Annotated in this window: 42 protein-coding genes, 1 tRNA gene and 1 pseudogene; 23 read left to right on the top strand and 21 right to left on the bottom strand. The window is 63.0% G+C overall.

All coding sequences use genetic code 11. The features are described 5' to 3' along the window. Positions 1-365 precede the first annotated feature (365 nt). The 8 genes from AC0L3A_RS29860 to AC0L3A_RS29825 all read left to right on the top strand — a co-directional run bounded on the left by AC0L3A_RS29860 (position 366) and on the right by AC0L3A_RS29825 (position 7397). Positions 366-797, top strand: a complete 432-nt coding sequence (locus AC0L3A_RS29860; RefSeq protein WP_007596705.1) for a phasin — start codon at positions 366-368, stop codon at positions 795-797. Between the two features lie 342 nt (positions 798-1139). Beyond that, positions 1140-1216 (top strand) — tRNA-His (locus AC0L3A_RS29855). A 304-nt stretch (positions 1217-1520) separates the two neighbouring features. Then, positions 1521-2984, top strand: coding sequence for a DNA sulfur modification protein DndB (locus AC0L3A_RS29850; RefSeq protein ID WP_473255692.1), 1464 nt, complete (start codon positions 1521-1523; stop codon positions 2982-2984). 126 nt (positions 2985-3110) lie between these two features. Next, positions 3111-3344: a hypothetical protein gene (locus AC0L3A_RS29845; protein ID WP_473255691.1), complete on the top strand. Its 234-nt coding sequence runs from the start codon at positions 3111-3113 to the stop codon at positions 3342-3344. Continuing rightward, positions 3334-4923 carry a hypothetical protein gene (locus AC0L3A_RS29840; protein WP_473255690.1) on the top strand — a complete coding sequence of 530 codons (1590 nt, stop codon included), beginning with the start codon at positions 3334-3336 and terminating at the stop codon, positions 4921-4923. Before AC0L3A_RS29845 ends, AC0L3A_RS29840 begins: the two co-directional genes overlap by 11 nt. A 461-nt stretch (positions 4924-5384) precedes the next feature. Continuing rightward, positions 5385-6059 carry a thiaminase II gene (tenA, locus tag AC0L3A_RS29835; RefSeq protein ID WP_473255689.1) on the top strand — a complete coding sequence of 225 codons (675 nt, stop codon included), beginning with the start codon at positions 5385-5387 and terminating at the stop codon, positions 6057-6059. Positions 6060-6386: 327 nt separating this feature from the next. Further along, the gene (parS, locus tag AC0L3A_RS29830; protein WP_473255688.1) at positions 6387-6908 is read left to right on the top strand and encodes a type II RES/Xre toxin-antitoxin system antitoxin; all 522 of its coding nucleotides are present in this window, start codon (positions 6387-6389) and stop codon (positions 6906-6908) included. Positions 6909-6917: 9 nt separating this feature from the next. Then, positions 6918-7397: an RES family NAD+ phosphorylase gene (locus AC0L3A_RS29825; protein ID WP_473255687.1), complete on the top strand. Its 480-nt coding sequence runs from the start codon at positions 6918-6920 to the stop codon at positions 7395-7397. On the opposite strand, the gene AC0L3A_RS29820 is transcribed toward AC0L3A_RS29825, so the two are convergent. Genes AC0L3A_RS29820 through AC0L3A_RS29810 form a run of 3 tightly spaced genes read right to left on the bottom strand, consistent with a single transcriptional unit; the run spans position 7390 to position 10433 of the window. Continuing rightward, positions 7390-8334 (bottom strand): AEC family transporter, encoded by a 945-nt coding sequence (locus AC0L3A_RS29820; RefSeq protein WP_354128971.1) that lies wholly within the window; start codon positions 8332-8334, stop codon positions 7390-7392. The two genes, AC0L3A_RS29825 and AC0L3A_RS29820, sit on opposite strands and share 8 nt — an antisense overlap. A gap of 6 nt (positions 8335-8340) precedes the next feature. Further along, complete coding sequence (locus tag AC0L3A_RS29815; RefSeq protein WP_473255686.1) at positions 8341-9264, bottom strand: HpcH/HpaI aldolase/citrate lyase family protein; 924 nt, start codon at positions 9262-9264, stop codon at positions 8341-8343. 2 nt (positions 9265-9266) lie between these two features. Beyond that, the gene (locus AC0L3A_RS29810; RefSeq protein ID WP_473255685.1) at positions 9267-10433 is read right to left on the bottom strand and encodes a CaiB/BaiF CoA transferase family protein; all 1167 of its coding nucleotides are present in this window, start codon (positions 10431-10433) and stop codon (positions 9267-9269) included. 321 nt (positions 10434-10754) lie between these two features. Here AC0L3A_RS29810 and AC0L3A_RS29805 point away from each other — a divergent pair, with 321 nt between their 5' ends. Then, positions 10755-11117, top strand: a complete 363-nt coding sequence (locus AC0L3A_RS29805) for a hypothetical protein (protein ID WP_007596686.1) — start codon at positions 10755-10757, stop codon at positions 11115-11117. Positions 11118-11517: 400 nt separating this feature from the next. Further along, a complete protein-coding gene (locus tag AC0L3A_RS29800; protein ID WP_007596685.1) occupies positions 11518-12195 on the top strand; it encodes a ParA family protein in 678 nt (225 codons plus the stop codon). A gap of 77 nt (positions 12196-12272) precedes the next feature. On the opposite strand, the gene AC0L3A_RS29795 is transcribed toward AC0L3A_RS29800, so the two are convergent. The 5 genes from AC0L3A_RS29795 to trxB form a co-directional block, all read right to left on the bottom strand. Then, entirely contained in the window at positions 12273-12452 is a 180-nt protein-coding gene (locus AC0L3A_RS29795) for a hypothetical protein (RefSeq protein ID WP_007596684.1), read from the bottom strand. A 98-nt stretch (positions 12453-12550) separates the two neighbouring features. Beyond that, complete coding sequence (locus AC0L3A_RS29790; protein ID WP_473255684.1) at positions 12551-12697, bottom strand: hypothetical protein; 147 nt, start codon at positions 12695-12697, stop codon at positions 12551-12553. Between the two features lie 179 nt (positions 12698-12876). After that, entirely contained in the window at positions 12877-13785 is a 909-nt protein-coding gene (locus tag AC0L3A_RS29785; RefSeq protein ID WP_473255683.1) for a 4-hydroxy-tetrahydrodipicolinate synthase family protein, read from the bottom strand. A gap of 463 nt (positions 13786-14248) precedes the next feature. Further along, the gene (locus tag AC0L3A_RS29780; RefSeq protein WP_007614700.1) at positions 14249-15172 is read right to left on the bottom strand and encodes a LysR family transcriptional regulator; all 924 of its coding nucleotides are present in this window, start codon (positions 15170-15172) and stop codon (positions 14249-14251) included. 5 nt (positions 15173-15177) lie between these two features. After that, on the bottom strand, positions 15178-16143 hold the full coding sequence (trxB, locus tag AC0L3A_RS29775; protein ID WP_473255682.1) for a thioredoxin-disulfide reductase: 966 nt from the start codon (positions 16141-16143) through the stop codon (positions 15178-15180). A gap of 265 nt (positions 16144-16408) precedes the next feature. On the opposite strand from trxB, the gene AC0L3A_RS29770 reads away from it, so the two are divergent. Beyond that, positions 16409-16888, top strand: coding sequence for an Lrp/AsnC family transcriptional regulator (locus tag AC0L3A_RS29770; RefSeq protein ID WP_007596676.1), 480 nt, complete (start codon positions 16409-16411; stop codon positions 16886-16888). A 189-nt stretch (positions 16889-17077) separates the two neighbouring features. Here the strand turns inward: AC0L3A_RS29770 and greA are convergent, their stop codons facing one another. The 3 genes from greA to AC0L3A_RS29755 all read right to left on the bottom strand — a co-directional run bounded on the left by greA (position 17078) and on the right by AC0L3A_RS29755 (position 22532). Continuing rightward, positions 17078-17551 carry a transcription elongation factor GreA gene (greA, locus tag AC0L3A_RS29765; protein ID WP_007596674.1) on the bottom strand — a complete coding sequence of 158 codons (474 nt, stop codon included), beginning with the start codon at positions 17549-17551 and terminating at the stop codon, positions 17078-17080. A 213-nt stretch (positions 17552-17764) separates the two neighbouring features. Then, entirely contained in the window at positions 17765-21229 is a 3465-nt protein-coding gene (gene carB, locus AC0L3A_RS29760) for a carbamoyl-phosphate synthase large subunit (protein WP_473255681.1), read from the bottom strand. 145 nt (positions 21230-21374) lie between these two features. Further along, positions 21375-22532 carry an MFS transporter gene (locus tag AC0L3A_RS29755; protein WP_473255680.1) on the bottom strand — a complete coding sequence of 386 codons (1158 nt, stop codon included), beginning with the start codon at positions 22530-22532 and terminating at the stop codon, positions 21375-21377. Positions 22533-22644: 112 nt separating this feature from the next. On the opposite strand from AC0L3A_RS29755, the gene AC0L3A_RS29750 reads away from it, so the two are divergent. Then, entirely contained in the window at positions 22645-23016 is a 372-nt protein-coding gene (locus AC0L3A_RS29750) for an ArsR/SmtB family transcription factor (protein WP_007596669.1), read from the top strand. Positions 23017-23303: 287 nt separating this feature from the next. On the opposite strand, the gene AC0L3A_RS29745 is transcribed toward AC0L3A_RS29750, so the two are convergent. Further along, positions 23304-24005, bottom strand: a complete 702-nt coding sequence (locus tag AC0L3A_RS29745) for a class I SAM-dependent methyltransferase (RefSeq protein ID WP_007596668.1) — start codon at positions 24003-24005, stop codon at positions 23304-23306. A gap of 113 nt (positions 24006-24118) precedes the next feature. Between AC0L3A_RS29745 and AC0L3A_RS29740 the strand changes: the two genes are divergently transcribed. Then, positions 24119-24643: a Dps family protein gene (locus tag AC0L3A_RS29740; RefSeq protein ID WP_007596666.1), complete on the top strand. Its 525-nt coding sequence runs from the start codon at positions 24119-24121 to the stop codon at positions 24641-24643. Between the two features lie 112 nt (positions 24644-24755). On the opposite strand, the gene AC0L3A_RS29735 is transcribed toward AC0L3A_RS29740, so the two are convergent. Both AC0L3A_RS29735 and carA read right to left on the bottom strand, forming a co-directional pair. Further along, positions 24756-25277, bottom strand: a complete 522-nt coding sequence (locus tag AC0L3A_RS29735; RefSeq protein ID WP_007596665.1) for a hypothetical protein — start codon at positions 25275-25277, stop codon at positions 24756-24758. A 165-nt stretch (positions 25278-25442) separates the two neighbouring features. Beyond that, positions 25443-26633 carry a glutamine-hydrolyzing carbamoyl-phosphate synthase small subunit gene (gene carA, locus AC0L3A_RS29730; RefSeq protein WP_007596664.1) on the bottom strand — a complete coding sequence of 397 codons (1191 nt, stop codon included), beginning with the start codon at positions 26631-26633 and terminating at the stop codon, positions 25443-25445. A gap of 131 nt (positions 26634-26764) precedes the next feature. Between carA and AC0L3A_RS29725 the strand changes: the two are divergent. The 4 genes and pseudogenes from AC0L3A_RS29725 to AC0L3A_RS29710 form a co-directional block, all read left to right on the top strand. Then, positions 26765-27508 (top strand): annotated as a pseudogene (locus AC0L3A_RS29725) (alpha/beta fold hydrolase); the annotation flags it as partial. 33 nt (positions 27509-27541) lie between these two features. Continuing rightward, positions 27542-27997 (top strand): GatB/YqeY domain-containing protein, encoded by a 456-nt coding sequence (locus tag AC0L3A_RS29720; RefSeq protein ID WP_007596662.1) that lies wholly within the window; start codon positions 27542-27544, stop codon positions 27995-27997. A 150-nt stretch (positions 27998-28147) separates the two neighbouring features. Further along, entirely contained in the window at positions 28148-29284 is a 1137-nt protein-coding gene (locus tag AC0L3A_RS29715; protein WP_007596661.1) for an epoxide hydrolase family protein, read from the top strand. A gap of 115 nt (positions 29285-29399) precedes the next feature. After that, positions 29400-31010: an acyl-CoA synthetase gene (locus AC0L3A_RS29710; protein WP_007596658.1), complete on the top strand. Its 1611-nt coding sequence runs from the start codon at positions 29400-29402 to the stop codon at positions 31008-31010. Positions 31011-31024: 14 nt separating this feature from the next. Here AC0L3A_RS29710 and AC0L3A_RS29705 read toward each other — a convergent pair whose 3' ends face one another. After that, positions 31025-33253, bottom strand: a complete 2229-nt coding sequence (locus tag AC0L3A_RS29705) for an ATP-binding protein (protein ID WP_473255679.1) — start codon at positions 33251-33253, stop codon at positions 31025-31027. Between the two features lie 316 nt (positions 33254-33569). Between AC0L3A_RS29705 and AC0L3A_RS29700 the strand changes: the two genes are divergently transcribed. Then, positions 33570-34343, top strand: a complete 774-nt coding sequence (locus tag AC0L3A_RS29700) for a DUF2189 domain-containing protein (protein ID WP_007596654.1) — start codon at positions 33570-33572, stop codon at positions 34341-34343. Positions 34344-34370: 27 nt separating this feature from the next. Here AC0L3A_RS29700 and AC0L3A_RS29695 read toward each other — a convergent pair whose 3' ends face one another. Both AC0L3A_RS29695 and AC0L3A_RS29690 read right to left on the bottom strand, forming a co-directional pair. After that, positions 34371-34562 (bottom strand): hypothetical protein, encoded by a 192-nt coding sequence (locus tag AC0L3A_RS29695; protein ID WP_007596652.1) that lies wholly within the window; start codon positions 34560-34562, stop codon positions 34371-34373. After that, positions 34562-35368, bottom strand: a complete 807-nt coding sequence (locus AC0L3A_RS29690; RefSeq protein WP_007596646.1) for a transglutaminase-like domain-containing protein — start codon at positions 35366-35368, stop codon at positions 34562-34564. Before AC0L3A_RS29690 ends, AC0L3A_RS29695 begins: the two co-directional genes overlap by 1 nt. 392 nt (positions 35369-35760) lie before the next feature. Between AC0L3A_RS29690 and AC0L3A_RS29685 the strand changes: the two genes are divergently transcribed. Further along, positions 35761-35940: a hypothetical protein gene (locus AC0L3A_RS29685; protein ID WP_035995268.1), complete on the top strand. Its 180-nt coding sequence runs from the start codon at positions 35761-35763 to the stop codon at positions 35938-35940. 18 nt (positions 35941-35958) lie between these two features. On the opposite strand, the gene AC0L3A_RS29680 is transcribed toward AC0L3A_RS29685, so the two are convergent. From AC0L3A_RS29680 to AC0L3A_RS29670, 3 genes are read right to left on the bottom strand one after another with little or no spacing between them, the layout of a single operon-like run. Then, positions 35959-36471 (bottom strand): SRPBCC family protein, encoded by a 513-nt coding sequence (locus tag AC0L3A_RS29680; protein ID WP_007596644.1) that lies wholly within the window; start codon positions 36469-36471, stop codon positions 35959-35961. Then, on the bottom strand, positions 36468-36938 hold the full coding sequence (locus tag AC0L3A_RS29675) for an SRPBCC family protein (protein WP_354202470.1): 471 nt from the start codon (positions 36936-36938) through the stop codon (positions 36468-36470). Before AC0L3A_RS29675 ends, AC0L3A_RS29680 begins: the two co-directional genes overlap by 4 nt. Beyond that, positions 36931-37245, bottom strand: a complete 315-nt coding sequence (locus AC0L3A_RS29670; protein WP_219683740.1) for an ArsR/SmtB family transcription factor — start codon at positions 37243-37245, stop codon at positions 36931-36933. Before AC0L3A_RS29670 ends, AC0L3A_RS29675 begins: the two co-directional genes overlap by 8 nt. A gap of 116 nt (positions 37246-37361) precedes the next feature. On the opposite strand from AC0L3A_RS29670, the gene AC0L3A_RS29665 reads away from it, so the two are divergent. The 3 genes from AC0L3A_RS29665 to AC0L3A_RS29655 are packed head-to-tail and all read left to right on the top strand — an operon-like array spanning position 37362 to position 40021. Continuing rightward, complete coding sequence (locus AC0L3A_RS29665; RefSeq protein WP_219683733.1) at positions 37362-38810, top strand: LVIVD repeat-containing protein; 1449 nt, start codon at positions 37362-37364, stop codon at positions 38808-38810. Between the two features lie 29 nt (positions 38811-38839). Next, the gene (locus AC0L3A_RS29660) at positions 38840-39355 is read left to right on the top strand and encodes a hypothetical protein (protein ID WP_007596636.1); all 516 of its coding nucleotides are present in this window, start codon (positions 38840-38842) and stop codon (positions 39353-39355) included. A gap of 45 nt (positions 39356-39400) precedes the next feature. Continuing rightward, on the top strand, positions 39401-40021 hold the full coding sequence (locus AC0L3A_RS29655; protein ID WP_007596634.1) for a LysE family translocator: 621 nt from the start codon (positions 39401-39403) through the stop codon (positions 40019-40021). 11 nt (positions 40022-40032) lie between these two features. On the opposite strand, the gene AC0L3A_RS29650 is transcribed toward AC0L3A_RS29655, so the two are convergent. Continuing rightward, positions 40033-40839 (bottom strand): N-formylglutamate amidohydrolase, encoded by an 807-nt coding sequence (locus AC0L3A_RS29650; protein WP_007596632.1) that lies wholly within the window; start codon positions 40837-40839, stop codon positions 40033-40035. 91 nt (positions 40840-40930) lie between these two features. On the opposite strand from AC0L3A_RS29650, the gene AC0L3A_RS29645 reads away from it, so the two are divergent. Continuing rightward, positions 40931-41842: a transglutaminase family protein gene (locus AC0L3A_RS29645; protein ID WP_007596629.1), complete on the top strand. Its 912-nt coding sequence runs from the start codon at positions 40931-40933 to the stop codon at positions 41840-41842. Positions 41843-41939 lie beyond the last annotated feature (97 nt).

Genomic DNA, 41939 nt, shown 5'->3' with positions numbered 1-41939 from the left:
GGGTCAGGGAGGGGGGGTGCCACACGGGGATTCTGTCCGTCGCGCTCTGGGCCTCAGGGCAACGACTGACCCTAGCCCTCCCCCACAAGTGGGGAGGGAACGGAGAGAGCGCTGCGGGCCGTCGCAAACCCCCCTCAACCACCGGTTCCCCTGCCGGGGAACCTCATCCTCCCCGAGATTAAATTTTGCAATGCACCCTCCAAACCCGTTGCGTTGCACAATGTTGACATTTTAGGCAGCCATGGTCCCCGCGCTGGGCGAGCCATCATTCGTTTCGTGTTTCCAGTCTTCGCACCCGTCACCCGGTTGGCCGGCGGGCGCGCCTGAAGGCTCACTCCGTTTTTTCATTAGTGTGAGGGATACCCATGACAGGTGCGACTGATCCGTTTTCTGCCTCGATCATTCCGTTCGAGGTCCCCGAGCAGATGCGTGCGTTCGCCGAAAAGGGCGTGTCGCAGGCCCGCGAGAACTACGCCAAGTTCAAGGACGCCGCCGAGACCCACAACGGCACCGTCGAGGCCGTGTTCTCGTCCGCCCACAAGGGCGTCAGCGAATACACCGCCAAGCTGATGGAGTTCGCGAAGGCCAACACCAAGGCCCATCTCGACTTCACCCAGGAGCTGTTCAGCGTGAAGGCGCCGCAGGATGCGTTCGCGCTGTGGACCAACCATTCCAAGGCGCAGCTCGAGACCTTCCAGGCCCAGGCCCGGGAGCTCGCCGAGATCGCCCAGCGCGCTGCCACTGCCGCCGCCGAGCCGATCAAGGCCTCCGCCGCGAAGCTCTACCCCGCCGCCTGACCCGGCGCGGCCGTCTCAATTAAGAACCCGGGCCCAGAGCCCGGGTTTTTTCTTCACCTCTCCCGCTCATGTCCGCCGAAGCCTTGGCGAAGGCGGATGCGGGAGAGGCCGGGAGAGGGCTCTCTCCTCACCGGAAGTGTCGCGACCAAGCGGGCGAGGGGAGCGCAACCTCGCTACGGTCGCCATCAAGCCTGATTTCATTGCGCTGAGGGTGATTTACCCCGGTTTTTCGTCTGTTTGCGGCCTTGCCAAAAACGCCCGTTGCACCTAGTTTCCGCCCCGTCCAGCCCCCCTCGGTGACCGGCCCTATCAAGGGCGCCCAGAGGCGCGGCTCGCAAGGATGCAGTTGTAGCTCAGTTGGTTAGAGCGCCTGTCTGTGGAACAGGAGGTCGGTGGTTCGAGCCCACCCAACTGTACCAGTGATTCCGCCATAAGATCAGTACTTTGGTGTAAACTGCGCTGCCTGTTCAGCCACGCAATGTTTACCTTCCCGTACTGTCGACTCTCTTCGATACCCGAATGCGGCCATCCCCTGGAAGGCTCTATTGGCGTGCGGTTTGGTGCCCGCTTGCCGTGGCTAAGTCGTTTATCTTGCCAAGTAGTAACTCCGGGAACAAGCAAATTCATTCCTGGACGTAAAAAATAACTATCCAGGATGATTGACATTCATGCCCTGGAGGTGGAAAAGCGCTTCCAGGATGGTTTTTTCAATAGGAGATTGTCATGATGCCTACTCAGAACGGCTTGCCCACTCCTCTCGCAACCTTGGATGAAGTGCTTGAGGTTGGCGACACCTCCGAAAAACCGATGAAGGTCTTCATTGGACACAATCTCGGGAATCGAACCTTTCTCATGCAGATGCCGATGCATGAGTTCTTCGGCATGTCCGAGGTGGCCAATGATCCTGGCCGAGATGGCGATCAGCTTGCGCAACGTAAGCTCGATCCAGCCCATGCGCACAAGCTCGCTGTCTACATGTTGAAGGGTCTTGTCTCCGCATCAATCGAGCGCAGACAGATCTCCGGAAAAGAAGTTCCCGAGACTCTCAAGGCGATGATGGAGCGCATGGGGCGGCAGCCTTACATGGCCCTACAGCCGATTGTTGTGAACATTCGCGATTGTAATCCTCGTGGCGCTGACATTCGCGGCGACCGAATGCTTGACAAGCGCACCGATGAGACCGCGGCTTTTAAGGTCTTTCTCGCTCAACGCCATGTTCTTTGGGTTATCGACGGCCAGCATCGTCGCGAGGGCATGCGATTGGTGTTTAGTTTCCTCGAATATGTGAGGACCACTCGGGCTTATCCCAAAAAGGGCAACTTGATCGGCTTTTCCGACGGAGACGATGCTAGTTCGGACGATCTCAAGATATGGGAAGAATGTTTCGAGGTCGCCCGCAGCTATTGTACCCTTTTGCTGGAGGTTCACCTCGGGCTGCACACGGACGAAGAACGTCAGCTTTTCCACGACTTGAATCGCTTGGGTAAAAAAGTTGATACCAATCTCGCGCTGCAATTCGACAATTCAAACCCAATCAATTTGTTCATCAAGGAAACTCTCATCAATGATCTCGGAATCGGAGTTTCCGAAGTAGATGTCAAGGATTGGAATGACGACGAAGGGAAGCTGCCGCGTAAAGATATGGTAGCAGTCAACGCTATTCTGTTCCTCAATAAGACCAACATTAGTAGTGCGACTCCTCCGATGCTTGAAGGCAAGCACGAAACTGCCGCCCGATTTTGGACGGCGGTACAGGCGATCGATGGCTTTGGCGAAGATAAGGCGAGGCAAAAAACAGTAGCTGCTCAACCTGTTGTCCTGAAGGCAATTGCAAAACTTGTCTACGATTTTCGCTTTAGCAATCGCCGACCCGAGGATGGAGACTCGCTCACTGAGAAGCTTCTCTCTCACTTAACTGACATCGATATGAGCCATGAGAATCCGATGTGGCGGTACTACGAATTCTCGCAGGAGCAGAGACAAAGTCATGGTCTCGCAGGGCTCACTGCATACCTGCCGGCGGAGGGGACCGGAAACAGGGATATCGGAAGCTTCCAGGGGGGGTATATGCGCTTCGGTGCCAAGCACAACGATATCTATCCGATCGTTGGCGATATGATCCGTTGGAAACTTGGGCTTCCGTCGCGTCATTCATCCGAGGCAGGTGCTGAAGCTGCCGCCGCTTAGCGAGATCATCTTAGATATCTACCGTCGTCGTAGATCATCGACTTACGCAAATGTGGTGCCCGGGTTTCGGGCACTGATTTGAATTAAAATTTCTTGTGTTCCCAGAATTTAGATCACGAGGATACAATGAATAGTTCACCAAACGTCACTGCCTTACGTGTCGCCGACGAGGACTTTCTCGTTGCTAGTATGATCGAGCGCTGCCCGAAGACGATGATGATCCGCGAATTGGTCATGAACGCAATCGAGGCAGCAATCAATGCGCCAGCAGGCGAGCAAACAATAGAATTGATGCCGAAATGGATTGGCGGCGTCGAGAAACTTTGTATTTTGGAATTCTGGACCCGGGATGTCCAGTGAAGAGCTCCATCAGATATGCGATCTGGCTGCATCCATTGGAAAAGACAAGGGGCTTGATGACAATTTCGGTATGGGCGCAAAGGTGGCGTCACTACCCTCAAACCGTTACGGCCTTCGTTATCGCAGTTGTAAAGGAGGGTTGGTGAGCGAGGTCATCTTGTGTCAGCGCGACAACGTATACGGTCGGCTTCGTCGCATGAGTGAAGCAGGTTCTCTAGAGGAAGTCTTCGATGTTACAGCAGCATGCTTGATTGAAGGATACGATCTGTCGCGAGATTGGACTGAGGTCGTGCTGTTTGGGAATCGGGCGGACCAAAATACGCTTCGAGACCCTTACGAACAAAACCCGGCTATGAATGGTCAGTGGCTTGCAGATTATCTCTATCACCGATTTTATCGGCTTCCTCCTGGACTTGTCGTGAGGTTCAAGCCGGGCGCTCATAAATTGGATGGCACGCGTACATTTCGGACAATTCCTGAGCGCGCATATCCGCTTGGTAGATCCGAGTGCGTAGTTTTAAACGACGGTACAAAGATCCATTATTTCTACGATCCGCCACTCGCCAGCACAAGTCACAACAAGTCAGTGAGCGGAGCAATCACGACGGACGTAAGCACTTGCGCAATTGTATACAAGAACGAATTGTACGATTTGCTGCGAGGGCGTCAGTGGACCTTGGATGCACCAATCTTTGGCGTCACTTTCGGCGCAAAGCACATCTCGATTCACATCGAGCTAACCGATGATTGCTCGGTACGACCGGAAGCCTATCGACAATTTCTCAGATATCGCGAAGGAGATCAGCGTCAAGTAGTCGGTCAAGATTTTGCGCATCTCGTAAGAGAAAATCGACCCTCTTGGCTGATAGAGCTAATTAATTCGCTGGCTCCCACTGACTCGGGAAGCACGAAAGAAATTCGAGACGAACTGCAACGACTATTAAACAGCCTAAGAGTCAAAACAACGAGCCCGCGCCTAAATCCAAGCGGCGATATCACTGTTGAATTTGGCACGTCCGGCGGCGGGAGTCGTGCCTCCAATCAGGGCGAGGGGCAGCCAGATGGCAAATCGCCACGAGTCAGGCCCGATGATTTGCTCGCCGTCCCAACCGGAGCCAAACGAGCCAGGGTTTCTCTCAACGCCGAGCGCGCTCCTGAGATAATTCCGCTTCATGACGAGAGCGCCATTGAAGAAAAAGGCCTCAAGGGTAAGGCCGCGAAATTTTATCCTGAAGCAGGGCAGCTATTTGTAAACATGCATTACCATTCGATTGCTGAGATGCGCACCCAACTTGAATTGGAGTATGCACACGCTCCTGAGCCCGAAGCGATGCGTCGGATGACAAAGGAATTTGCTGAACGAACGATGATCATTCGCGTCGGTCGGGCTGTTGTTTATGCGCTCGCTAAGCAATTGAACCAAGAGTGGACAACCGAGGATATGGCGCGCGCTCAATCTCCAGAAAGCCTGAGCATCGCGGCGGATGATTTCATCGATGGTCTTCAGAACGTTCGTAGGCGAATGGGCATTGCGCTACGTGCAGTACGATCGGAGGCACCGGAAAGCATGTCTTCTTGACGTGAACAGTCCCTCAGAGCGGGAGTAGGAGCTTAAGAATGACGAGAGCCTGTGCGCAAGTGGAGGGTGACTGACTGGCTGGCAGGGGCCATCGTGAAGGTCTGTTGATCCAAGACAGAAAGCAGTCGCCACGCAGTGTCGACTACCTCACCTTGCCACCACCCACACCACCACCGGCAGCGTCAACCCCGCCCAGGCGTGGACCAGAAGCATTTGCCGGAGCAGGCGCTGGCATGTTTTGCCGCTCTCGCTCATGGCTTAACAGGGACATTTGTCCACACCGCCTGAATGTCTGGTTGCGGATTAGGGTGAGAGTGCCCAAACTCCCGACGCGGAGAGTGCCCTTTCCGATAGCGCATTGCGAACCCGGGAGCTATGGTGACAGCGGACGAAACTGGCTTTAGCGGCGTTGCGGTAGCTTCCCAAAAACGTTCATGGACAAGCACCCCAGGCGAAACATCGTGAGTTTCTTCGAGCGTCTCAAGACAGAAGCATCCGGTGAGTGGCGGGCTTACACCGAGCATCCCTTCACGAACGGATTGGCAGACGGCTCGCTGCCTGAAGCGGCGTTTCGTCACTACCTTGTTCAAGACTATTTGTTCCTCATCGAGTTTGCTCGCGCCTACGCGCTCGCGGTCTACAAGTCGCCCAGACTCGCCGATATGCGTGAGGCCGCGGCCGGCCTTTCGGCCATCCTCGATGTCGAGATGAACCTTCATGTGAAGCTCTGTGCCGACTGGAGTCTGTCCCCGGCCGACCTTGAACAGGCCCCTCCGGCGGCCGAGATGCTGGCCTATACGCGCTACGTGCTCGACGCGGGAATGCGCGGCGATCTGCTGGCACTCAAGGTGGCGCTTGCCCCCTGCGTGATCGGGTACGCGGAGATCGCAACGCGGCTCGCCTCGCGACCCCTCGCGGACGCCGCGACGAACGCCTATCGCGTTTGGATCGCCGAGTACGCCGGCGCGCCGTACCAGGAGGTCGCTGCCAAAGCGCGGGCGCATATGGAGCATCTCGCCGATCTCTACGCCACGCCGGCGCGAGAGGCAGAACTGATTGCGATCTTCAAGGAAGCCACCAGACTCGAGGCAGACTTCTGGGAGATGGCCTGGCGTGAGGGCCAGCGTGTTCAATAGCCCTTTCAGGCATTGTCTGAGCTTCCCGGCATGAGGTCGCGAGAGCACCGCCGCGCTTGAATCCGGCAGCCCATGTGCTTAAATGCCACTTGGCTGTATTTTTCAGGCATTTGGCATTACGGCGGACCAATGGCAAAGAACGAGCGGACTGGCAAAGGCGTTGGTTCAACTTCCCGCGGGCTTCGTGCCCCCGGCTCGCTGACCAACAAACAGATCAAGACGATCGCGGCGGCAGCCCTGACCCAGCGACCTGACCGCAAGCCATCATCGAAGCCGACGCACAAATCTCCTCCCGACAAATCGCGCGGGGGGGCGGCAATTGAACGCTTGTTCGCCTCCGAGCAGGACCACACCTATCAACCGCAAGCCGGCGCCATTGTCGTGCAGGGGCATTTCGATGCGGTCACGGGGCTCTCCACCGTCACCGACGCGCCTTCGCTCGGGCTGGGCAGGGGCGGGACGGATGAATCGCAGCCGTCGGCCGAGCTGTTCAATGTCGTTATCGACGCCAACAGCCTGTTTCGCATCGAACCTGCCGCGCTCAAGCGCCTCGCCAATTACAGCGACGACGAAATTCACGCGCTTGTCGTGCCGAAGCGCACACTGGCGCGGCGGCTGTCGGAGGGCGAGCCGCTGACGGTCGAGGAGACCGACAAAGCCGTGCGGCTGGCGCGGGTTGACCGATTGGCCGCCAACGTGTTCGGCGAGCCTGCGAAGGCGCACCGCTGGTTGCGCAAGCCCAAGAAGTTGCTTCGCGGGGAAACGCCACTTGCTTACCTCGCGACGGAGGCGGGCGCGCGCGTCGTCGAAGAGATGCTGCACCGGATCGAACACGGCATCCTTGCGTAAGGATTTGGCGTGAGGATCTGGCGGATCTCCAACTTCGACGATCTGTCTGACGTGGGCGGCCTCAAGGCCGACGGCCGCTGGCATGATCGCGGCCGGCACGCGGTCTACGCAGCGGATCATCCGGCGTCGGCACTGCTCGAAGTGATGGTGCATCTTGAAATCGATTTCGAGGACCTGCCGACGAGCTACCAACTGCTCGGCATCGACGTGCCGGACGACCTCGCCGTCGAGACGGTGAGCCGGGCCGACATCGAGAGTATATCGCCGGATTGGGCTGACGATCCCAGGGTGAGCCGCGACGTGTTGCGGACCTGGTTCACTGAGGTGCGCACGGCGATGGTGTCGGTGCCATCGGTCATCGTGCCATTCGCGCAAAACTACCTCATCAATCCCAGGCACAAGGACGCGGCGCGCATCCGCGTGGCGCATGTCGCGCGCTATCCCCATGACCTCAGGCTGTTCGGCCAATGGCCGGCCAACGCTACCTAACCCCCGCCACCACCCACACCACCACCGGCAACGTCACCGCCGCCAGCAGCGTCCCCAGCGCCACCGCGCCCGATACCGGGTTCACCAGCCGCTGATACTGAACCGCGAAGATGTACGCATTCGCGCCGGTCGGCATCGCCGCGAACAGCACGACGACGCCGGCCGCGAGCGGCGGCAGGTCGAGCAGCTTTGCCAGCACGAAGGCGGCCGCCGGCATCGCCAGCAGTTTGAGCGCGCTCATGGCGAGGATGCCGAGCTTCTCGCCCTTGACCTCGAAACGAAAGAGATTGATGCCGAGCGCGATCAGGGCAGCGGGCGATCCCGCCTGCGCCGAGAGCTCGACGGTCCGGTCGACGACCGGATGCAGGCCGAGGCCGGTGAGGCGCCAGACGAGGCCGAAGCCGATCGCGAGCATGATCGGGTTGCGGGAGAGATCGCGCAGCACCGGCAGGATCAGCGATGCGGCCGAGGCGGTCTGCTTGCGGTCGACCAGCTCCATCTGCAGCGTGCCGCAGAGCCAGAGCAGCGGCGTGTTCACCGACAGGATCAGCGCCATCGGGCCCGCGGCCTCATTGCCCAGCGCCGAGAGCGTCAGCGGAATGCCGAGCATGACGATGTTGCCGTAGACCGAGCCGATCGCGAACACGACGCCGTCCTCGCGGTCCTCGCGCCGCTTCCGCAGCAGCGCCGAGAGGATGAGCGCCGCGATCCAGGTCAGCGCGAGCGCGCCGTAATAGGCGCCCCACATCCGCCACGGGCTGACGCCGGAGAATTCCGAGACGACGATGGTGCGGAACAGCAGGGCGGGAATGGCGATGCTGAAGGCGAATTCGGAGATGCCCTTATGCGCGGTCTCGGAGACGAAGCGAAACAACACCGCGGCATAGCCGGCCGCGATCAGCGCAAACACCGGCGCGACGATCAGCACGGTGGCCATGCGCGGCTACGACCCCATCTCGATGATCCGGCGCGCCATGCGCACATTGGCATAGTCGATCATCTTGCCGTCGAGCGTCACCGCGCCCTGGCCCTGCGCCTCGGCCTGCTCCATGGCCTCGACCACCCGCCGCGCGTGCGCGAGCTCAGCGTCGGAGGGGACGAACGCCCGCAGCGTGGGCTCGATCTGGTCGGGATGGATCACCTGCTTGCCGTCAAAACCCATCGCCACCGCCTTGAGCGCGCTGCTTTCGGTCAGTCTGGCGTCCCGGAACGCGCCGCAAGGGCCGTCGATGGCGCGCAGGCCGAACGCGCGCGCGGCCACCAGCAGGCGCATCATCGGATAGGCGAACAGATCGAGCGGGGCGGAGGCATAGCCGCTTTCGGCGGAGCCGACGTGGCGATAGCCGTCCGGCGACGCGCCGATTTCCGAGGAGCGGGCGCCGATCGAGGCGGCGAAATCGCCGACGCCGAGATGAAGGGCGGCGACGCTTTGGTGCGCGGCGGCGAGCGCGTCGACATTGACGAGACCCAGCGCGGTCTCGATCAGCAGTTCGACCGCGACAGGCGAGGAGCGATCCGGCGCGGCCGCGCGCAGCTGATCGGCAATGGCGGCGATGTCGCTCGGGCGCTCCGCCTTCGGCACGATCACCGAATCCAGCCGGGGCAGCGCAGCGAGCTTACGGATCTCCTGCGCGATGAAGGGGCTGTCGACGGCGTTGAGCCTGACAGCGACGACCTTGTTGCCCCAATCCAGAGAAGATAACGACCCCGCGGCTTCCTCCAGCGCCGCGCTCTTCTCGGACGGCGGCACGGCGTCCTCGAGATCCATGAACACCGCATCCGCGGCCGAGGCCGCAGCCTTGGCGACGAGACGGGAGCGATGCGCGGGAACGGCCAGATAGACCCGCGTCGGCCGTAGACGGACCATCGTCACGTCTCCTTTGCGAGACCGAGCTCGCTGAGGATGGATGGGTTGTGCTGGCCGACGTCAGGCACCGGATCCATCCTGGGCGACAGGCCCGGAATGGTGAGAGCCGGCAGGAAGCTCATCACCGGGCCGCAACGAGTGCCCACCGTTTGCACCCGGGATCGGGCGCGGAGCTGCTCGTGCTCCAGGAACGCCTCGACCGAATTCAGATGTGCGTTGGCGATCGAGGCCTCGTCGAGCAGCCGCAGCACCTCGTCACTGGTCATCGCCGCAAAACGCTGCTCGATATGGACCTGCAGATCGTCCCTGTTCTGCATGCGCAGCGGATTGGTGCGGAAGCGGGGATGGTCGGCAAAGGCGGCCTCGCCAAGCACAATGGCGCACAGCGATCGCCATTCCCGGTCGTTCTGGATGCCGAAGAAGATCGTGTTGCCGTCGCCGACGCGGAAAGGGCCATACGGCGCTATCGTTGCATGCCTTGCCCCGGTTCGCGGCAGCGGCCGGCCCGTACTCTGCGTGTAGAAGGCGGGATAGCTCATCCAGTCCGTAATGGAATCGAACAGCGAGGCCTGGAAGGCGGTGCCCTTGCCGGTGCGCTCGCGGCGATACAGCGCCATCAGCACGCCGTTGAGGATGTACATGCCGGTGGCGATATCGACCACGGAAAGTCCGACCTTGGCGGGCTCCGCCTCGGTGCCGTTGATGGCGAGGACGCCGGCCTCGCACTGCACCAGGAGATCGTAAGCCTTCTTGTTGCTGTAGGGTCCGCCCGTACCATAGCCCGAAACGTCGCAGGCGATAATCCGGGGATACTTCCGCAGCAGCGATGCGGCATCGAGGCCCAGCCGCTCCGCCGCGCCGGGCGCCAGGTTCTGGATGAAGACGTCGGCCTGCGGCAGCAGGGCGTCGAGCACCTCCTGGCCTTCAGGACTTTTGATGTCGATGGCGAGGCTCTCCTTCGACCTGTTGGTCCAGACGAACTGGCTCGACATCCCGTTCATCACATGATCGTAGTCGCGGCAAAAATCGCCATCGCCCGGCCGCTCGATCTTGATGACCCGCGCGCCCCAATCCGCAAGATGCCGGCTGGCAAGAGGAGCCGCGATCGCCTGCTCGAGCGAGACCACCGTCACGCCCGACAGCGGCAGCTCCGCCTCATGTCGCTCCATGCAATCGTCTCCGCTCCCGCTCACGCTTTTGTCCAGCGCAGGAGACAAGCCGACCAGCCCACGCACGTTCTGTGATGATGGCATCATGCTCCTGTTTTGCCCGACGAGTCAAATCCAATTTCGTAAAATCCGCAAATCGCGATCCGCAAAGTTCAATCGCCACATGGACTTGGCTACTGTGCATGGGGTTGTTTTCGCGTTTTTTGTTTTAGGGGCCCTGTTGCCGAGACCGCACACGTCGCGGCTTTCGCATCTCGCCTCGGTTGCCAACGAACGCCCGTTCACCCACTATCGCCTCCGACTCGACATTTGGGGGGATCGATGCCGGCGTTCCGCTTTAAGAAATCTTTCGCTGCTGCGATCACGGGGATCGCCCTGGCCGTCCTGATCCACCCGGGTGAAGGCTTTGCCTACTCCCAGGAGGAGCAGCAGGCCTGCACCCCTGATGCGATGCGGCTGTGCGGCGAGTTCGTTCCGAACGTCGACGCCATCACCGCCTGCATGATCCAGAAGAAGTCGCAGCTCTCGCCGCAGTGCCGGGTGTTCTTCCGGCCGGGGCCGGAGCCGGGCATGGCGGCCGCGCCCCGCGCCGGCAAGCCGACCAGCATTGCGCCCAAGAGCTCGGCCCGGACGGCGAAGAAGAGCACCAAGCCGGCCAAGAAGAAGAAATCCAGCGAAGGCTGAACGCGGACACCGCGTTCCCTCTTTGAAACTCGATCATGCCCGGGCCAAAGCGCGCAGTGCGTTTGAAGTCCCGGGCATTTGCGTGTCCGGCTCCTCGTTCGCTGTCGCCTTGAGTCAAACTGACCCAGGCATCAGCCCCACACCAGCCACCGGACTCGTTTTGTTCGCCTCCGATTGCGGACGCTTGCGACAAGGCGGGATGGAAACGGTTAGCGAAGCGGTTTGCGCGGCGAAGTTGCATTCCCCTTCGTCCCGCAGCGCCGCGCACGCAGCAGTGTGACTCAAAAGCCAACGCGCTTTGTTATTTCATGGCGCCAGCATAACTTATGATAAATTTTTCTTTCCCGAATCACCGCGGTGATTCATTTTCGCCGCCTGGGGTCAATCTGGAGGCAGAGGTATGAACGTTATTGTTTTTGCATCGCGTAAAGGTGGCTCAGGCAAGAGTACGCTGGCCGCGCATCTCGCCGCGCAGATCAAGGCGACCAAGCCGATCCTGCTCGTCGATGCGGATCCGCAAGGCTCGCTCACGCTGTGGCACAAGCTGCGTGGCACCAACGAACCGCCGATCAAGTCCGCGGTAAACTCGGTCAGCGGCATCGTCTCCGCTGCCAAGCGCGACGGTTATGAATGGGTGTTGATCGACACGCCGCCGAACCTCTCGGCCGTCGTCGACGACGCCATCCGCAATGCCACCATGGTGGTGATCCCCGCCCGTCCCGGCGTGTTCGACGTCAACGCGGTGCAGGAAACCATCCAGATGTGCCGTGCGGCGCGCAAGCCCTACGCGGTCGTGCTCAACGGTGCGCCGGCGCGCCGCGACGAGTCCGAGAGCCCGATCGTCACCATCGCCCGCGAAGCGCTGGCGAAGTTCCGTGCTCCGGTGTGGGGCGGCCAGATCACCAACCGTTCGGATCTGCTGATGGCGCTGAGCCACGGCGAGGGCGCGCGGGAATATCAGGCCGAGAGTCGTGCGGCTCAGGAAATCGCAAGGCTGTGGGCGGCAATCGAACGTTCGGTGAAGGCTATTCGCGGCACGGCGTCGGCGTCCGGCGCAATGCACAAGCAGGCGGCGTAATTTTTCATAAATCATTCCCCGGACGAAAAACGCGCGGACATCCGCGCGTTTTGCGTTTCTGGAGATCGCTGTGGAGGCTATGCCACCATCAGCATGTAGAACACGATCACCGGCGACAAAGTGAGGATCACTGACCAGATGCCGGCGGCCCAGAGAATGTCCTCGGTGGTGAAGCCCTGCTGTCCAGCGTCGTAATGCGACGCCATTTCGTTATGACTATTCACAAACGCCCCCGCGATTTCTTCGCTTATGGGCATGAACGCTACACGGGATGATTTAAAAATCCGGGTCGCAGTTTCGCGCGCTTTCGAACACAGGTGCTACCACGGGTTAACCATCCCGACCTGCGCTTGCATCACGCCAGCCAGACTCGAAACACCAGCACCGGCATCAGGCCGAGCATCACCGCCCAGAAGCCGAACGACGACACCACCAGAATTCCCCGCATGAAATCAGCCGACGCGAACATGTCTGCGGCCGTCGGGCGGATGCGCTGCCCCATGATCATTCCCCCATTTGAAAAGACTTTGAATGAAGACGATAGGCGCGATTGCGTAAACGAGCCGTGGATGCGCCATGCGGCAGCAGCGAAGGCCGTTGGGGCGCGGTTAACCAAGCACTCCGCTCTCTCACTCCCTCTCCCCGTTCTTACGGGGAGAGGGTGGGGTGAGGGGCTATCAGCTACGCCGCGACTTGCGTCCGCCGTTCGATCTCGCGGTCGAGCTGGACGGCGAGTTCGCTGCCGATCTCGACCATCGGCAGGCGCACTTCGGGGCTGTCGATCAGGCCCGTGCGCCACAGCCAGTATTTTGCCGGTGCGGGACTGGGCTCGGTGAACAACAGCCGCGTCAGGTCCGCGACCTCCTGCCAGCGCGCCAGCGCTGCATCATGGTTGCCGCGCTTCAGCTCGGCATGGACAGCCGCAAATGTCGCGGTCTCGAGATGGGCTGACAGCACGATGCCGCCGTCGGCGCCGTCGCTGAGCGCCTCGAAATAATTCGCATCCTCGCCGGTCAGCACGCGAAAGTCCGCAGGGCGGTCGCGCAGCAGCGCGATGGATTGCTCGCGGCTCGCGCCGCAATCCTTCAGGCCGATGATGTTCGGATGCCCGGCAAGCCGCAGCAGCGTCTGGTTGGTGATGTTGACCGAGGTGCGATAGGGGATGTTGTAGAGCGCGAGCGGCCAGGCGGCGTGATCGGCGAGCGCTTCGAAATGCGCCAGCAACCCACGCTGCGACGGCCGCACATAATACGGGCTCGCGATCAGATAACCGTCGATCGGCCAGTCCGCGGTCGCGTCGAGACGCTCCTTCAGCCGCGAGGTGTCTGCGCCTGACAGTCCGAGGCAGATCGGAATCTTGCTGTGGCCGGTGGTCAGCTCGTCGCGCACGATGGCGACGAGGCGTTCGAGCTCGGCGTCGCGCAGCGTCATGCCTTCACCGGAGGTCGCCCCCAGGATGAAGCCGTCGACAGCCTGTCCGCTGTAATGCCGTGTCAGCCGGCGCAGCGACCTCTCGTCGAGGGCGCCGTCGCGAAACGGCGTCACCAGCGGCAGCCAGAGCCCGTGCAATTGTTCCTGTAGTCCGGTCATGTTCCATCTCCTGCTCGGGAAAAGTCCTGAGACGAGGGCACATGAAAAAACCCCGTCCAGGCGGCGGGGTTTTCGAAGTTTCGGCTCGCGATGACGAAGGCTGTTAGCGCGTGCAAAAATCCGAGGTCCCCAGATGGGGGCCTTTTTTCGAGGCGATTGCCTGCGACGAGCTTACGCACGACTTCGTGATCATTTGCAAATCATGCGGGGTAAGCATGGAACTGTCAATACACGTGGAGGGCGAAGGCCGAATCCGCCAAAAAAAAGCCGGGCTCGATCGAGCCCGGCTTAAGGTATTGGCCACGTGAGGCCGACACAATCACCTTCCAAGAGGGATTACTGAACTCCCGCGCCACTGGAGGAGGGGGACAAATGCGCAACGCGAAGGCTCAGCGTGAAAAGATTATGGGCTAGCTTCGCGCCATGCATCAAGCGTCCAAGCCGCATGTCAGACATGCGGAAATCAGGACGGCCAGCGCTGCGCCTTGCTCACCACGAAGTCGCGGAACACTTGCACGCGCGCGACCGTCTTCAGCTCTTCCGGATAAACAAAGTACGTATCGAGCTGGATCGAATCCGATTCGCCGAACAACTGCACGAGGCGGCTCTGTTCTTCGATCAGATAGTCGGGCAGCGCGGCAATGCCGAGGCCCTGCTGACAGGCGCGGACGAGGCCGAGAATGTTGTTGACCCTGAAATAGGCCTCGCGCGGACCCGAGCCGTTGCGCCCCGCTTCGACCAGCCAGTTGCGGTTCTGAAGATGCGGCGCGAAGTTGCCGTCGGAGAGCGTGATGATGCGGTGGGAGTCGAGCTCCTCCAGCGTGCGCGGCGTGCCGAAGCGCTTGATGTAATCGGGCGAGCAATAGGCGTGGAAGCCCATCGCGAACAGCTTGCGCTGGATGAGATCCGGCTGCGTCGGCTTGCGGGTGCGGATCGCGACATCGGCCTCGCGCATCGACAGGTCGAGCTCCTCGTCTGTGACGATCAGCGAAATCCGGATTTCCGGATAGAGCGCGGTGAATTCGCCGAGCCTGGGGATCAGCCAGTTGATGCCGACGCCGGGCGTGGTGGTGATCTTGAGATCGCCGCTCGGCCGCTCGCGGCTGTCGGTCAGTTTGGCGCGCGCCGCCTGCAGCTGCATGAACACGTCATGGGCGGTGCGGAACAGGAGGTCGCCCTGTTCGGTGAGGATCAGGCCGCGGGCGTGGCGGTGGAACAGCGAGACCGAAAGCTCCTGCTCCAGTGCCGAGACCTGGCGTGACACCGCCGATTGCGACAGGCCGAGCTGCTCGCCCGCGTGCGTGAAGCTGCCCGCTTCCGCCGCGGCGTGAAACACCTTCAGCTTGTCCCAGTCCATATCCGTAAATCCGTCGCGTGTTCTTGCCATGATGTCTATTCCGCTGCCGCGCGCTCGCTGGCGCGCAGGGCCAAAAATCGTTCCGCCTCGAGCGCTGCCATGCAGCCGAGGCCGGCCGCCGTGACCGCTTGACGATAGGTCTCGTCGGCGACGTCGCCGGCGGCGAACAGGCCGGGGACCGAGGTGGCGGTCGAGTTCGGGGCGACCTCGACATAGCCCGACGGTTTCAGCTTGATCTGGCCGGCCACGAGCTCGGTCGCCGGGGCATGCCCGATGGCGACGAAGACGCCGTCGGTCGGCACATCGGTCAAGGCGCCGGTCTTGACGTTCTTCAGTCGAACATAGGTGACCTTGTTCGGGTTCTCGGTGCCGCAGATCTCGTCGACGGCTGAGTCCCAGACCACCTTGATCTTCGGGTGCTTGAACAGACGCTCCTGCAGGATGCGTTCGGCGCGGAAGTGATCGCGACGATGCACGATGGTGACCTGCGAGGCATGGTTGGTGAGGTACAGGGCTTCCTCGACCGCGGTATTGCCGCCGCCGACCACCACGACGTCCTTGTTGCGGTAGAAGAACCCGTCACAGGTGGCACAGGCCGACACGCCGCCGCCCTGGAATTTCGCTTCGGACGGCAGCCCGAGCCAGCGCGCCTGGGCGCCGGTGGCGAGGATCACGGTGTCGGCGAGATAGACGTCACCGCTATCGCAGGTCAGGCGAAAGGGGCGCTGCGAGGTGTCGAGCTTGGTCACCAGATCGGTCTTGATCTGGGTGCCCACATGCAGCGCCTGCTTCTCCATCTGCTCCATCAGCCAGGGGCCCTGGATCACGTCGGCGAAACCGGGATAGTTCTCGACGTCGGTGGTGATGGTGAGCTGGCCGCCTGCCTGGATGCCCTGGATCAGGATCGGCTCGAGCATCGCGCGTGCGGCGTAGATCGCCGCCGTGTAGCCGGCGGGGCCGGAGCCGATGATGACGACCTTTGCATGGACAGCGGCGGACATTTCGACAGATGCCTTTCACGGGGGACTGCAGCGCGGGCGCGGAACGTGCCGGGAGGCCTCGCGGAGGCGCTGAAATATCAGAGGTAATCTAAGCCTTCTGGTGAGCTATGCAAGAATTGCATTCCCTGTCGGCGGATTTTTCCAACAGGGAACAAAAGTCGATTGCGCTGCACGCGCAATAAAATTGCGCCGAGTGCGCGGTCTGGGCTATGAGGATTGCGACAGACCCACCAATACCGCCGCAAAGGCCAGGAGTTCCAATCACGTGTCGCGGAACCTAGACGAGATCGACCTGAAAATTCTCACCGAGATTCAGGCCGACGGTCGAATCACGAATGTCGAGCTGGCCAAGCGCGTCGGCATTTCGCCACCGCCCTGCCTGCGCCGCGTCCGGGCGCTGGAGGAGGAGGGGTATATCCACGGCTATCGTGGGCTTCTCGACGCGCGCAAGCTCGGCTTCGACGTCACGGTATTTGCCGCAGTGCACCTCTCCAGCCAGGCCGAGGCGGATTTACGCGCCTTCGAGGAGTTCGTCCGCGCCGAGCCGCTGGTGCGCGAGTGCTGGATGCTGTCGGGCGAAGTCGATTTCATCCTGAAATGCGTCGCGCCCGACATGGCCACCTTCCAGGATTTCGTCACCCATTTGACCGCCGCTCCGCACGTCCGCAACGTGCGGACCTCGCTGGTGCTGCACAATTCGAAATACGAGGCGGCCGTGCCGCTCGACGTGAGGGGACGAAGGTAGCGTCTCCTCCGTCATTGCGAGCGGAGCGAAGCAATCCAGGCGACCTCTGCGGAAAGACTCTGGATTGCTTCGCTCCGCTCGCAATGACGAGAGGTGAGGGATCATCCCATCTCATTGCCGGCAACACGCAGCAACAAAAAAGGCCGCGCAGTGCGCGGCCTTTTCCAAACCAAACGCAACCGCAAATCGCTACCGCCACTCCACCTTGGTGATCTCATAAGCCTTGGCGCCGCCGGGTGCGTTGACCTCGACGGTTGAGCCCTTCTTCTTGCCGATCAGCGCGCGCGCGAGCGGCGAGGTGATGGAGATGCGGCCCTTCTTGGCGTCGGCCTCGACCTCGCCGACGATCTGCCACACCGTCTTCTTTTCGGTGTCCTCGTCGACCAGCGTCACGGTCGCGCCGAACTTGATGGTGTCGCCGGACAGCTTCGAGATGTCGATGATGTCGGCGCGCGCGAGCTTGTCCTCGAGCTCGGCGATGCGGCCTTCATTGTGGGACTGCTCTTCCTTCGCGGCGTGGTATTCCGCGTTCTCCGAAAGGTCTCCGTGCGAGCGCGCCTCGGCGATATGCTCGATGATCCGCGGACGGTCCTCCGACTGGCGCTTCTTCAGTTCTTCCCCGAGTGCGGCAAAGCCGCCCGCTGTCATCGGTACCTTTTCCATCTCTTCTCTCGTCCTTCGGTCGCGCGCGCCCTGACATGTCAGCGCGCACGCAACTTGATTCGTCAGTTCTGTCCGGGGGCTCAACGCGCGTGCCGCCGAACGTTCATATGGGCTTGGCGCCGGAACAGAACAACCTTATGGCCGGACAGTTCCTCCGGCCATAGTGGCTTCATCGCCAATCACTTAGCGGGAGATTGGGCCTCCCGCTCGCGATCAGGTTTCCGAAAAGTAGCTCTGCAGGGTCCGAACCTCAAGGTCCCCGCCCAGATAGGCGCGGATGCCCTGCGCGGCCGCCACGGCCCCGGAAAGAGTGGTGTAATACGGCACTTTATGCAAGAGGGCCGCGCGCCGAAGAGAACGGCTGTCGGCGAGCGCCTGCGGCCCTTCGGTGGTGTTGAAGACGAGCTGGACGTCGCCATTGGTAATGGCGTCGACGATGTGCGGCCTGCCCTCCAGCACCTTGTTCACCTTCTCGGTCGGGATGCCCTGGTCGGTCAGGAAGCGGGCCGTGCCCGACGTCGCCAGCACCTTGAAGCCGAGCGAATGCAGCTCGCGGACGGCCTCGGTGATGCGCGTCTTGTCGCTCTCGCGAACCGAGACGAACACCGTGCCCTTGCGCGGCACCCGTGTGCCGCCGCCGAGCTGGCTCTTGGCGAACGCCACCGCGAAGGAGCGGTCGATGCCCATGACCTCGCCGGTCGAGCGCATCTCGGGGCCGAGCACGGTATCGACGCCGGGGAAGCGGGCAAACGGAAATACCGATTCCTTCACGCCGACATGATCGAAGTTCGCCTTCTTCAGCTTGAAATCGGCAAGCTTCTCGCCGGCCATGACGCGCGCCGCGATCTTCGCGACTGGCGTGCCGACCACCTTGGCGACAAAGGGCACCGTGCGCGAGGCGCGCGGATTGACTTCGAGCACGTAGATCTCGCCGTCTTTGATGGCGTATTGCACGTTCATCAGGCCGACGACGTCGAGGCCGAGCGCCAGCTCGCGGGTCTGCCGCTCCAGCTCCTCGATCATCTTGTCGTCCAGCGAGTGCGGCGGCAGCGAGCAGGCGCTGTCGCCGGAATGGATGCCGGCTTCCTCGATGTGCTCCATGATGCCGACGATGAAGGTGTCCTTGCCGTCGCAGAGGCAGTCGACGTCGATCTCGGTCGCATCGGACAGATAGCGGTCGAACAGCAGCGGGTTCTTGCCGAGCACGGTGTTGATCTGGCCGGTCTTGTCGTTCGGGTAGCGCGCCTTGACGTCCCCCGGCACCAGCTCCGGCAGCGTGCCGAGCAGGTAATCACTGAGCTGGTTCTCCTCGCGGATTATTTGCATCGCGCGGCCGCCGAGCACGTAGGACGGGCGCACCACCAGCGGCAGGCCGAGATCGGTTGCGACCAGGCGCGCTTGCTCGACTGAATAGGCGATGCCGTTCTTGGGCTGCTTCAGCCGCAGCTTGTCGAGCACCCGCTTGAAGCGGTCGCGGTCTTCCGCAAGATCGATGGCATCGGGCGAGGTGCCGAGAATCGGCACTTCAGCGGCTTCCAGCGCGCGCGCGAGCTTGAGCGGGGTCTGGCCGCCGAACTGCACGATCACGCCGTGCAGCGTGCCGTTCGTGCGTTCCTTCGCGATGATCTCCAGCACGTCCTCGGCGGTGAGCGGCTCGAAATAGAGCCGGTCGGCCGTGTCGTAGTCGGTCGACACCGTCTCCGGGTTGCAGTTGACCATGATGGATTCGTAGCCGGCGTCGTGCAGCGCGAAGCAGGCGTGACAGCAGCAATAGTCGAATTCGATGCCCTGGCCGATGCGGTTCGGTCCGCCGCCGAGGATGATGACCTTCTTCTTGTCGGACGGCGAGCTCTCGTCCGCAGGCGCGCCCGCGAACGGCGCCTCATAGGTCGAGTACATGTAGGCGGTGGGCGAGGCGAACTCGGCCGCGCAGGTGTCGATGCGCTTGTAGACCGGGCGAACGCCGAGCGCGTGGCGCTTCGCCGTGACCTCGGCCTCCGTCGTCTCCGCGATCACCGCGAGCCGGGCATCGGAGAAGCCCATGGCCTTGAGCGTGCGCATGCCGAAGGCGTTGCCCGGCAGGCCGTTCTTGCGGACCTTCGCTTCCATGTCGACGATGCCGCGCATCTCGCTGAGGAACCACGGATCGATCTTGCAGGAATTGAAGATCTCCTCGTCCGACCAGCCGAGCCGCATCGCCTGGGCGACCTGGAGCAGCCGGTTCGGCGTCGGCGTGCCTAGCGCAGCGCGGATCGCATTCTTGTCGTCGTCGCGACCGAGACCTTCGATCTCGATCTCGTCGAGGCCGGTGAGTCCGGTCTCGAGCCCGCGCAAGGCCTTCTGAAGGCTTTCCTGGAAGGTGCGGCCGATCGCCATGACTTCGCCGACCGACTTCATCGACGTGGTCAGCGTGGTGGAGGCACCGGGGAATTTCTCGAAGGCGAAACGCGGCACCTTGGTGACGACGTAGTCGATCGTCGGCTCGAACGAGGCCGGCGTGGCGCCGCCGGTGATGTCGTTGGCGATTTCGTCGAGCGTGTAGCCGACCGCAAGCTTGGCGGCGACCTTTGCGATCGGAAAGCCGGTGGCTTTCGAAGCCAGGGCGGAGGAACGCGACACGCGCGGATTCATCTCGATGACGACCATGCGGCCGTCTTCCGGGTTGACGCCGAACTGCACGTTGGAGCCGCCGGTCTCGACCCCGATCTCGCGCAGCACCGCAAGCGAGGCGTCGCGCATGATCTGGTATTCCTTGTCGGTCAACGTCAGCGCCGGCGCCACCGTGATGGAATCGCCGGTGTGCACGCCCATCGGATCGAGATTCTCGATCGAGCAGACGATGATGCAATTGTCTTTCTTGTCGCGCACCACCTCCATCTCGTACTCTTTCCAGCCGAGCACGGATTCTTCGATCAGCACTTCGTTGGTAGGAGACGCATCCAGGCCGCGCTCGATGATGTCGAGGAACTCTTCCTTGTTATAGGCAATGCCGCCGCCGGTGCCGCCCATGGTGAAGGAGGGGCGGATGATCGCGGGCAGGCCGATCTCGGACAACGCCATCAGCGCCTGGCCGAGCGCATATTCCTGGTAGCGCTTGCGGCGGTCGCTCTCGCCGAGCGTCCACTGCCGCTCGAGCTCTGCGAGCGCCGCGCCCGAGGCCTTCGCGCGATCGGCCTGGTACTTGTCGCGGAAGGACTTCTTCAGGGCGGAGGCGTTGGCGAGCCGCGACTTCGGTGTCTCGAGCCCGATCTTGGTCATGGCCTCGCGGAACAGCTGGCGGTCTTCGGCCTTGTCGATCGCGTCCGCGGTGGCGCCGATCATCTCGACGTCGAACTTTTCCAGCGTGCCTTGCTGGCGCAGCGACAGCGCGCAGTTCAGCGCGGTCTGTCCGCCCATGGTCGGCAGCAGCGCGAAGCCGCCGGGAATGACGTGACGTTCCTTCTCGATGATTTTTGCGACGATCTCGGGCGTGATCGGCTCGATATAGGTCGCATCGGCCAATTCCGGGTCGGTCATGATGGTGGCCGGATTGGAATTGACGAGGACGATGCGATAGCCCTCTTCCTTCAGCGTCTTCACCGCCTGGGTGCCCGAATAGTCGAACTCGCAGGCCTGGCCGATCACGATGGGACCGGCGCCGATGATCAGGATGGTGGTGATGTCTGTACGTTTGGGCATCAACTCTCGCCGAAGTGGAATTTGGGCACAAAAAAAGGGCGCGCCTGCTGCGCGTCCCTTTGGCCGAGAGCGCGGTGGTCCCCCCTCGCGCGCGGGGTGGGTCTTAGACCAGTTTTCGGGGCGGCGAAACCCCGAAAAACGCCCATCAACCGGCAATTTTGACCGGTTTTGGCCGGGCCTGCCAGCCCCGGGCGAGATGGACCAGAAGAGCCGCCGAAACGCTCAATCCGCCGACCCAGCCGAGATCGGCCGGGCTCCACGCCGCAAGCACGGCGCCGCCCAAGGCACCGCCGATCGCAAAGCCGAGATACATGGCCGAGGCGTTGAGCGAGAGCGCGATCATCGAGGCCTGCGGCTCGATCCGGATGATGCTGGCGACCTGGGCCGGGTAGAACGCCCATCCCGAGATGCCCCAGAGGAAGATCGCGCCCAGCACCGCATAATGGGCCTGTCCCGGCATCAGCTTCAGGACCAGCGAATGCAGGATCAGCGCGCTGGCCATGCCGGCAAGCCCGAGACCTGCTGTGGCGAGCGTGCCGAGCCGGTCGGCCAGGACGCCGCCGAGCATGTTCCCGATCGCGGCGGCGCCGCCGAACACCAGCAGCGCGAGGCTGATCTGCGACGCATCAAATCCAAGACCGCGCAGCGGGACCGCGAAATAGGTGAACACTGTGAAGCCGCCGAGCGCCCATAAGATCGTGATCAGAAGCGCCGTCAGGACATTGCGGTGACGCGCCACCGCCAGCCGATCGCTGAGCGAGGCCGTGTTGCGGGGCAGGCCGAGCAGGAGGCCGGCGAGCGCAACGGCACCGATCAGGGCGACCATGGCAAAGGTCGCGCGCCAGCCGAGCATGCTGCCGACGAGATTGCCGAGGGGAACGCCGATGACGGTCGCAACCGTGAGGCCCGAGGTGACGAGTGCCACCGCGCGGCCGCGTCGCTCCGGCGCGGCGACGGCCACGGATACGGCCAGCGCGGTCGGCATGCACAGCCCGGAGCCCAGCGCCATCAGCATGCGCGAGGCCAGCAGCAGGGCGTAATTCGACGCCACCATCGCCGCGAGGTTTCCGGCGATGAAGGTCGATAGCGCCAGGGCCAGCACGGTGCGGCGGTCGATATTGTTCAGCGTCACCGCCAGGATCGGGGAGCCGACCGCATAGGTGAGAGCATAGGCCGTGACCAACTGGCCGGCGGCGGGGACTGAAATCGCCAGGTCGGTGGCGATCGACGGCAAAAGCCCTGCAATGACAAAGCCTTCCGTGCCGATCGCAAAGGCCGCCAAGGCCAACCAGAATACGCTCATCCGAGAAATCCCGATGTTCAACGTTTATTGAACTATCGATGGGACGGGGTCAGGAGTCAATTGGTTCAAGAACTATTGAACATCGAGGCGATTTCACTATGATCCTCAGACCATGAGCCGCACGCCTCCCCACCCCACCCGCGAGCAGATCGAACTGCCGATGGTTCTGGATTGCCTGAGCGACCCGATCAGGTTGACGATTGTGTATCAGCTCGCGCAGCAGGAACGTGTCAGCGGCGAGCTGTGCTGCGGCGATTTCAACGGGCTCGCGGGCAAATCAAACCTCGCCTATCACTTCGCCAAGCTGCGCGAATGCGGCCTGATGCAGACCCGCGTCGCCGGCACCAACCGCTTCGTGCGGCTGCGCCGCGAGGATCTGGACGCACGTTTTCCGGGCCTGCTCGATGCCGTCATCGCCTCCGCGGCAAAGGATGCCGACCGGCTGCGACTCTTGCCTGAATGTGAAGTGGTCGAGGCGGAGTGAGGATTGGTCGGCCAGTCCGTCTACGCATGCGCTTCGCTCCAGCTACGCCGGACACGCTTCGCCCTTCGCCCTTCGGGCTTCGCGTGGCGGCGCCACGCGTAGCCCCCGCAGGGGCGAAGCGTGGAGACCCGGCCTGGATTTGAACCAGGATAAAGAGCGATGCATCGCCCTCGCGTAGACACTTCCGCCACCGGGCCGCGGCGATCATTGCCGATCAGGGTGCGACAAGCCACCTCAGGCAGACGTTATGCTTAACGAACCCAGGAAACTCACCGAACCCAAGAAACTTACCGAACCAACGGCGGCCGCGCGACGAACGTCATGCGCCAGCGATTGTGGCCGATATTGCGGTGAGCGCGCTGGACCGCGAAGCCGGCTATCTTGAGCTTGGCGGTGATCTCCTCCTCACTGTAGCGCTGCAGCCCGATGCGCGTGCGCAGATGACGGTAATCCGACAGTGCGGTGCTGATCAGCCCGATCAGCGCATCTTTCAAAAAGCCGTGACGCAGGCCGAAGCTGAGCAGCGCCGTGACGTCCCTGAACATGCCGACATTGGGCTGGAGGATGTCGCCGAGCACGAGCTTGCCGGAGGGCTTTAGGATACGCCGGAAATTGAGGAGCGCGGTGTCGAGCTCGTCCGGCGTCATGTATTGCGCGACCGAGTTCATCACGACGAGATCGATCGACTGCTCCTGCATGTTGTGGACGTCGTCGAGCGAGCGGACGCGGATTTTCGTGTTCGGGGCAAAGCGCGCGATCAACCGGCCGCGCACGCCGGGCGCGGGCTCGGCGAGGATCAGCTTTCCACAGGCCGCAGCGACCTCGCTCGCCGACAGCGCCTCGCCGCAGGCATAGTCGAGCACGGTCGCCTCGGGCGAAGAGATGTAGCCGATAATGTCCCGCGCGATAATCTGGAAGTGCAAGTCGCGATGCAGCTTGCTGACATAGATCGTGTGCGTCGAGTCGTAATAGTCGATCCAATCGTCCATGGTCGTCGAGGGTCCCGGCCAAACGGTTCCGATGCAGGAACCGGCGCTGCCCGCCTGCGTTAGGGGGGCGGCGGCGCGCCGTCAATGTCCGCGTCCTAACAGGAAGGTTTCCCGTGAGCAAAGCCCCACAAAAGGTCTCGCCCGACCTCGACACACCCACCGATCTGTCGTCCCAGGCGGTCAACAAGGTTTCGGAGGCGCTCAACGTGCTTCTGGCCGATGCGTTCGCGCTGTATCTGAAGACCAAGAATTTCCACTGGCATATCAGCGGCCGGCATTTCCGCGACTATCATTTGCTGCTCGACGAACAGTCCGACCAGATTTTCGCCACCACCGACCAACTCGCCGAGCGCGTCCGCAAGATCGGCGGTACCACGCTGAAATCGATCGGGCAGATCGCCAAGCTCCAGACCATCAAGGACAACAACGAAGATTATGTCCCGCCGCGCGAGATGCTGCGCGAGCTGATGCAGGACAACAAGCATGTCGCCGCGGCAATGCGCAAGGCACACGAGGTCTGCGACGACGCCGGTGACGTCGCCAGCGCCAGCATCCTCGAAAACTTCATCGACGAGACCGAGCGCCGCACCTGGTTCCTGTTCGAAGCCACGAGACAGGAAGGTGCGAACGAGGCGTAGGATAGGTCGTAGGGTGGATTAGCCGCAGGCGTAATCCACCGCCTCTGCCTCCGCGGAAACAGAAGAGGTGGGTTACGCTTCGCTAACCCACCCTACTGCAACGTCTTTGTAGCTACCGCCACAACCGCATCAGCGCGCCATTCTTGCCCGTCACCGGATCGGCCGGCGGCAGCGCGACCTTTGGAATCGTCTTCAGCGCCTTGGCGTGGTTCTCCGGCGTTGCGCGGGTGACCTCCATCTTCGCGCCCGGCGGATAGGCGCCGATCACACAGAAATCCGCGCTCGCCTTAATGCGTTGGTGACCTGTGCCGGCGGGCAGGATCGCGACGTCGCCGGCCTTGATCTCCAGCTCCTGGCCGTGGTCGCCGCCGAAGCGAACGCGGGCGCTGCCACGCGCAACGCCGAGCACCTCGTGCACCGTCGCATGATAATGCAGATAATCGAAGACGCCATTGCGCCACGTGCTGCCCCAGCCGTTCGCTTCGAACAAGCGTTCGATTGTCTCTTCCGGCTGTCTGGAATCAAGCTTCACTGCGGCCTGGTAGACCAGGAAGGGGAGGATATTGTTCGGCACGAGCCCGTCATCCTCAAACACGATGGCGAGCGGCTCGGCATTGTCGCGGACGACGGACATAAGGGCTCCTGCGTGAGCGTAGCAGGGATCAACGACAGGAATTGAGCGGCGTTCCTCGTTCCGCTGTCATTCCGGGTTCGCGCTGCGCTGCGCCCCGGAACGACAAAAGCCCGGGAGAAGACCCGGGCTCGATGTCGTCATAGCAGTTGCAGGAGAGCGCGCGCCTTACGCGCTCTTGTTCTGCCGCATCAGGTCCGCAAACCGCTGGAACAGATAGTGCGAGTCGCGCGGACCCGGTGAGGCCTCGGGGTGGTACTGCACCGAGAACACCGGCTTGCCGTCGAGCTGGATGCCGCAATTGGAGCCGTCGAACAGCGAGATGTGGGTCTGCGTCGCGCCCGTCGGCAGGGTGCTCTCGTCCACGGCAAAGCCGTGGTTCATCGAAGTGATCTCGACCTTGCCGGTGGTCTCGTCCTTGACGGGATGATTGGCGCCGTGATGGCCCTGGTGCATCTTCTTCGTCTTGGCGCCGACGGCGAGGCCGAGCATCTGATGGCCGAGACAAATTCCGAATGTCGGCGTGCCGGACTTGATCACGTCCTGGATCACGGGCACGGCATATTTGCCGGTCGCGGCCGGATCGCCGGGACCGTTCGACAGGAACACGCCATCCGGCTTCATCGCCAGGATATCCTCGGATGACGTCGTTGCCGGCACCACCGTGACCTTGCAGCCGACGCCGGCGAGCAGGCGCAGAATGTTGCGCTTGATGCCGTAGTCGATGGCGACGACGTTGAACTCAGGCTTGTCCTGACGGCCAAAGCCCTTCTCCCAGAGCCAGGGCGTCTCGTCCCAGGTGAAGCGCTGGCCGGAGGTGACCATCGGCACGAGGTCCATGCCCTCGAGGCCCGGCCATTCGCGCGCTTCTTCCTTCAGGCCGTGCAGGTCGAACTCGCCGTCTTTGGCGTGCGCGATCACGGCGTTGGGCATGCCCTTGTTGCGGATCAGTGCGGTCAGCGCGCGGGTGTCGATGCCGGAGAGGCCGATGATGCCGCGGGCCTTCAGCCACTGGTCGAGATGCTTGGTGGCGCGGTAGTTCGAGGGATCGGTGATCGCGGTGCGCAGGATCACGCCGCGCGCGCCGGGCGTCGCGGCCATGTTCACCGTCTCGATGTCGTCGTCGTTGGTACCGACATTGCCGATATGCGGGAAGGTGAAGGTGATGAGCTGACCGGCATAGGAGGGATCGGTGAGGATCTCCTCATAGCCGGTCATCGCGGTGTTGAAGCAGACCTCACCGACGGCTTGGCCTTCGGCGCCGAGGCCAAAGCCTTCGAGCACCGTGCCGTCGGCAAGCACCAACAGCGCGGTCGGTTTGTGGTCCGGCCAGGCGGTATCGTTTTCGGATTGTGTCATAAGCCCGGTTCATAGTCCCCGCGGGCGCTGCCGTCAAAGCGGAGAAGCGTGGATTCACATGCGTTTTTGCATATTTGACAGGTCGCCTTGGGCCCCTAAGCTCCGCGGCATAATTTCCGGCAAATTCCGGGGCTTGGGAGGCAATAATGGACCAGACGACGCCGATTCTGCTGGTTCCGGGATTAGCTTCCTCGGCCCGGATCTATGCGCCGGTGATCCCGGCGCTCTGGCGGTTCGGCCCGGTGATGGTCGCCAACCATGTTCGCGACGACAGCATGGCGGCAATCGCCCGACGGGTGCTGAGCGAGGCGCCGCCGCGCTTCGCGCTCGCCGGCCATTCCATGGGCGGCTACATCGCCCTCGAGATCATGCGCCAGGCGCCCGAGCGGGTGACGAAGCTGGCGCTGATCAACACCCAGGCGCGGCCCGACACGCCGGAGGCGACCGCGCGCCGCCGCGGCCTGATGGAGCGGGCCCGGCGCGGTGAGCTGCGTGCCGCGCGCGAGGAGATGTTTCCCGAACTGGTCCATCCCTCTCGCCGCGACGATTCCGGTATTCGCCAGCTCGTGCACGAGCAGGGCGAGGACGTCGGCGTCGAAGGCTATCTGCGACAGCAGACCGCGATCATCGCGCGAGTGGATTCACGGCCGACGCTTGCGACGATCAAATGCCCGACATTGGTGCTGACGGGAGATGCGGACAACACGATTCCCAACGCATTCTCGAAGGAGATGGCGGAGGGCATTGCCGGCGCAAGGCTCGTCGTTCTGGAGAATTGCGGACACCTGCCGCAACCGGAGCAGCCTGCGGCGACGGTGCGCGCGCTGGTCGAATGGCTGGAAACCCCCGTTGTCTCAGGGCCGCGAACGGCCTAGATCAGGCGTCGGATATTCTAGGGGAGCACGATCATGCTGCGCGACGACATCAACAATGCGGTCAAGGAGGCCATGAAGGCCAAGGAAGAGCGCAAGCTGTCCACGCTACGTATGGTCAACTCGACCATCAAGAACGCCGACATCGAGGCGCGCGGCAGCGGCAAGCCGCCGCTCTCGGACGCGGACCTGCTCGGCGTGTTTCAGAAGATGATCAAGCAGCGCCAGGAGTCGGTCGAGCTCTACGAGAAGGGCGGCCGTGCCGAACTCGCCGCGCAGGAGCGCGACGAGATCGCGGTGATCTCGGCGTATCTGCCGAAGCAGATGTCGGACGACGACGTGAAGAAGGCGATCTCTGACGCGGTCGCCGAGACCGGCGCCGCCGGCATGAAGGACATGGGCAAGGTGATTGCCGTGTTGAAGACGAAGTATGCCGGCCAGATGGATTTCGGCAAGGCGTCCGGTTTGGTGAAGGCTGCTCTGACGGGCTAGGCCGTCATTCCGGGGCGACGCATAGCGCCGAGCTATGATGCGCAATTGCGCATCTGAGAATCCATCGCGCCGCCGACTCTGTTGATCGATGGATTCCGGGCTCGTGCTCCGCACGCCCCGGAATGACAAGAAAAAATGGGGAGGCAACCGATGACCGCCATCAAGCCGTTTCGCATCGCCATCAGCGACGATATCCTCACCGACCTCAAGTCGCGCCTCGCTCGCACGCGCTGGCCGGAGGCGGAGCTGGTCGACGACTGGAGCCAGGGTGCGCCGCTGACATGGATCCAGGAGATCTGCACCTATTGGGCCGACGGCTACGACTGGCGCGCGCGTGAGGCCCAGCTCAACCGCTTCGAGCAGTTCACCACCGAGATCGACGGGCTCGACATCCACTTCCTGCATGCGCCCTCGAAGGAGCCGACGGCGCTGCCGCTGATCATCACTCATGGTTGGCCCGGCTCGATCGTCGAATTCCAGAAGGTAATCGCGCCGCTGGTCGATCCTGTCGCGCATGGCGGCAACCCCGCCGATGCCTTCCACGTCGTCTGTCCGTCGCTGCCGGGCTTTGGGTTCTCGGGCAAGCCGAACACCACCGGCTGGGGCGTCAATCGTATCGCCGCGACCTGGGCCAGGCTGATGGACCGGCTCGGCTACGCGCGTTATGGCGCGCAGGGCGGCGACTGGGGCTCGGCGGTGACGACCTCGCTTGGCATGCAGGACGCCGAGCATTGCGCCGCCATCCACATCACGCTCGCCTTCAACGCCGCGCCGAAAGTCGAGGGCGAACCGACACCGGAAGAGAAGCGCGCGCTCGCCGGCCTCAAGCATTACGTCGACCTCGACTCCGGCTATTCGAAGCAGCAATCGACGCGGCCGCAGACACTCGGCTATGGTCTGACGGATTCGCCGAGCGGGCAGGCGGCCTGGATTCTGGAAAAATTCTGGGCCTGGACCGATTGCAACGGTCATCCCGAAAACATCTTCACCAAGGACGAGCTGCTCGACAACGTCATGCTCTACTGGGCGACGGAGACGGCGACCTCGTCTGCGCGGCTCTATTGGGAAAGCTTCGGCAAGCGCCGGACCACGCCGATCGTCAAGGTGCCGACGGGCGTGGCTGTCTTCCCCAAGGAGATCATCACGCCGGTGCGGCGCTGGATGGAGCCGAACTTCCACAACATCACGCATTGGAGCGAGATGGAGAAGGGCGGGCATTTCGCCGCGTTCGAGCAGCCGGAGCTGTATGTCGGCGAGGTCAGGAAATTCTTCCGGACGGTGCGGTAGCCACAGCCGTCATGCCCGGGCTTGTCCCGGGCATCCACGCCCTTAAACTGGGGCCAAACAAGAACGTGGATGGCCGGAACAAGTCCGGCCATGACGACGCGGCCGGGAAACGACCATGCTCACCGAAGCCAGCACCTACGACGAACTCTACAGCAATTTCCGCTGGGAGATCCCGGCGCGCTTCAACCTGGCGGAGGCCTGCTGCGATCGCCACGCCGACGGCACCGGCCGGCTGGCGTTGGTCTATGTCGACGAGAACGGCGCCGTCACGCGCACATCCTTCGACGAGGTCGCGGAGATGTCGCGCCGCTTCGCCAATGTGCTGAAGGCGGATGGTCTTGCCCGCGGCGACCGCGTCGCGGTGTTCCTGTCGCAGTCGCTGGAGCTGCCGATCGCGCACATGGCCGCGTTCCGTTCGGCGATGATCTCCATTCCGCTGTTCGCGCTGTTCGGCGAAGACGCGCTGGAATTCCGTCTGTCGAACTCGCAGGCCAAGGCGATCGTCACCGACGCGGGAGGCTGGGAGAAGCTTTCGAAGATACGCGACCGTCTGCCGGAGCTGAAGAATGTCTACATCGTTGGCGAACGAACGCCGGCGGGCACGACATCGTTCTGGAATTCGGTCAAGGCGGCATCGCCCGACTTCACGCTGGTGGACACGTCTGCGGACGATCCCGCGTTGATCATCTACACCTCGGGCACGACCGGCAATCCGAAGGGCGCGCTGCACGCGCACCGCGTCGTGCTCGGACATCTCCCCAATGTCGAGATGTGCCACAACTTCCTGCCTCGTCCCGGCGATCTGATGTGGACGCCGGCAGACTGGGCCTGGATCGGCGGCCTCATCAACGGCCTGTTCGCGTTTTGGTATCACGGCATTCCCCTGGTCGGCCACCGCGCACGAAAGTTCGAGCCACAAGCGGCGATGCAGATGATGGCCGATCTCGGAGTGCGCAATGTCTTCCTGCCGCCGACCGCGCTGAAGCTGATGCGGCAGGCCGGCGTGACGCATTCCGGCGTCAAGCTGCGCAGCATCTTTACCGGCGGTGAGTCCCTTGGCGGCGAGCTGCTCGGCTGGGTGCGCGAGACTTTCGGCGTCGACGCGCATGAGGTGTTCGGCCAGACCGAATGCAATCTCGTGATCGGCAGCAACGCGAATCTGTTTCCGATCCGCCCCGGTTCGATGGGCAAGGCGACGCCGGGTTTCGACGTCCGCATCGTCAACGACAGAGGCGAGGAGCAGCCACGTGGCCAGCGCGGCATCATCGGCGTGCGCCAACCCTGTCCTTGCGCGATGCTCGAATACTGGCGCAATCCGGAGGCGACGGCGAAGAAATATGCCGGCGAGTTCCTGCTCACCGGCGATCTCGGCGTGCAGGACCAGGACGGTTACTTCTGGTACGTCAGCCGCGAGGACGACGTCATCACCACCGCCGGCTATCGCGTCGGCCCGTCCGAGATCGAGCACACGCTGATGAAGCACCCGGCGGTGGCGATGGCGGCCGTGGTCGGCATCCCCGATCCGATCCGCACTGAATCGATCAAGGCCTGGATCGTGCTGCGCCCGGGCTTTGCCGCTGGCGACGCACTCGCGCGCGAGATCCAGGAATTCGTCAAGGTGCAACTCGCCGCCCACGAATATCCACGGTTCGTGGAATTCGCGGAGACATTGCCGATGACTGCCACCGGAAAGGTGCTGCGCCGCGAGCTGCGAGCGCTCGGGTAGAGCACACCGTCATCTCACCGCGACGGCGCCGACAGCGCGGACCGCAGCATCGCGGCGAGGTCTCGCCGCCGGAACGGCTTGGTCAGCACGCGGGCATCGCCAATCCCGTCGGGGGCCTTGACCGGATTTTGGCTGTAGCCGGAGGTGAAGAGCACCTTGAGCCCGGGCCGCAGCTGGATTGCTTGCCTGGCAAGCTCCGGCCCGAACATGCCGCCGGGCATCACGACGTCGGTGAACAGCAGGTCGATGTCCCCGGACTGGTGCAACAGGTCGAGCGCAGCCGGGCCGCTCGCGGCTGTGATGACGCGATAGCCGAGCGTCTTCAGCTCGCTTTCGACATAGGTCCGAACCATGTCGTTGTCCTCGACGACGAGAATGGTCTCGCTTCCTTCGCGCGCGACGATCCCTTCGGCGGGTGAGGCGTCCTCGTTTGGCGGCGTGGCCAGGCGGGGAAAGAACAGCCTGACTGCGCTGCCTTGCCTCGGCGCAGACTGCATCTGCACCAATCCGCCGGACTGCCGCACAAACCCGTAGACCATGCTCAGGCCAAGCCCGGTCCCCTTGCCGACCTCCTTCGTGGTGAAGAACGGCTCGAACGCCCGGCTCGCCACCTCGGCGGTCATGCCGCTGCCGGTGTCGGTCACGGCCACCATGACATAGTCGCCTGGTCGCGGTTCGCCATTGATGTCCAAGTCGGATTCGCCGAGCGAGACGTTGCGCGCCTCGATGGTCAGCCTGCCGCCCAACTGCATGACATCGCGCGCGTTGAGCACGAGATTGAGCAGCGCAGTCGTTAGCTGGCCGGGATCGACGCTGATCAACCACAGGTCCGGTGCGAGCGCGAAGGTGCATTCGATGTGCTCGCCCAAGGGGCGGCGCAACAAGTGCTCCATCTCTTGAATCTTCTCACCGATGTCAATGTCTCGCGGCCTCAGGGGCTGCTTGCGCGCGAAGGCGAGCAGGCTGCGCGTCAGGTCGGAGCCGCGTTCGGCGGCTGTCGCGATGTCGCCGGCGATCCGGTGCAATTCCTTGTTTCCCGTCAGCCTGTCGGCAAGGTGCTCCGAATTGCCGAGAATGACGGTGAGGAGGTTGTTGAAGTCATGCGCCACGCCGCCGGTGAGCTGGCCCATGGCCTCCATCTTCTGGGATTGGCTGAGCCTCTGGTTGAGGTCCGCGATGGCCGCGCGTTGCTGCTCAAGCGACTCGGCGGTGCCATTGAGCAGGGTCATCAATCCGCCCAGCTCGCCGCGCGGATGGGGAGGAGGAATTCGCGCGCTGAGATCGCCGAGCCCGAGTCTCTTCGCCATGTTGGCGAGCCGCCCGACCTGGCGCCCGACGCTCACGGTCGCGAGGATCCATACACCGGCGAGCAGCAGCAGCAAGGCCACCGCGAGGATCGCCATGTCCTCGTAGAGCCGGCGATTCGCCGCCGCGACCAATCCGTCCTTGGAGCGTCCGACCAGGATGTAGAGGCCGGCATCACGGATCGAAGGTGAGTGGGCGACGGCCCAGACTTGCGTGCGGCCGTCGCGATCGGTCACTTCCTGAAATGCTTTTTGATCGGGAGCCGCCGCGAAGCGGAGCAGATCGGATCCCGCAATCGACGCGCCCACGGGCGCGGTCCAGCCGTCTCCCGAGGGGGCGACAAGAACGGTGCCCTTGCCGTCGATGAGCAGGATATCCTTCTCGGCGAGCAGCCGCTTGTGGTGATACTCGGCGAATTTGCGCAGGTTGAACGAGGCGAGCAGCACCAGCTTCAGCGCACCCGCCTCCGATCGCACCGGATATGCGATCTGGAGCACCGATGTTCCGGTCAGCCGGCCGAATACCGGCTCAACCACGACGCTGCGCGAGACCAGGGCCTGCTTGAAATAGGCGCGATCCCTCAGATCGAGGGTGCGGTTGGTCCGCAGCGAGTCGCAGAACAGGCTGCCGTCCGGGTCGATCGTCAGGATTCCCGTGAACTGAGGGTATTCCTCGCGCACGTCCGACAGAAACGCCGAGCATGCCGCCTTGTCGCGCGTGTCGATGTCGCGCGCTCGGGCCAGACCGTAGTGAAGCTGCGCGGTTCCTTGAATCTTCTCACTCAGATCGCCGGCAATGTCGTCGGCCGACGCCGCCAGATTGGCCAGGGCGGCGTTGATCTCACTGCTCCGGTTCTGCACGAAACGCAGCCCGACGAGGCTCGCCGGCACCAGCATGGCCGCGATGACGAGTATCAGTAGCCGGGTACGCAAGCTCATCGGTCGGACGGTCCACTCTGGTCATCGCAGGTGCTCGTTCAAGGACCCAATTTGCGGCACCATCCTCCGCTCAGTCCATAGGCAACGGGCCGAAAAAGTCCTCGGCGGGAAAGATTCAGAGCCGCGTGCAGCACGGATGAGCTCCCCGAACGGAGCGCCGCCGCCGGCGCGACGGCTTTCCTCGGTCTGCGCCGGCGGCGTCGGGATACCGTCGTGCAGCAATCCAACTCGCGCGTGCGCGCTGGCCGCGGGGACGCTAAGATCAAGGTCAATCCGCGCGCGACGGAGATCGCGCCGGCCAACGAGGAGGTAGCTGATGTCCATTTCGGGCAAAGTCGATCCGGTGGTGCGTCCCGTCGCGGCGACCGACATCGCCGAGGCGCTGGTCGAAGGCCTGCGTGATTTCCAGGCGCTGCCGCTTTACGGCCTCTGCTTCGGTGGGCTCTACGCCGCCGGCGGCATCGCCATCATGCTGTGCTTCACTGCGTTCGGCATGGTTTATCTGGTCTATCCGCTGGCCGCCGGTTTCGCGCTGCTCGGGCCATTCGTGGCGATCGGGCTCTATGAAGTCAGCCGCCGCCGCGAACGCGGCGAGCCCGTCTCGCTCGGCGCGATCTGGTCGGCCGTGCGCGCGCGCAGCGAGATCGGCTGGATGGCCTTCGTTACGCTGTTCGTGTTCGTGGTCTGGATGTATCAGGTGCGGCTTCTGATCGCGCTGCTGCTTGGCCTGCATGCCTCGTTCTCGAGCCTACAGGAATTCATGACGGTGGTGCTGACCACGAACGAGGGCTTGCTGTTCCTGGGCATCGGCAACGCGGTTGGCGCGGTGCTGTCGCTGATCCTGTTCTCGCTGACCGTGGTGTCGTTTCCGCTGCTGCTCGACCGCGAGGTCGATTTCGTCACGGCGATGGTGACGAGCGTGCGCGCGGTCGTGGCCAGCCCGCTGCCGATGATTGGCTGGGCCGCGGTGATCGTGATGGTCCTGATCGTCTCGGCGCTGCCGTATTTTCTGGGGTTGGTGGTGACGCTGCCCGTGCTCGGGCACGCGACCTGGCATCTTTATCGGCGGATCGTGGTGCCGGTGGCGTAGCAGGAAGCCGAACGCAACGGCAGCGAGCTATTCACCCGATGCCAGCCGACGCTCGCCGGATGAGGTCAGTTCGAGTTCGCCGAGGCGCCTGATCGCATAACCGAGGTTGGTCAGGCGCTCGCCGTGCGCTTGCGGAATTTCGCCTTGCGCCTTGCCCTTGCCGATCTCGGCCAAGGACGCAAATTCATCCGCGCTGAGCGCAACGCTGTTGTCTGTCATCAGGCAACCTCGTCGGTCCATACCTTGAAATTGACTAGCTTATTCGGACCGAAGGTCTGGGTGATCGGGACGTCCGCGGCATCGCGTCCTTGCGCGATCAGAACGCGGCCGATCCGCGGCGTGTTGTTGCGGGGATCGAACATGTGCCAGCTTCCGCCGAGATAAGCCTCGAACCAGCCGGCGAAATCTCCCACGGCCCAGGGCTTCGGCGTGCCGATGTCGCTGAGATAGCCGGTGCAGTAGCGCGCCGGGATGTTCATGCAGCGGCAGAACGCGATGGCAAGATGAGCATAGTCGCGGCACACGCCCTTGCCTTCGTCGTAGACTTCCCGCGCCGTCTTGGTTGCGCGCGCGTGCTCATAGCCGAAAGCGATGTGACGATGAACGAAATCGCAGATGGCCTGCACCCGCGCCCAGCCTGGCGGCGTGTGCTCGAACAGTTTCCATGCGATATCCGACAGGCGATCGGTCTCGCAATAGCGACTGCCGAGCAGATAGACGAGCGTGTCGGTCGGCAGCGCCTCGACGGCGTGCTGAGCCGCGTTCGGGAACACCGGGTCGGGCAGGCCGCTGTCGCTCACGACGCCGTCGCCGGCAAGCCGAAAGGCGCCGGCCGGCGCCACGATGCGGCTGCACCAATTGCCGAAGAGGTCGCGATAGGGAGTGATCGGAACCGAGGGTCTGGTGGTCACCAGGTCGGGCACGATGACATCGGAGGCGCGCGTGAAGTGCGTGCCCAATACCATGATCATGGGCGTGGGCTGCGGGAATTCGTACAGCATCTCAAACCCGACGCGGAGCTTCATACGTTTTTCCCTTGGCTAAGCTCCCAACATGGCTACGAAGCCGCCGATCACAAGGCTTTGACGGCTTATTCGCTCGCGCGCGGCATTTGGCACTTCAAAAGTGCGGCACGGGTGAGAAAACGATAGCTAATTGCGGCGATTGCGCGCACGGTGCGGGAATGTCGAAAGATCTGTCGTTTCTGCGCCTATGCAGCGCCACGACTATTCGCGCGACGTGAAGCGCCTCATTCCCTCGCACCGGCGGAGCCGGCTCATCGCGACGTCGCAACAGCGGTCGTCGCGCATATTGCCCGCTCCAGCGGGTGAGTTGGACGCGGCAGCCTCGTGCCGCGGACGCCCGAAGGTTTCACCGCGATTCGATCATGAGATCGAACGCCAACCGAAAGCACCCGATGCAAGCTCTCTCCCCACGGCACGTCAAGACAGAAGAAGCGCTCCGGCTCGGCGTCGAGTCGGGCTGGTACGCGATCAAGGTCAGCGGGACCTTTGTCTCGGGCCCGCACGGCTCGGAAGCGGATTGCAGTCGCAAGATCGACGAAATCAATCCGCCTCCGGTGAAGAAGAAGCGATGACGGGGCGGAATTCGTCCGCTACGGCGTCTTGATACCCATCGCCTTCAACGCTTCCAGCATCTGCACCGGCGGCGCCATCTTGATCTGCGGCGCCTTGCCCGTTTCCAGCAGGCTCTTCAGCCCCGACAGGATTGCGGGCCAGCCGGTGCGGCCGCCGGAGAGGATGTCGTCGCTGAGCGGACGGTCGTGACGTTCGCTCATGGTGAGGCGGACGGCCTCGCCGGCTTGTTCGATCTCATAAGTGACAAGCGTGGTGCCGAGCTTCGCGACGAGGTCGGGCCAGTTGACGTTCCACGTCACCGTCAGCTTGGTCGGCGGATCGTATTCGAACACGTCACCCGAGATGTGTTCCGACCCGTCAGGCGCGCGGACGATGAATTTGCCGCCGAGTCTTGGCTCCATCTCAACCGCAAAGCCGGAAAAGTATTTGCGGCTGAACTCGGCGGAGGTCAGCGCCTCCCACACCTTGTCCGGCGTCGCGGCGATGTAAATCGTGTAGACGGTGAGCGGCTTGAACTGATCGAGGTTCATTTTGCATCGAATCCCTTGTTGAGGGCTGCACGCGGAATGGCCAGCACTTTGCCGCTTTCCAGCAGGCTCTTGAGACCGGACAGGATCGCCGGCCAGCCGTTGGAAACGGCGCCGAGATATTTGCCGCCTTCGACGAAGCCGTCATGCAGCACCGTCAAACGCACGAGCGAGCCGAACGGTTCGATGGTGAACACGACGCGCGAGATCGGCTCACTGCGCAGCTCCTCATATTTCTCATGCTTGAAGCTGTAGGACAACCGCCGCGGCGGATCGGCTTCGAGGATCTCGCCGGAATCCGTGGTCTCGCCATCCAGCAGCAGCGCGAAAGGGGAGCCGATTTTCCAGTCGGATCTGACCTCGGCGCCGAACCAGTATTGCTTGCTGAACTCGCTTGATGTCAGCGCCTCCCACAGCCTCGTTGGCGTGGTCTCGATGTAGGTGACATAGACGAATTGCGGCTTACTCATCACGCTTCTCCAACTGGCGTTTCAACTCGCCGAGTGCGGCGAGCTTGCCGCGCTCGAATTTCTTGATCCAGCGTTCGCCGATCTGATGGATCGGAACCGGATTGAGATAGTGCAGCTTCTCGCGGCCGTGCCTGATGGTCGTGACCAGATTGGCGTCTTCCAGAATGGCAAGGTGCTTGGTCACCGCCTGGCGCGTCATCGCGAGGCCTTCGCAGAGCTCGTTCAGCGTCTGGCCGTTCCTGGTGTGAAGCCTGTCGAGCAGCGACCGTCGTGACGCATCGGCGAGCGCTTTGAAGACCTCATCCATGGCGGCGATAATAGGCAACCAAATGGTTGCCTGTCAAGATGGTCTCTTTGGCGCCAGCAAATGGCTGTGCTAGCGTCAACGCTCAGCCAACACAGATTGGTTCCGGGAGGACTTTGATGTTCCGTTGGGTCCCGCTTGCGATAGGCCTCGCCGTTTCTGCCTGCAGCATCGCGGCACAGGCACAACAGGAGCAGACCATCGGCGCGCCGCCTGAAGCTTCCAACATGAAGCTGGTCGGTGTGAGCGACCTTCAGGCGCGCAGCGCGTATCAGCCGACCATTCATCACCAGGGCGACCGCTGGATCGCCTATATCGGTCATCACGGCGGCACTGACGATGTGCCCGCGCCCGTCAATCCGATGACGGGGCAGGCCGAGCCGAACGGAACCTCGATCGTCGACGTCACCGATCCCGCGAAGCCAAAGTATCTGCGGCACCTGCCGGGGCAGGAAGGCAAGTATGAATCTGGCGGCGCGCAGATGGTGCGGGTCTGCGACGGCAAATCGCTGCCGAAAGGGGATTCCAATGCGGTCTACATGCTGCGCACTTTCGGTGGTCAGGCGCATGAGATCTGGAACGTCTCCGATCCCGCAAGCCCGGTGCTCATCACGCGCATTGACGGTCTGAAGGACACGCACAAGAGCTGGTGGGAGTGCGACACCGGCATTGCCTTCCTGGTCTCGGGCGCGCCGGACTGGCGCACGCGGCGCATGACGCAGGTCTATGATCTCAGTGATCCCGCCCATCCACAGAAGATCAGGGATTTTGGCCTGCCCGGTCAGGAGCCCGGTTCGACCGGCCCGGTGCCGACCGAATTGCATGGACCGATCTCGACCGGGCCCAACGGCAATCGTGTCTTTTTCGGCTACGGCACCAACAAGGGCGGCATCCTGCAGATCGTCGATCGCGACAAGCTCTTGAACGGGCCGAAGGAGCCGACGCCGGACAATCTGCGTTTTCCGGAGATTTCGCGCCTGCCGATGTCCGCCTTCAACGGCGCACACACCACGTTTCCGATGCTCGACATGCCGGTTGCGGAATTTGCCGAGGACAAGGACGGCAAGACCCGAGACATCGTCATGATCGTCGACGAGGCGATCCTCAACGAATGCGGCGAGGCGCGGCAGATGGTCTGGTTTGCCGACGTCACCACCGAGACGCGGCCGATGATGATCTCGAGCTACACCGTGCCGGAGGCGAGCGGACAGTTCTGCCAGCGCGGCGGCCGCTTTGGTTCGCATTCCGCGAACGAGAGCATGGCGCCGGTCTATTACAAGAAGATGGCTTTCATCGCCTTCTTCAATGCCGGCGTGCGCGCGCTCGACATCCGCGACCCCTATCATCCTAAGGAAGTCGGCTACTTCATTCCGTCGATCACGAGCGCGACCGACAAGCGCTGCATCCCGATCGAGGGCGGCCAACGCTGCAAGGTCGCGATCCAGACCAACAATGTCGAGACCGACGACCGCGGATATGTCTACATCGTCGATCGCGCCAATACCGGCCTGCACATTCTCGAATTGACCGGATCCGCGCGCGCCGTCGCCGGTCTGCCGAAGACCTGACGATGCGGCGTGGGGCAGCGTTAGCAGCAATGGTGATCGCACTCGGTGTGTCCGGGGTCGCGACCTATCAGCTTGCGCCGGCACCCGCCGAAGAGACGGCGCGCTGGCGCGAGATCGCCTGGCCGTTCCCGCGCGACGGCTGGCCGTCCGGGCGCGCGTTCCGTTGCGATGGCGCCTGCGCCGGCACTGAGCTGTACCTGCGCGCAAAACGCGGCTTTTGCAGCTGTGACCGCGGTGTCGCCGATGACGACGAGGTCGATCGTGTTGCGGATATAGATCTGATCAGCCCGCGCTTTGCGGCCGTCGCGCCGGGTGAGGAAGTTGGCATTGGAGCGATGCGCGGCCGTGCCAGGCGCTATGATCTGGATAGGCCCGACCACACTCGTCACGCCGCGCTCGGCATCGCCGTCTCACGGGGCTGCGATCTCTTCGTTGCGGCTGCGCAGGGAAGCGGGGGAACAGGCGTGATGCAGCGCGCGGTGCTCGTGTTCCTGCAGACGCCGGAGATGAAGACGTGGGTGACGGCTGCGCTGGACGGAAACTGAGGGTCATGCATTAATGTCCCAAACCGCTCTCAGCGAGTCCTCCCCATGATGTCTCTGCAAGCCTATCTCGCCTTCCTTGCCGCCTGCATCGCGCTCGCGCTGCTGCCGGGGCCGATCGTCACCCTCGTCATCGCCAACGGGCTGCGTCACGGCACGCGTGCGGCGCTGACCAATGTGGCCGGTGCGCAGGCCGGCCTCGCCATCGTCATCGGCATCGTCGCGGTCGGCCTGACCTCACTCATGGCGACCATGGGCTACTGGTTCGACTGGGTGCGCTTTGCCGGCGCCGCCTATCTGGTCTGGCTCGGCATCAAGCTGATCTGGGCGCCGGTCGAGGGCGTCAAGGTGGACGAGCCGCCGGCGCCGCCGCGCGGCGGATTCTTCCTGCAAGGTTTCCTGGTGCTGCTGTCGAACCCGAAAGTGCTGGTGTTCTTCGGCGCCTTCATCCCGCAGTTTATGGACATGAACCGCGACCACTTCCCGCAGGTCGCGCTGCTGGGAGCTACCTTCATGGTCACTGCGGTGATGACGGACGCGCTCTACGCCATCGCCGCCGGGCGTGCCCGAAAGTTCTTCTCGGCTCGCCGCACCCGCATGATGTCGCGCATCTCCGGCGGCTTCATGATCGGCGGCGGCATCTGGCTGGCGCTGACCAGGGCGAAATAACCGCCATCGGGCTAATCGACCAGCCTCGCCGCCCGCAGCTCCAGCTCGATCTCCGCGAAAATCCGCGCCAGCCGCTCGGCCCATTGTTGCTGGCCGGACTGGTCGGCGATCAGATCCTGGCGGATCTCGATGCCGGTGTTGACGAGGCCGCGGGCTTCGCCATGCACGGGGATGGTGTAGTCGGTGAGGTCGTTCACCGCATAGGGTTCGTTATCGCCGACGACGAGATCGCCCTCGCTGCGCAGATGCTTGAGCAGCAGCTGCGGCAGCACGGTGTCGCGATTGTAGAGCGCGCCGATGTGCCAGGGACGCGCGACGCCGGCGTAAACGGGGGTGAAGCTGTGCAGCGACACCAGCACCGTCGGCCGCTTGTCGTGCACGCGGCGGTCGATCGCGGCATCGATACGGCGGTGATAGGGCTCGAAAATCTCGCGCCTGCGCGCTTTGCGCTCCTGCTCCGAAATTCCCTCGTTGCGCGGGATCGCGGTTGCTTCGGAAATCACGGGGATCGAGCTCATGGCGGCCGGCGGCCGGTTGCAGTCGATCACCAGCCGCGAATAGCGCTGGGCGATCAGATGTGCGCCCAGCATCTCTGCCAGCCGGTCGGCAACCCCCGCGATGCCGATGTCCCAGGCGATATGCCGCGTCAGTTCGCCTCCCGCGACGCCCAGATCGCCAAGCGTACGCGGCAGGACCCGTCCGTAGTGGTCCGAGGTGAGCAAAAAAGGCGATGTCCCTTGCGCATTCACCTCGTGCACCGGGGGGACGTCACCCTCGCTGAGGAGTTGATTGGTCGCCTCGATTGTGTCTAAAGCCATCCTGATTGCCTAATGAAACAGCAGTCACCCCAAAGAATCGGGCTGGATTGCTATAGATTGGTCCGCCCGACATCACCATGATTGCCTGACGATGCCGCTGCTGACGATTCATCACAAGACCGAATATCGCTACACCCGCCCTGTGGCGTTCGGCGAACACAGGATCATGCTGCGTCCCAGCGACGGGCATGATCTGCGCGTGCTCGACTCCAGGCTCGAGATCTCGCCCGAGCCGATGTCGCTGCACTGGATCCACGACGTGTTCGGCAATTCGGTCGCGATCGCGAATTTCGACGAGCGCGCGGACACGCTGGTCTTCGACTGGCACGTCACCGTCGAGCACAATCCGGTCGAGGAGTTCGCGCTGACGCCGGACGACTCGGCCTATTTCTATCCGTTCGCCTATGACGACGAGGAATTTCCCGACCTCGTCCACTACATCACGCCGCAATATACCGATCCCGACGGCGAGATCGCGGAATGGGCGCGCGGCTTTCTCGACGAGGACGCGCCGACGCCGACCTTCAAGATTCTGAGCGGCATGACCCACGGCATCCGCGAGCGGTTTAAATACCGCAAGCGCCACGAGTTGGGCACGCAGCATCCGCTCGACACCTTGCAGTCCGGTAGCGGGACCTGCCGCGATTACGCGCTGTTCATGATCGAGGCGCTGCGCCATCTCGGCATCGCCGCACGATTCGTCTCCGGCTACATCTTCCTGCCGGAGGATATCGAGCAGCGCCATGTCGGCGGTGGTTCGACGCATGCCTGGGTGCAGGTCTACCTGCCGAGCGCGGGCTGGATTGAGTTCGATCCGACCAACGGCATCGTCGGCACCCGCGACCTCATCCGCGTCGCGGTCGCACGCGATCCGCGCCAGGCGATCCCGCTGCACGGCGTCTATATCGGCGCTGCGGGCGCGTTCGATGCCATGGACGTGACCATCAGGGTGGTGTCGGACGAGCAACGCAGCGGCGAGGAGCTGGAAGCCGAAGTTTCGTAGACGCTCACCGCCGTGGGGGGGGGGGGGGGGGGGGGGGCCGCGGGGGGGGGGGGGGGGGGGGGGGGGGGGGGAGGGGGGGGGGGGGGGGGGCGCGAGG

It is taken from the genome of Bradyrhizobium sp. MI1.3 (assembly GCF_055811695.1).
This window is presented reverse-complemented; position numbering and strand designations above follow the sequence as displayed.

Excerpts from the sequence above, each read along its gene's own strand:
- AC0L3A_RS29860 (WP_007596705.1), top strand. The coding sequence starts at position 366 with ATGACAGGTGCGACTGATCCGTTTTCTGCCTCGATCATTCCGTTCGAG.
- AC0L3A_RS29850 (WP_473255692.1), top strand. The coding sequence starts at position 1,521 with ATGATGCCTACTCAGAACGGCTTGCCCACTCCTCTCGCAACCTTGGAT.
- AC0L3A_RS29845 (WP_473255691.1), top strand. The coding sequence starts at position 3,111 with ATGAATAGTTCACCAAACGTCACTGCCTTACGTGTCGCCGACGAGGAC.
- AC0L3A_RS29840 (WP_473255690.1), top strand. The coding sequence starts at position 3,334 with ATGTCCAGTGAAGAGCTCCATCAGATATGCGATCTGGCTGCATCCATT.
- AC0L3A_RS29820 (WP_354128971.1), bottom strand. The coding sequence starts at position 8,334 with ATGGCCACCGTGCTGATCGTCGCGCCGGTGTTTGCGCTGATCGCGGCC.
- AC0L3A_RS29815 (WP_473255686.1), bottom strand. The coding sequence starts at position 9,264 with ATGGTCCGTCTACGGCCGACGCGGGTCTATCTGGCCGTTCCCGCGCAT.
- AC0L3A_RS29810 (WP_473255685.1), bottom strand. The coding sequence starts at position 10,433 with ATGGAGCGACATGAGGCGGAGCTGCCGCTGTCGGGCGTGACGGTGGTC.
- AC0L3A_RS29805 (WP_007596686.1), top strand. The coding sequence starts at position 10,755 with ATGCCGGCGTTCCGCTTTAAGAAATCTTTCGCTGCTGCGATCACGGGG.
- AC0L3A_RS29800 (WP_007596685.1), top strand. The coding sequence starts at position 11,518 with ATGAACGTTATTGTTTTTGCATCGCGTAAAGGTGGCTCAGGCAAGAGT.
- AC0L3A_RS29795 (WP_007596684.1), bottom strand. The coding sequence starts at position 12,452 with ATGCCCATAAGCGAAGAAATCGCGGGGGCGTTTGTGAATAGTCATAAC.
- AC0L3A_RS29790 (WP_473255684.1), bottom strand. The coding sequence starts at position 12,697 with ATGGGGCAGCGCATCCGCCCGACGGCCGCAGACATGTTCGCGTCGGCT.
- AC0L3A_RS29785 (WP_473255683.1), bottom strand. The coding sequence starts at position 13,785 with ATGACCGGACTACAGGAACAATTGCACGGGCTCTGGCTGCCGCTGGTG.
- AC0L3A_RS29780 (WP_007614700.1), bottom strand. The coding sequence starts at position 15,172 with ATGGCAAGAACACGCGACGGATTTACGGATATGGACTGGGACAAGCTG.
- trxB (WP_473255682.1), bottom strand. The coding sequence starts at position 16,143 with ATGTCCGCCGCTGTCCATGCAAAGGTCGTCATCATCGGCTCCGGCCCC.
- greA (WP_007596674.1), bottom strand. The coding sequence starts at position 17,551 with ATGGAAAAGGTACCGATGACAGCGGGCGGCTTTGCCGCACTCGGGGAA.
- carB (WP_473255681.1), bottom strand. The coding sequence starts at position 21,229 with ATGCCCAAACGTACAGACATCACCACCATCCTGATCATCGGCGCCGGT.
- AC0L3A_RS29755 (WP_473255680.1), bottom strand. The coding sequence starts at position 22,532 with ATGAGCGTATTCTGGTTGGCCTTGGCGGCCTTTGCGATCGGCACGGAA.
- AC0L3A_RS29750 (WP_007596669.1), top strand. The coding sequence starts at position 22,645 with ATGAGCCGCACGCCTCCCCACCCCACCCGCGAGCAGATCGAACTGCCG.
- AC0L3A_RS29745 (WP_007596668.1), bottom strand. The coding sequence starts at position 24,005 with ATGGACGATTGGATCGACTATTACGACTCGACGCACACGATCTATGTC.
- AC0L3A_RS29735 (WP_007596665.1), bottom strand. The coding sequence starts at position 25,277 with ATGTCCGTCGTCCGCGACAATGCCGAGCCGCTCGCCATCGTGTTTGAG.
- carA (WP_007596664.1), bottom strand. The coding sequence starts at position 26,633 with ATGACACAATCCGAAAACGATACCGCCTGGCCGGACCACAAACCGACC.
- AC0L3A_RS29720 (WP_007596662.1), top strand. The coding sequence starts at position 27,542 with ATGCTGCGCGACGACATCAACAATGCGGTCAAGGAGGCCATGAAGGCC.
- AC0L3A_RS29715 (WP_007596661.1), top strand. The coding sequence starts at position 28,148 with ATGACCGCCATCAAGCCGTTTCGCATCGCCATCAGCGACGATATCCTC.
- AC0L3A_RS29710 (WP_007596658.1), top strand. The coding sequence starts at position 29,400 with ATGCTCACCGAAGCCAGCACCTACGACGAACTCTACAGCAATTTCCGC.
- AC0L3A_RS29705 (WP_473255679.1), bottom strand. The coding sequence starts at position 33,253 with ATGAGCTTGCGTACCCGGCTACTGATACTCGTCATCGCGGCCATGCTG.
- AC0L3A_RS29700 (WP_007596654.1), top strand. The coding sequence starts at position 33,570 with ATGTCCATTTCGGGCAAAGTCGATCCGGTGGTGCGTCCCGTCGCGGCG.
- AC0L3A_RS29695 (WP_007596652.1), bottom strand. The coding sequence starts at position 34,562 with ATGACAGACAACAGCGTTGCGCTCAGCGCGGATGAATTTGCGTCCTTG.
- AC0L3A_RS29690 (WP_007596646.1), bottom strand. The coding sequence starts at position 35,368 with ATGAAGCTCCGCGTCGGGTTTGAGATGCTGTACGAATTCCCGCAGCCC.
- AC0L3A_RS29685 (WP_035995268.1), top strand. The coding sequence starts at position 35,761 with ATGCAAGCTCTCTCCCCACGGCACGTCAAGACAGAAGAAGCGCTCCGG.
- AC0L3A_RS29680 (WP_007596644.1), bottom strand. The coding sequence starts at position 36,471 with ATGAACCTCGATCAGTTCAAGCCGCTCACCGTCTACACGATTTACATC.
- AC0L3A_RS29675 (WP_354202470.1), bottom strand. The coding sequence starts at position 36,938 with ATGAGTAAGCCGCAATTCGTCTATGTCACCTACATCGAGACCACGCCA.
- AC0L3A_RS29670 (WP_219683740.1), bottom strand. The coding sequence starts at position 37,245 with ATGGATGAGGTCTTCAAAGCGCTCGCCGATGCGTCACGACGGTCGCTG.
- AC0L3A_RS29665 (WP_219683733.1), top strand. The coding sequence starts at position 37,362 with ATGTTCCGTTGGGTCCCGCTTGCGATAGGCCTCGCCGTTTCTGCCTGC.
- AC0L3A_RS29660 (WP_007596636.1), top strand. The coding sequence starts at position 38,840 with ATGGTGATCGCACTCGGTGTGTCCGGGGTCGCGACCTATCAGCTTGCG.
- AC0L3A_RS29655 (WP_007596634.1), top strand. The coding sequence starts at position 39,401 with ATGATGTCTCTGCAAGCCTATCTCGCCTTCCTTGCCGCCTGCATCGCG.
- AC0L3A_RS29650 (WP_007596632.1), bottom strand. The coding sequence starts at position 40,839 with ATGGCTTTAGACACAATCGAGGCGACCAATCAACTCCTCAGCGAGGGT.
- AC0L3A_RS29645 (WP_007596629.1), top strand. The coding sequence starts at position 40,931 with ATGCCGCTGCTGACGATTCATCACAAGACCGAATATCGCTACACCCGC.